At 44.1% G+C, this 57,671-nt stretch carries 61 protein-coding genes (2 of these 61 only partly in view); 44 read left to right on the top strand and 17 right to left on the bottom strand.

Translation table 11 applies throughout. The features are described from left to right. From NQ095_RS15840 to NQ095_RS15815, 6 genes are all read left to right on the top strand, one after another. Positions 1–261, top strand: the 3' end of a protein-coding gene (locus NQ095_RS15840; protein ID WP_258264424.1) for a 5'-methylthioadenosine/S-adenosylhomocysteine nucleosidase. It extends 603 nt beyond the left edge of the window; only the last 261 of its 864 coding nucleotides appear in the window; its start codon lies off the left edge, out of view; the stop codon is at positions 259–261. 110 nt (positions 262–371) lie between these two features. Further along, positions 372–1,157, top strand: coding sequence for an SDR family oxidoreductase (locus tag NQ095_RS15835; RefSeq protein ID WP_258264423.1), 786 nt, complete (start codon positions 372–374; stop codon positions 1,155–1,157). Between the two features lie 102 nt (positions 1,158–1,259). Further along, the gene (locus tag NQ095_RS15830; RefSeq protein WP_258264422.1) at positions 1,260–2,198 is read left to right on the top strand and encodes a TRM11 family SAM-dependent methyltransferase; all 939 of its coding nucleotides are present in this window, start codon (positions 1,260–1,262) and stop codon (positions 2,196–2,198) included. Positions 2,199–2,468: 270 nt separating this feature from the next. Then, positions 2,469–3,500: a Delta(5) desaturase DesA gene (gene desA, locus NQ095_RS15825; protein WP_258264421.1), complete on the top strand. Its 1,032-nt coding sequence runs from the start codon at positions 2,469–2,471 to the stop codon at positions 3,498–3,500. 78 nt (positions 3,501–3,578) lie between these two features. Continuing rightward, positions 3,579–4,052: a response regulator gene (locus tag NQ095_RS15820; RefSeq protein WP_258264420.1), complete on the top strand. Its 474-nt coding sequence runs from the start codon at positions 3,579–3,581 to the stop codon at positions 4,050–4,052. A 135-nt stretch (positions 4,053–4,187) separates the two neighbouring features. After that, a complete protein-coding gene (locus tag NQ095_RS15815; RefSeq protein WP_258264419.1) occupies positions 4,188–4,559 on the top strand; it encodes a DUF2500 domain-containing protein in 372 nt (123 codons plus the stop codon). 40 nt (positions 4,560–4,599) lie between these two features. On the opposite strand, the gene NQ095_RS15810 is transcribed toward NQ095_RS15815, so the two are convergent. From NQ095_RS15810 to rluF, 3 genes are all read right to left on the bottom strand, one after another. Then, a complete protein-coding gene (locus tag NQ095_RS15810; protein WP_258264418.1) occupies positions 4,600–5,598 on the bottom strand; it encodes an inorganic phosphate transporter in 999 nt (332 codons plus the stop codon). 14 nt (positions 5,599–5,612) lie between these two features. Next, positions 5,613–6,230 (bottom strand): DUF47 domain-containing protein, encoded by a 618-nt coding sequence (locus tag NQ095_RS15805; protein WP_258264417.1) that lies wholly within the window; start codon positions 6,228–6,230, stop codon positions 5,613–5,615. A 167-nt stretch (positions 6,231–6,397) separates the two neighbouring features. Continuing rightward, the gene (rluF, locus tag NQ095_RS15800) at positions 6,398–7,105 is read right to left on the bottom strand and encodes a 23S rRNA pseudouridine(2604) synthase RluF (RefSeq protein WP_258264416.1); all 708 of its coding nucleotides are present in this window, start codon (positions 7,103–7,105) and stop codon (positions 6,398–6,400) included. A 182-nt stretch (positions 7,106–7,287) separates the two neighbouring features. Between rluF and NQ095_RS15795 the strand changes: the two genes are divergently transcribed. The 3 genes from NQ095_RS15795 to NQ095_RS15785 all read left to right on the top strand — a co-directional run bounded on the left by NQ095_RS15795 (position 7,288) and on the right by NQ095_RS15785 (position 8,758). Further along, positions 7,288–8,061 carry a MerR family transcriptional regulator gene (locus NQ095_RS15795; RefSeq protein WP_258264415.1) on the top strand — a complete coding sequence of 258 codons (774 nt, stop codon included), beginning with the start codon at positions 7,288–7,290 and terminating at the stop codon, positions 8,059–8,061. Between the two features lie 85 nt (positions 8,062–8,146). Continuing rightward, complete coding sequence (locus tag NQ095_RS15790; protein ID WP_258264414.1) at positions 8,147–8,293, top strand: DUF3934 family protein; 147 nt, start codon at positions 8,147–8,149, stop codon at positions 8,291–8,293. 264 nt (positions 8,294–8,557) lie between these two features. Next, on the top strand, positions 8,558–8,758 hold the full coding sequence (locus NQ095_RS15785; protein WP_034762311.1) for a cold-shock protein: 201 nt from the start codon (positions 8,558–8,560) through the stop codon (positions 8,756–8,758). A gap of 81 nt (positions 8,759–8,839) precedes the next feature. Here the strand turns inward: NQ095_RS15785 and NQ095_RS15780 are convergent, their stop codons facing one another. Next, positions 8,840–9,052, bottom strand: a complete 213-nt coding sequence (locus NQ095_RS15780) for a hypothetical protein (RefSeq protein ID WP_258264413.1) — start codon at positions 9,050–9,052, stop codon at positions 8,840–8,842. Between the two features lie 246 nt (positions 9,053–9,298). Between NQ095_RS15780 and NQ095_RS15775 the strand changes: the two genes are divergently transcribed. The 8 genes from NQ095_RS15775 (at position 9,299) to NQ095_RS15740 (ending at position 19,131) form a co-directional block, all read left to right on the top strand. Further along, on the top strand, positions 9,299–9,499 hold the full coding sequence (locus NQ095_RS15775; RefSeq protein WP_060671790.1) for a cold-shock protein: 201 nt from the start codon (positions 9,299–9,301) through the stop codon (positions 9,497–9,499). Between the two features lie 551 nt (positions 9,500–10,050). After that, positions 10,051–11,496 (top strand): DEAD/DEAH box helicase, encoded by a 1,446-nt coding sequence (locus tag NQ095_RS15770; RefSeq protein WP_258264412.1) that lies wholly within the window; start codon positions 10,051–10,053, stop codon positions 11,494–11,496. Between the two features lie 116 nt (positions 11,497–11,612). Further along, on the top strand, positions 11,613–12,479 hold the full coding sequence (locus tag NQ095_RS15765) for an AraC family transcriptional regulator (RefSeq protein WP_258264411.1): 867 nt from the start codon (positions 11,613–11,615) through the stop codon (positions 12,477–12,479). 174 nt (positions 12,480–12,653) lie between these two features. Next, entirely contained in the window at positions 12,654–13,670 is a 1,017-nt protein-coding gene (locus tag NQ095_RS15760) for a LacI family DNA-binding transcriptional regulator (RefSeq protein ID WP_258264410.1), read from the top strand. Between the two features lie 142 nt (positions 13,671–13,812). Further along, the gene (locus NQ095_RS15755) at positions 13,813–15,921 is read left to right on the top strand and encodes an amylo-alpha-1,6-glucosidase (protein WP_258264408.1); all 2,109 of its coding nucleotides are present in this window, start codon (positions 13,813–13,815) and stop codon (positions 15,919–15,921) included. A 56-nt stretch (positions 15,922–15,977) separates the two neighbouring features. After that, positions 15,978–17,231: an ABC transporter substrate-binding protein gene (locus tag NQ095_RS15750; protein ID WP_258264407.1), complete on the top strand. Its 1,254-nt coding sequence runs from the start codon at positions 15,978–15,980 to the stop codon at positions 17,229–17,231. A 154-nt stretch (positions 17,232–17,385) separates the two neighbouring features. Beyond that, the gene (locus NQ095_RS15745) at positions 17,386–18,285 is read left to right on the top strand and encodes a carbohydrate ABC transporter permease (RefSeq protein ID WP_258264406.1); all 900 of its coding nucleotides are present in this window, start codon (positions 17,386–17,388) and stop codon (positions 18,283–18,285) included. A gap of 15 nt (positions 18,286–18,300) precedes the next feature. Next, entirely contained in the window at positions 18,301–19,131 is an 831-nt protein-coding gene (locus NQ095_RS15740; protein ID WP_258264405.1) for a carbohydrate ABC transporter permease, read from the top strand. 158 nt (positions 19,132–19,289) lie between these two features. On the opposite strand, the gene NQ095_RS15735 is transcribed toward NQ095_RS15740, so the two are convergent. Next, complete coding sequence (locus tag NQ095_RS15735) at positions 19,290–22,457, bottom strand: bifunctional cytochrome P450/NADPH--P450 reductase (protein WP_258264404.1); 3,168 nt, start codon at positions 22,455–22,457, stop codon at positions 19,290–19,292. Between the two features lie 84 nt (positions 22,458–22,541). Beyond that, positions 22,542–23,117, bottom strand: a complete 576-nt coding sequence (locus NQ095_RS15730; protein WP_258264403.1) for a TetR/AcrR family transcriptional regulator — start codon at positions 23,115–23,117, stop codon at positions 22,542–22,544. A gap of 244 nt (positions 23,118–23,361) precedes the next feature. Between NQ095_RS15730 and NQ095_RS15725 the strand changes: the two genes are divergently transcribed. The 11 genes from NQ095_RS15725 (at position 23,362) to NQ095_RS15670 (ending at position 33,456) form a co-directional block, all read left to right on the top strand. Continuing rightward, a complete protein-coding gene (locus NQ095_RS15725) occupies positions 23,362–23,496 on the top strand; it encodes a hypothetical protein (RefSeq protein ID WP_258264402.1) in 135 nt (44 codons plus the stop codon). Between the two features lie 132 nt (positions 23,497–23,628). Further along, complete coding sequence (locus NQ095_RS15720) at positions 23,629–24,159, top strand: sigma-70 family RNA polymerase sigma factor (RefSeq protein ID WP_309137654.1); 531 nt, start codon at positions 23,629–23,631, stop codon at positions 24,157–24,159. Continuing rightward, positions 24,156–24,602: a hypothetical protein gene (locus NQ095_RS15715; RefSeq protein WP_258264400.1), complete on the top strand. Its 447-nt coding sequence runs from the start codon at positions 24,156–24,158 to the stop codon at positions 24,600–24,602. The genes NQ095_RS15720 and NQ095_RS15715 overlap by 4 nt, the downstream gene beginning before the upstream one ends. A gap of 1 nt (position 24,603) precedes the next feature. Next, positions 24,604–25,683 carry a hypothetical protein gene (locus tag NQ095_RS15710; RefSeq protein ID WP_258264399.1) on the top strand — a complete coding sequence of 360 codons (1,080 nt, stop codon included), beginning with the start codon at positions 24,604–24,606 and terminating at the stop codon, positions 25,681–25,683. Next, a complete protein-coding gene (locus NQ095_RS15705) occupies positions 25,680–26,624 on the top strand; it encodes a hypothetical protein (protein ID WP_258264398.1) in 945 nt (314 codons plus the stop codon). Before NQ095_RS15710 ends, NQ095_RS15705 begins: the two co-directional genes overlap by 4 nt. Positions 26,625–26,870: 246 nt before the next feature. Beyond that, positions 26,871–27,695 (top strand): SDR family oxidoreductase, encoded by an 825-nt coding sequence (locus NQ095_RS15700; RefSeq protein WP_258264397.1) that lies wholly within the window; start codon positions 26,871–26,873, stop codon positions 27,693–27,695. A gap of 348 nt (positions 27,696–28,043) precedes the next feature. After that, on the top strand, positions 28,044–28,964 hold the full coding sequence (locus tag NQ095_RS22515) for a methyl-accepting chemotaxis protein (protein ID WP_309137653.1): 921 nt from the start codon (positions 28,044–28,046) through the stop codon (positions 28,962–28,964). Between the two features lie 494 nt (positions 28,965–29,458). Beyond that, complete coding sequence (hflX, locus tag NQ095_RS15685; RefSeq protein ID WP_258264396.1) at positions 29,459–30,724, top strand: GTPase HflX; 1,266 nt, start codon at positions 29,459–29,461, stop codon at positions 30,722–30,724. A gap of 207 nt (positions 30,725–30,931) precedes the next feature. After that, positions 30,932–31,408 carry a DUF2243 domain-containing protein gene (locus NQ095_RS15680; protein ID WP_258264395.1) on the top strand — a complete coding sequence of 159 codons (477 nt, stop codon included), beginning with the start codon at positions 30,932–30,934 and terminating at the stop codon, positions 31,406–31,408. Then, positions 31,398–32,237, top strand: coding sequence for a cytochrome c oxidase assembly protein (locus tag NQ095_RS15675; RefSeq protein ID WP_258264394.1), 840 nt, complete (start codon positions 31,398–31,400; stop codon positions 32,235–32,237). Before NQ095_RS15680 ends, NQ095_RS15675 begins: the two co-directional genes overlap by 11 nt. Before the next feature lie 151 nt (positions 32,238–32,388). After that, the gene (locus NQ095_RS15670; RefSeq protein WP_258264393.1) at positions 32,389–33,456 is read left to right on the top strand and encodes a PLL family lectin; all 1,068 of its coding nucleotides are present in this window, start codon (positions 32,389–32,391) and stop codon (positions 33,454–33,456) included. A gap of 231 nt (positions 33,457–33,687) precedes the next feature. On the opposite strand, the gene NQ095_RS15665 is transcribed toward NQ095_RS15670, so the two are convergent. From NQ095_RS15665 to NQ095_RS15655, 3 genes are all read right to left on the bottom strand, one after another. Then, positions 33,688–35,106: an alanine/glycine:cation symporter family protein gene (locus NQ095_RS15665; protein WP_258264392.1), complete on the bottom strand. Its 1,419-nt coding sequence runs from the start codon at positions 35,104–35,106 to the stop codon at positions 33,688–33,690. A 272-nt stretch (positions 35,107–35,378) separates the two neighbouring features. Next, entirely contained in the window at positions 35,379–36,482 is a 1,104-nt protein-coding gene (locus tag NQ095_RS15660) for a DUF1648 domain-containing protein (RefSeq protein WP_258264391.1), read from the bottom strand. Between the two features lie 3 nt (positions 36,483–36,485). Next, positions 36,486–36,869 carry a GntR family transcriptional regulator gene (locus NQ095_RS15655; RefSeq protein ID WP_258264390.1) on the bottom strand — a complete coding sequence of 128 codons (384 nt, stop codon included), beginning with the start codon at positions 36,867–36,869 and terminating at the stop codon, positions 36,486–36,488. Between the two features lie 150 nt (positions 36,870–37,019). Here NQ095_RS15655 and NQ095_RS15650 point away from each other — a divergent pair, with 150 nt between their 5' ends. From NQ095_RS15650 to NQ095_RS15625, 6 genes are all read left to right on the top strand, one after another. After that, positions 37,020–37,529, top strand: a complete 510-nt coding sequence (locus NQ095_RS15650) for a DUF3916 domain-containing protein (protein ID WP_258264389.1) — start codon at positions 37,020–37,022, stop codon at positions 37,527–37,529. 117 nt (positions 37,530–37,646) lie between these two features. After that, positions 37,647–38,153, top strand: coding sequence for a GNAT family N-acetyltransferase (locus NQ095_RS15645; protein WP_258264388.1), 507 nt, complete (start codon positions 37,647–37,649; stop codon positions 38,151–38,153). A gap of 153 nt (positions 38,154–38,306) precedes the next feature. Next, entirely contained in the window at positions 38,307–40,007 is a 1,701-nt protein-coding gene (locus NQ095_RS15640; RefSeq protein WP_258264387.1) for a transglutaminase domain-containing protein, read from the top strand. A 130-nt stretch (positions 40,008–40,137) separates the two neighbouring features. After that, complete coding sequence (locus NQ095_RS15635; protein WP_258264386.1) at positions 40,138–42,354, top strand: sensor domain-containing protein; 2,217 nt, start codon at positions 40,138–40,140, stop codon at positions 42,352–42,354. Positions 42,355–42,622: 268 nt separating this feature from the next. Beyond that, a complete protein-coding gene (locus NQ095_RS15630; protein WP_258264385.1) occupies positions 42,623–43,606 on the top strand; it encodes a TDT family transporter in 984 nt (327 codons plus the stop codon). Further along, complete coding sequence (locus NQ095_RS15625) at positions 43,603–44,322, top strand: sulfite exporter TauE/SafE family protein (protein ID WP_309137652.1); 720 nt, start codon at positions 43,603–43,605, stop codon at positions 44,320–44,322. Before NQ095_RS15630 ends, NQ095_RS15625 begins: the two co-directional genes overlap by 4 nt. Before the next feature lie 63 nt (positions 44,323–44,385). Here NQ095_RS15625 and NQ095_RS15620 read toward each other — a convergent pair whose 3' ends face one another. Beyond that, positions 44,386–44,742 carry a DUF488 domain-containing protein gene (locus tag NQ095_RS15620; protein ID WP_258264384.1) on the bottom strand — a complete coding sequence of 119 codons (357 nt, stop codon included), beginning with the start codon at positions 44,740–44,742 and terminating at the stop codon, positions 44,386–44,388. A 364-nt stretch (positions 44,743–45,106) separates the two neighbouring features. Here NQ095_RS15620 and NQ095_RS15615 point away from each other — a divergent pair, with 364 nt between their 5' ends. Genes NQ095_RS15615 through NQ095_RS15605 form a run of 3 tightly spaced genes read left to right on the top strand, consistent with a single transcriptional unit; the run spans position 45,107 to position 46,834 of the window. Further along, complete coding sequence (locus tag NQ095_RS15615) at positions 45,107–45,577, top strand: Lrp/AsnC family transcriptional regulator (protein ID WP_258264383.1); 471 nt, start codon at positions 45,107–45,109, stop codon at positions 45,575–45,577. A 12-nt stretch (positions 45,578–45,589) separates the two neighbouring features. Continuing rightward, a complete protein-coding gene (locus NQ095_RS15610; protein ID WP_258264382.1) occupies positions 45,590–46,207 on the top strand; it encodes a LysE family translocator in 618 nt (205 codons plus the stop codon). Positions 46,208–46,240: 33 nt separating this feature from the next. Beyond that, positions 46,241–46,834, top strand: a complete 594-nt coding sequence (locus NQ095_RS15605; RefSeq protein ID WP_258264381.1) for a LysE family translocator — start codon at positions 46,241–46,243, stop codon at positions 46,832–46,834. 82 nt (positions 46,835–46,916) lie between these two features. Here the strand turns inward: NQ095_RS15605 and NQ095_RS15600 are convergent, their stop codons facing one another. After that, positions 46,917–47,249, bottom strand: a complete 333-nt coding sequence (locus NQ095_RS15600; protein WP_258264380.1) for a winged helix-turn-helix transcriptional regulator — start codon at positions 47,247–47,249, stop codon at positions 46,917–46,919. A 132-nt stretch (positions 47,250–47,381) separates the two neighbouring features. Here NQ095_RS15600 and NQ095_RS15595 point away from each other — a divergent pair, with 132 nt between their 5' ends. Together NQ095_RS15595 and NQ095_RS15590 are read left to right on the top strand one after the other, a co-directional pair. Further along, complete coding sequence (locus NQ095_RS15595; protein WP_258264379.1) at positions 47,382–47,876, top strand: lactoylglutathione lyase family protein; 495 nt, start codon at positions 47,382–47,384, stop codon at positions 47,874–47,876. A 119-nt stretch (positions 47,877–47,995) separates the two neighbouring features. Beyond that, positions 47,996–48,454: a GNAT family N-acetyltransferase gene (locus NQ095_RS15590; protein WP_258264378.1), complete on the top strand. Its 459-nt coding sequence runs from the start codon at positions 47,996–47,998 to the stop codon at positions 48,452–48,454. Between the two features lie 65 nt (positions 48,455–48,519). Here the strand turns inward: NQ095_RS15590 and brnQ are convergent, their stop codons facing one another. Continuing rightward, positions 48,520–49,818, bottom strand: coding sequence for a branched-chain amino acid transport system II carrier protein (gene brnQ / locus NQ095_RS15585; RefSeq protein WP_258264377.1), 1,299 nt, complete (start codon positions 49,816–49,818; stop codon positions 48,520–48,522). Between the two features lie 327 nt (positions 49,819–50,145). On the opposite strand from brnQ, the gene NQ095_RS15580 reads away from it, so the two are divergent. Further along, positions 50,146–50,319 (top strand): hypothetical protein, encoded by a 174-nt coding sequence (locus NQ095_RS15580; protein ID WP_258264376.1) that lies wholly within the window; start codon positions 50,146–50,148, stop codon positions 50,317–50,319. Positions 50,320–50,356: 37 nt separating this feature from the next. Here NQ095_RS15580 and NQ095_RS15575 read toward each other — a convergent pair whose 3' ends face one another. Beyond that, entirely contained in the window at positions 50,357–51,775 is a 1,419-nt protein-coding gene (locus NQ095_RS15575; protein ID WP_258264375.1) for an NAD-dependent succinate-semialdehyde dehydrogenase, read from the bottom strand. A gap of 190 nt (positions 51,776–51,965) precedes the next feature. Between NQ095_RS15575 and NQ095_RS15570 the strand changes: the two genes are divergently transcribed. Then, a complete protein-coding gene (locus NQ095_RS15570; protein WP_258264374.1) occupies positions 51,966–52,901 on the top strand; it encodes an NADP-dependent oxidoreductase in 936 nt (311 codons plus the stop codon). A gap of 78 nt (positions 52,902–52,979) precedes the next feature. Here NQ095_RS15570 and NQ095_RS15565 read toward each other — a convergent pair whose 3' ends face one another. Further along, a complete protein-coding gene (locus NQ095_RS15565) occupies positions 52,980–53,417 on the bottom strand; it encodes a hypothetical protein (protein ID WP_258264373.1) in 438 nt (145 codons plus the stop codon). A 257-nt stretch (positions 53,418–53,674) separates the two neighbouring features. On the opposite strand from NQ095_RS15565, the gene NQ095_RS15560 reads away from it, so the two are divergent. Continuing rightward, on the top strand, positions 53,675–53,887 hold the full coding sequence (locus NQ095_RS15560) for a helix-turn-helix transcriptional regulator (RefSeq protein WP_258264372.1): 213 nt from the start codon (positions 53,675–53,677) through the stop codon (positions 53,885–53,887). Further along, positions 53,884–54,249: a permease gene (locus NQ095_RS15555; protein ID WP_258264371.1), complete on the top strand. Its 366-nt coding sequence runs from the start codon at positions 53,884–53,886 to the stop codon at positions 54,247–54,249. The genes NQ095_RS15560 and NQ095_RS15555 overlap by 4 nt, the downstream gene beginning before the upstream one ends. A gap of 42 nt (positions 54,250–54,291) precedes the next feature. Here NQ095_RS15555 and NQ095_RS15550 read toward each other — a convergent pair whose 3' ends face one another. The 3 genes from NQ095_RS15550 to NQ095_RS15540 form a co-directional block, all read right to left on the bottom strand. Continuing rightward, positions 54,292–55,770, bottom strand: coding sequence for a flavin monoamine oxidase family protein (locus tag NQ095_RS15550; protein WP_258264370.1), 1,479 nt, complete (start codon positions 55,768–55,770; stop codon positions 54,292–54,294). Positions 55,771–55,915: 145 nt separating this feature from the next. Then, the gene (locus tag NQ095_RS15545; protein WP_258264369.1) at positions 55,916–56,236 is read right to left on the bottom strand and encodes an ArsR/SmtB family transcription factor; all 321 of its coding nucleotides are present in this window, start codon (positions 56,234–56,236) and stop codon (positions 55,916–55,918) included. Then, entirely contained in the window at positions 56,237–56,746 is a 510-nt protein-coding gene (locus NQ095_RS15540; protein WP_375162850.1) for an SRPBCC family protein, read from the bottom strand. It lies immediately after the preceding gene. Between the two features lie 173 nt (positions 56,747–56,919). Here NQ095_RS15540 and NQ095_RS15535 point away from each other — a divergent pair, with 173 nt between their 5' ends. After that, a protein-coding gene (locus NQ095_RS15535) for an AraC family transcriptional regulator (RefSeq protein ID WP_258264368.1) crosses the window boundary here: on the top strand, positions 56,920–57,671 show its 5' portion. Its footprint extends 106 nt past the window's final position; 752 of the gene's 858 nt are visible here — the first part of the coding sequence; its start codon is at positions 56,920–56,922; its stop codon lies beyond the right edge, outside the window.

Here is a 57,671-nt window from a genome sequence, read left to right as displayed (position 1 = left end):
GGAACAATCGGTTCTGCTGACGTGTGGAATAACGAAGTCGACCGTATCCAATGGTTCCATGACAAATACGGTACATCCGTAGAGGAAATGGAAGGAGCAGCAGCGGCACAAATCGCCGGGGCATACGATGTGCCTTTCCTTGGAATCCGTGTATTGTCTAATAACAAGACGAACGGCGGAGCATACAACCCTGACACAGCTGCTGCCAACCAAGGGTATGTGTATGAAGTAGTGAAAGAGTATATTAGAGAGATGGAGTAATTCATCGTGTAGGGACCGGCCCGTAGTCGGTCCCTTTCAAATTGAAAAAGTTTTACTGATTCTGTTAAAGGGAAGAACATATTATACTAGAACGCCAAGGAGGAAACAGAATGGGTAAAACAATTTTCATTACGGGTGCGGGAAGCGGTCTCGCCAAGGGCGCGTCTCTTGGTCTTGCAAAGAAAGGCCACCATGTCATTGCGACTACAGAGCTTACCTCGCAAAAGACTGATCTAATGAGAGAAGCGGATGAACAAGGATTGAATATGGAGGTATTTAAGCTTGATATAACAAATGCAAGAGATCGCGAGCAAATCTCGAAGTATGATTTTGATATTTTCGTGGCGAATGCGGCAATCAATGAGGGGGGACCACTTGGTGAAGTTCCGATGGACCGGTTTCGTGCCCTGTTTGAAGTGAATGTCTTCGCTACCTTGGAAACGGTCCAGCAGGCCGCCCGAAAGTTGGTGGAGAGAGGAAGCGGGAAAATCGTGTTCATGAGTTCTATGGCCGGTATCTCAGCAACGCCTTATGTTGGGCCGTATACAGCAACCAAACATGCGATTGAAGGGATTGCCCAAACCTTGAAGTCCGAGCTTGAAGAGTTTGGAGTGAAAGTGGCCACCATCAATCCAGGGGCCTTCGAAACCGGATTCAATAAGCGGAGCGGGGAAGAAATCTGGAAATGGTTCGATGACGAGAAGAATTACACGAGAAAAGAGGACATTCTCGAACAGCAGAAGGGATTGGAAGATCAGTTCGATCCTGAAGATATGATTCAAAAGATGATTGAAATCATCCCTGCTGAAAATCACAAATTCCGTACGGTTTACCCGGAAGAAACGGAAAGACAATTGAAACAAACTCAGGCAGAGCGTTGGGAAATGGAGATTTAATGCCATTCCATTTTAATGAAGGGAAGGAACCGGGAAAAGGGTCCTTCCCTTTTTGTGTTACAATGATGAAATGCAGCATCTCATTTTGTACATCATACGGAGTTGGTCACAATAGAAGCGAAAAATTATTTATATACGTATTCATGGGAACCGAACGAAAAATCCCTATGTGCACTGGAAAGACGCACATTGTTCGGGGTGAGTTCAGAATCCAGTGTTCTTGAAAGTCCTGTGAAGATAGATCCCAGCAGGAGTCCGTTTATTCGGGAGAGGCTGGAGATCATCTGTGAAGGTCCTGAATTTCAAGAATTACTGAAAGAAATACACCGATTGGAGGCAGTGGATGGATTCAAAGTCGTGTTCGTACAGAATCCCGATGCCGAACGGGTCGGTTTCAAGAAGCTGAGAAGAATCGAAAAGGAAGTCGGGCTTCACCTGAGAGGCGAAGCAGAACTAGTCAATCCTGGCATCTGGTATGGAGTCATCAACACAGGTGACCGCTGGGTGTTTGGGCATTATATGAAAAATGAAGCCGTTTGGCTGCACCACGTGAAAAAGCCACATAGTTATTCCACAGCTTTGAGTACCCGTGTGGCAAGAGCGGTCGTGAATATAGCGGCACCCGAAACGGAAGGGGTCAAAATGATCGATCCCTGCTGTGGAATCGGGACGGTACTTGTAGAGGCACTGTCCATGGGCATCGATATTGTGGGGAGTGACCGCAACCCATTGATCCTCGATGGAGTGAGGGAGAATATCGATCATTTTGGACTTGAAGGGAATGTATCATTAAAAGACATCAATGATGTATCGGGGAGTTACGACGTGGCGGTCATTGACCTGCCATATAATCTCTGCTCTGTCATAACGGACGATGAACAACTGGAAATGCTGAAGAGTGCGAGACGGTTCGCAGAAAAGGTCGTGATCGTGACGTTGGAAGATGTGGATAGCAACGTTCGGAAAGCGGGCTTCGATATTATCGACCGTTGTGAAGTAAGTAAAGGAAGATTTGTCAGGCAGATACTAGTATGTGCGTAATGAGTGTGGGAGATGGTTCCCACGCTTTTTTTTATGACACTTTTTCACCAAAACAAGAATATATTTCTTTTTGTCAATAATAATAAAGTTAATTGAACGGTTGGCTGAATGAGAGAAAGTCAGGATTATCAACGGTTCCGGCAAATGAAAACGCATGACATTTTCTCCCTTATGACATTTGTCATGCCCAGCATATGACACCTACTACTAACACGATGATTCCTCTTATCCTATAATGAATTCAACGCCTTAAACGAAGGGAATAATGACATGACAAATATAAAAACGCTGAAAAAAGAAGTTGCTCCTTATGAAAAGTCTACAACGAAGGAAAGTGTATGGCAGATGATCAACACGCTTGGACCATTCTTTCTATTATGGTTCCTTGCGTATCAAAGTCTGTCGGTATCATACTGGCTCGCACTCGTTCCAATCGTGATTGCTGCAGGATTCTTGACGAGGATCTTCATTATCTTTCATGATTGCACCCATTTCTCTTTCTTTAAAAGCCGTAAAGCCAACCGGGCAGTCGGAACGGCCATGGGTGTAATGACACTGTTCCCGTTCGATCAGTGGGGACATGATCATGCCGTCCACCATGCGACAAGTGGAAATCTGGATAAACGAGGAACAGGTGATATCTGGACCCTTACCATCGACGAATATATAGCAGCACCTTTGAAAACACGTTTAGCCTACCGTTTTTATCGCAATCCGTTCGTCATGTTCGTTCTGGGACCGATTTATGTATTTCTTTTGAAAAATCGATTCAATCGTAAAAATGCACGTAAGAAAGAGCGCAATAACACTTATTTAGTGAATGTCATCATCGTGGCTCTCATTGCACTTCTTTCTGTCATGCTTGGATGGCAGGAATTCCTGCTCGTACAGGGTTCGATTTTCATGGTTTCAGGCTCGATCGGAATCTGGTTGTTTTATGTACAGCATACGTTTGAAGATTCCTATTTTGAAGAAGACAAAGAGTGGCAGTATGTATTGGCGGCCGTTGAGGGAAGTTCCTTTTATAAACTTCCTAAAATCATGCAGTTCCTGACAGGGAATATCGGCTATCACCATATCCACCATCTGAGTCCAAGGGTACCGAATTACAAGCTGGAACAGGCTCATGTAAACTCGGAGCCCCTACAGAATGTACCGACGATTTCACTCGTAACGAGCTTGAAATCTCTTCGCTTCAAATTATGGGATGAAGAAAATAAGACGTTTGTAAGCTTTAGAGGGATCAAATCCTCAAGGAAATCGAACGCGCGCATTTCTACAGAAGCCAAACCTGAATTATAAACCGCAGCCGACTCTCCTTATGAATCTTCATATAAGGGGAGTCTTTACTTGATACGGTGTTAAAAGGAGAGGACGCATATGATTCGCATTGTGATAGCAGAGGATGAAGAATGGGTGTTAGGGACAATCGGCACGCTCTTGAACCTTGAAGAAGACATGGAAATAGTGGGGAAGGCAAGAGACAGAGAGCATGCACTGGAACTCATCCACTCCATGCAACCAGATCTCCTTATCCTTAACATAGAACATCTACTGAGGGACGGACCTCTTGAAGTGCTGGAATGTCGACTTCTGGTACTCGCAACATTCCCAAGAGAGGGGAATCTGGAAAGGGTACAGGATGCGGGTGCAGACGGTTACTTATTGAAGGATAGTCCGAGTGAAGAATTGACCTCTTCCATTCGCCGAATGATGGAGGGAACACAAGTATATTCCTCAAAGCTCTTGGAGAAAAAAGAACCTGCATTATACGAAATACCCCATGCATCCGGACCGGTGAAGAAAAATTATTTTACGATGATCATGGATAAGATGAAGCATCCGACAGGGTGATTAGGTTGGTCAGTCAGCCCCTCACAGAATCTCAGTGGGGAGTTGGCTCATTTTTTTGTCATCATCAGAATCCATCACACATATAGGTATCGTAATGTTAAAATGTAGAAAAAGATTCAAAGGGGAGAAATGAATATGTATGGTGGTGGAGATTTTATATTTCAAGCGGTCCCGATTTTCATTGGGATCATCTTTGTAATCGTGATTTCGTTCATTTTGTTTTCTGCCGTAAAAGGAGTGACCCAGTGGAGTCAGAATAATCAATCGCCTACCTTGAATGTATGGGCGAAAGTGTTGGGTAAACGGACGGCTGTGAAGGGTGGAGGAGAAAGCAGGGCCTATAGCCATTATTACATCACCTTCGAAGTGGAAAGCGGAGACAGAGTTGAATTGAAAGTGAAAGATACGGATTATGGGATGCTAGTGGAAGGGGACGAAGGGGAGTTGACCTTCCAGGGGACACGGTATCTGGCGTTTGAGCGCAGTCATCTAAAAGCACAACGATAAAAGGAAGTCAGAGGGGAATTCCCTTCCGACTTCCTTTTTATTAGAAAAATACATTCAAGATATAAAAGAAGATGGCGGCAAGACTTGCTGAAATAGGTAATGTGATGACCCATGTGATCAACATTCTTTGAGCCGTACCCCACTTCACCCCTTTCAATCTGTGAGCGGAACCCACACCAAGGATGGAAGAGGAGATAACGTGAGTCGTACTGACAGGTAAGTGAATCGCCGTTGCACCAAAAATGACGGCTGCACCCGTCAAGTCTGCCGCCACTCCATTTACCGGTCGGATCTTCATGATCTTTCCGCCAACGGTTTTGATAATCTTCCATCCCCCGATCGAGGTCCCGAGTCCCATGGCCGTGGCACAGGAAACCTGAACCCACGTCTGGATATCATCGGAGGTTTGATAATTGTTCACGATCAGGGCCATGGTGATGATCCCCATCGCTTTTTGCGCATCATTGGTTCCATGGGTGAACGATTGAAGTGCCGCGGTCGCAATCTGGATCGAACGGAAATTCCGGTTCGTTTTTGCCAGGTTACGATTCTTAAAGACGACCTTGAATATGCTATAAATGATGAAACCAATTACAAAAGCCAAAATAGGTGAAAAAATCAACGCCTGGATGATTTTGATGAACCCTTTATAATTCAGTGCCGAGACACCTGCCGCCGCAATGGCTGCCCCAGCAATCGCCCCGATCAAAGCATGGGAGGAACTGCTAGGTATCCCGTAGTACCACGTCACTAAATTCCATGTGATCGCTGCAAGAAGAGCTGCCAGGATGACGATCGTCCCGTTCTCGAGGGAAAAGGGGTCGACGATGTCCTTGGTGATTGTTTTGGCGACTCCTGTGAAAGCGAGGGCACCGGCGAAATTCATGACGGCTGCCAGGATGATGGCATGTCTTGGCTTCAGTGCCTTTGTCGATACAGCGGTCGCAATGGCATTGGCCGTATCATGGAACCCGTTGATGAAATCAAATGCAAGGGCCCCCACAACGATAAGTATGGTTAAAAGTAAGATTGTATCCATTCCTGCAAGACTCCTTATGCATTCTTCATAATAATGGTTTCAAATGTGTTGGCCACATTCTGACAATAGTCCGCGATTTCCTCAAGCTCCTCATAGATCTCCTTATACTGAATGATGCGAATGGGATCCTTTTCCGTATGGAAGAGATGCTTGATGGATTGACGGAGAATCCCATCACATTTTGATTCTAAATCTTTGATCTTGATGGCATGCTCTCTGATCTGGAGCCATTTTTTTGTAGAAAGCAGTTCGACAGCCGATTCGATCTCATCGGAACATTGGCGGATTGCTTCAACAAACTTCAGCATATATTCGTCTGCCTGAGTGATGGAATACATTTCAAACATAGCGGATGTGTGCTCGAGCCCGTCCAGAACATCATCCATGCTCATAGCCAGTGCCAGGATATCTTCCCGTTCAATCGGTGTGATGAAGACTTTATTCAAGTCCAAGATGACCTCATGCACAAAAGAATCCCCTTTTGTTTCGTAGTCCTTCATCGTACCTGAAAATTCTTTTAAATCACTCACATTATTCAGTTTATAATCAGCAAAATAATGCGCACTCACTTTCAAATTACCAGCTATTTGACTAAGAAGAATAGCGAACTTATCCTTTTTCTTGAAAACCATGCGTTCTCAAACCTCCACATAAATCTAATTAGAATATCTAAACTATTTTATAATAGCTTATATTGTCGAAAATAAGAAGAGTAAATCCACTACTTCTTGAAGCGTCAAAAGATAAAAAAGTCCGGTGCCCGACTGTTAGCCAGTCAGGGCACCGGACCTGTCTGTTATTACCATTCCTTCGGTTCGTAATCCAAATCCTGAAATAATCGCGTTTTCTCTTTCTTGGAAAGATCCCGCCACTGTCCGACAGGAAGATTTCCCAGTTGAATGTTCATGATACGCGTACGCTGAAGTCTGTACACCTCATATCCAAGAGCTTCACACATGCGGCGGATCTGTCGGTTCAATCCTTGGGTGAGGGTGATTTGAAATACATATTTCGAAATCTGTTCGACTTTACATGGCAATGTTTTCGTTCCAAGAATCTTAACGCCCTCTGACATCTGCTTGAGAAAGTCTTCTGAAATCGGGCGGTCAACCGTGACGATGTATTCCTTCTCATGCTGATTTTCCGCACGGAGGATTTCATTGACGATATCTCCGTCGTTCGTCAGAAGAATCAAGCCATCGGAGTCCTTATCCAGTCTTCCGATATTAAATATCCGCAAGGGATGGTTAACGAGATCCACAATATTACCCTTGACCCCTTTTTCTGTCGTACTCGTGATTCCGACAGGCTTATTTAGAGCGATGTATACATTATTCCTGGCGACCCTTACAGGGGCACCGCTCACCAGCACATCATCTCCGGGGTTCACTTGGTCACCGATCTTCGCGGTCCGTCCGTTGATCGTGACCCTGCCTTCTGTGATCAACTTATCGGCCCCTCGTCTCGACGCTTTTCCAGCTTCACTGATATATTTATTAATTCGCATATTCAACACAACCTTATACTCAAAGTGACTATACTAAGAATATATCGGACTGGCACTTTATTTTCAAGGAAATCCGGGGCGGGGGGGAGGATGCCCCCATCACAATCGGGCTTTTTTCAAAAAAACCCTTTACATTCACGCTGCGTCAACCTGTAAAGTAAGAATTGTCAGGAGGTGACATCATGGAATATACCGTTAAAAAATTGGGGGGGATCGCTGGGGTGAGTCCGAGGACCCTGCGTTATTATGATGAAATTGAGCTTCTGAAGCCGGCCAGGACCAATTCGTCAGGATACCGGATTTACGGGCAGGAGGAAGTCGACCGCCTTCAGCAGATCCTCTTTTACAAAGAATTGGGTGTTGGACTGGATGACATCAAGGATATTCTCGATGATCCCGCCTTTGACGCAACACTTGCATTACGGGAACACCGGGAAAAGTTACTGAACAGACGGGCCCAGCTTGATCAACTGATTGCGAATGTCGATAAAACACTCCGTGTAAAGGAAGGGAGAATCACTATGGCGGATAAAGAAAAATTTGAAGGATTCAAAGAGAGTATGGTGGAAGAGAATGAGAATAAGTATGGGAAAGAAGTGCGGGAGAAATATGGTGACAAGAGAGTGGACGAATCCAACGCGAAAGTCATGAACATGTCACAGGAAGAGTATGAAAAGGTCAAGGAATTGGAGGAGGAAATCAAAAAAGCGCTGGGAGAAGCATTTCAAGATGGTGACCCTGGAAGTGAGATGGCACAGAAAGCGGCTGATCTTCACAGGCAGTGGATTTCCTTCTATTGGGGGCATTACAGCAAGGAAGCTCATGCAGGACTCTCTCAGATGTACGTGGACGATGAACGGTTCAAGGCATATTATGATGCAGAACAAGAGGGAGTGGCCGAATTCCTGCGGGATGCGATCCACATTTATACTGGGCAGAAAAAAGAAGTGGAATAAACAAGAAGTACCCCGCTGCACTAATCCGTGTTATGATATGGAGACGAACGTGTAAGAACGAACCTGATCATAACGGAGTGAAAAAATGAGTAAACCTAAGAAAAAGAGCGGAACAGGCCAGGGCACCGGCAAGAAAGGCTGGAACCGGTGGAAGGCAGGCGCCAATAAGAAAAAAAGCAACAAGCCTTATACAAGTAAAGGTGTAAAACACGGGAACAAGCAGGAAGAGTAAGAGTGCACGTCCATTCCTTTGGGGAGTGGGCTTTTTTTCTGTTTCTTCTTATATAATGGTATTGGTCATCACAATTCAGTAGTCCATTTTAAAAAAATATAAAAAAGGATTTGCTATTTTTACGATTTCCTGTTATTCTAAGGAAGAATTATTTTTGTTCGGTCTGTAAGGAATGAAAGTATTTAAACTTTTCGCCTTTGATATCTAATTGAGCAATAATAGTAATAAATCGTGGATATAAAGTCCACACAGGAGGATACACACATGCAAGAAGGTACAGTAAAATGGTTTAACGCAGAAAAAGGTTTCGGTTTCATCGAAATCGAAGGTGGAGAAGATGTATTCGTACATTTCTCAGCTATCCAAGGCGAAGGATTTAAATCTTTAGACGAAGGTCAAAAAGTTTCATTCGAAACTGAGCAAGGTCAACGCGGACTTCAAGCGACTAACGTTAACAAAATCTAATTGCTTTAAGAAAAAGGACTCTCTCTTGAGGGTCCTTTTTTTGTGTTAAAAAAAAGATGCCTGCAATGAGGCATCCACACGTTAAGTTAAAGCGTATTTTATGATTCCCTGAATGTAGATGGAAGTTTCCTTCAATGTACATTCCCTGATTTTGATCTTTCCCTCTCTTTCTAATTCAGCTGCCACATGTTCGATGGTTTCTGCTTCTTCTCCCGATTGCACAGGAAGTTCGATTGTGAAAAAGTTTCCGCGACTTGCTTGACTCAGCGTTTTGAGTAATGTGTTTTTATTCATTGGGTCATCCCCTTTACCTCTCTTACTTTCGACAAAGGAACAGGATTCTCCTTTATGAAAAGAGAGTTTGAAGAGAAAATTCAAATCGATTTGCTTTTTATGAGATTATCTGTTATTCTAAGAAAGAATTATTTTTGTTCGGTCTGTAAGGAAAGAATAAGTTTTAAACTTTTCGCCTTTGATATCTAACTTGAGCAACTATAGTAATAAAACGTGGATTCAACATCCACACAGGAGGATACACATATGCAAGAAGGTACAGTAAAATGGTTTAACGCAGAAAAAGGTTTCGGTTTCATCGAAATCGAAGGTGGAGAAGATGTATTCGTACATTTCTCAGCTATCCAAGGCGAAGGATTTAAATCTTTAGACGAAGGTCAAAAAGTTACATTTGACACTGAGCAAGGTCAACGTGGACTTCAAGCGACTAACGTAAACAAAGCGTAATAGCTTTTGATGAAGGGGCTCTCTCAGGAGGGTCCTTTTTTTATTGGGAGTGAAAAGTTTGGGTGAGGATTTTTTGTCTGGGCTGGTCGAGCCGCCTGCGCTTTAGGTGACTTCCAGCTCCGGCGGCTAGAGGCTCGAGGTCATAAGCTAAATGGTCCAAGAAGGCAAAGAGCGCCTTCCCGCCCATTCATCTTATGCTTGTCGCCTCTGAACGAGCCGCCTGCGCTTTAGGTGTCTGCTAGCTCCGGCGGCTAGAGGCTCGAGGTCATAAGTCAAACAGGCCAAAAAGGCAAAGGACGCCTTTCCGGCCTGTTCGTCTTATGCTTGTCGCCTCTGGGCAAGCCGCCTGCGCTTTAGATATAAAAAGGGACCGACAGCGTTCGTCGGTCCCGGAGACAACATGTTACAAGTTAAAAATGGTTAGGTAAAGCATACCACACTTTTGGGGGATTACCTAAATAAATTTGAAAAGAATTTTTAAAAGGGTATTGTTCATTGAATAGAATCGGAGCTTTCCTATGAAAATAAGAAAAAATAAATGAGGTTATGATATGACTGATAAACAATTTGTGGATTATCCGCTCAGTGGAGAGATTGTAAGGGCGCTGTCCGGTTTAGGATATGAAGCTCCTACAGAAGTGCAATCCAAGGTACTCCCACTTGCTTTAGAAAGAAAAGATCTTGTTGTCCGTTCCCAAACGGGGAGCGGAAAGACGGCTTCTTTTGGGATTCCCCTATGCGAGATGGTGGAGTGGGAAGAAAATAAACCCCAGGCACTGATTTTGACCCCGACACGTGAGCTTGCGGTACAAGTCAAAGAAGATATTACGAACATTGGGAGATATAAGCGGATCAAGGCGGCAGCAGTATACGGAAAATCTCCTTTTCATCGCCAGAAGCTTGAGTTGAAGCAGAAAAATCATGTCGTCGTCGGAACACCGGGACGTGTCCTCGACCATATTGAAAAAGGGACCTTTCCTCTGGATAAACTTAGGTACCTGGTCATTGATGAAGCCGATGAAATGCTCAACATGGGCTTTATCGAACAGGTTGAAGCGATCATTCAGGAACTGCCATCTGATCGTGTGACGCTGACATTCTCTGCAACACTTCCAGAAGATGTGGAGACACTCTGCCATAAATATATGAAGCAACCTGTTCATATTGAAATCAAGGCAACGGGAATCACGACGGATAAAATCGAGCATTCAGTTCTTGAAGTGAGAGAAGAGGATAAGCTGTCCCTTTTGAAAAACGTGACGACCGTAGAAAACCCGGATAGCTGCATCATCTTTTGCCGAACGAAAGAAAATGTGGATACATTATGTGAAGAGTTGGACCGGTCAGGTTACCCTGTGGATAAGATCCATGGAGGCATGATCCAGGAAGCCCGTTTCGAAGTAATGGACGATTTCAAGAGGGGAGATTTCCGATACCTGGTGGCAACGGATGTGGCAGCACGGGGGATAGATATCGAGAACATCACCCATGTGATTAATTATGATATTCCCATGGAGAAAGAAAGCTATGTACACCGTACCGGGAGAACGGGTCGAGCTGGTCAGGCAGGAAAAGCGATCACGTTCTGCACACCATATGAAGAGAAGTTCCTTGGTGAGATCGAGGAGTATATCGGATTTATGATTCCGAAACTTGCTGGACCTACACAGGATGCTGTGGCCGATGCGAAAAATGAGTTTGAACGGAAGCTGGATGAGGAACCCGATTTCAAAATGGACAAAAGTCAGCAGCTGAACAGAGACATCATGAAGCTCTATTTCAACGGTGGCAAGAAAAAGAAAATCAGGGCAGTCGATTTTGTCGGAACGATTGCGAAAATCGATGGAGTGACTGCTGAAGACATCGGAATCATCACAATACAGGAAAACCTCTCGTACGTGGAGATCCTCAATGGAAAAGGGCCGTTGGTTTTACAAGCCATGAAGAAAACGACGGTAAAAGGGAAGATGCTCAAGGTACATGAAGCAAGGAAATAAATGAAGTGGCCTTCTCGTGTGAGGAGGTCTTTTTTCTCACCCTGCAACATGTGGCACGATAAGTCGGGTTGATTCCTTTCATTCTTGCTATTCTTATGAAGAAGGAGGTCATGGAAATGGATACATTGAAGACGATGAATGACGCTTTACGATATATTGAAGAAAATCTGACGGAAGAAATCAATTATGAAAAAGTGGCAAAGCGTGCCTATTGCTCGGAATATCACTTTAAACGGATGTTTTCGTTCCTTGCCGGGATTTCACTGTCAGAATATATCCGGCGCCGACGTTTGACCATGGCGGCCCTTGAACTTCAGAACGGAGATGTAAAGGTGATTGATATAGCCTTAAAATATGGTTACTCATCACCCGATTCCTTCACGAGAGTCTTTCAAAAAATGCATGGGATCACTCCGTCACAAGCGAAAGGCCATTCACTCAAATCATTTCCACCGATGACCTTCCAGTTATCCATCAGAGGAGGCAATGAAATGAATTATCGAATCGAAGAGAAAGAACCGTTTGCCATTGTTGGAAACATGAGGCGGGTGCCGATCATATTTAATGGGGTGAACCCTGACATTGCAGAAATGTGGCAGAACCTGGATCAGACAATGATCAAGAAGTTAAAGAGTTTGTCTAATGTGGAACCACAAGGATTGATTAGTGCATCCGTCAATTTTTCCGAAGGCAGATTGGAAGAGAAGGGGGAACTTGATCATTATATTGGCGCAGCCACAACTGATGAATGTCCCCCCGGCTTATCGAAACTTGATGTCCCTCGTCTAACTTGGGCTGTATTTGAAGCGGTCGGACCGTTTCCGGACACATTGCAGCAGGTATGGGGGAGAATCTATTCTGAATGGTTTCCAACTTCAATCTATGAACAAGCAGAGGGGCCGGAGATCTTGTGGAATGAAAGTAAAGATATTGAGTCTGATGCATTTAGAAGTGAAATATGGATACCGGTCAGGAAAAAGTGAGGAAGAAGCAGCGAATTTGTTTGGATTCGCTGTTTTTTTATGTTGATCGGGATTTATTTTTAGGGAGAAACCCTGGAAAATCACTAACGTTATAGAAAAATAATATTGAAATTGTTTACAAGCTGTTGTACTATTCAGATAAAGGAAATCCGAAACGTTTTGGGAGATGTGCAAGTGACTACGATTAAAGATATTGCCAGAGTAGCTGGGGTATCCGTTACGACGGTTTCAAGGGCGTTGAATGGATACTCGGATGTCAATGAAGATACGAGAAAGAAGATTGCCCAAGTGGCAAAAGAGTTGAATTACAGCCCGAACTCCATTGCACGGAGTCTGGTGATGAAGAAATCGAAAACGATTGGATTACTTGTTTCCGGCTTCACGAAGGAAAGTGTGAAAGATAATTTTATTGTGGAAGTTCTTGCGGGCATTAATGAATTTGTGTCAGGTTCTGATTACGATCTTGTGTTATTTAATACGAATTCATCGAAGCAGCGAGAAAAGACTTACACACAGCTTTGTAAGGAACGGAGAGTGGATGGAGTGATCATCCAGGGAATCAGAACCGATGATCCTTATTTACACGAAGTGGTGGAAAGTGATATTCCCTGTGTATTGATCGATATTCCTCTTGAGTCCCCAAATGTAAGTCATGTGACAACAGATAATGTGTTGGGGGCTGAAAAAGCGGTCCGGCATTTAATCGAACAAGGCCACAGGAATATCGGAATGATCAACGGCCACGAGTTTGCGTTTGTCAGTCAGCAGCGACTGGAAGGTTATATTGCCGCCTTGCGTCAAGCACAAATAGAGAGTAAACCCGAATACATCATAAACGGTGCTTTTACTGAAGAAAGTGGAAGGGAAGCAGCGCATCAAATGCTTTCATCTAACCCGGAAATCACAGCCATCTTTTGCTCCAGCGATTTAATGGCTATCGGGGCAATGAGTGCTGCGAAAGAGTTGGATATTAAAATACCGGAAGATATTTCAATTGTGGGATATGATGATATCCTGCTGGCTTCGTATGTAAGCCCGAAGCTTACGACCATCCAACAAAATAAATTTCAATTGGGTTATGAAGCTGCGAAGTTATTGTTGGATTTATTAACAAATCAGTCTGAAACCCACCGGATGGTGTTGGAAACGAAGTTAATCGAGAGGGAAAGTACGAACCTCATATTCGAATAAGGGTTGGTGAGTAATTTTACGGACCAGCCATTATTCAGTAGAAAATCCGAAACGTTTTGGATAGAATGGATATATTTTTTTGCTCTATTACCAAAACGTTTCGGAAACAGTGAAAACATGTGTAGAAGTAGGAGGAACCAATATGAATTACCGGGTGATTAAAGAAAACAACTTATTTCTTCTTACAGATGAACAGGGAGATATCACTTCAGAGCATAGTTACGGGCTGGGTTTATACAAGAATGACACGAGGTACCTAAGCAAGTTGAATGTAAAAATCAATAATGAAAAACCAATCCTATTACATTCGGATGGATCTGAAAACTATATGTCTACGATTCTATTGACAAATCCCCACCAGGAAGAGGATGGAAATCTAATTCTGTGGAGAGAATCTGTTGAGATTGAACGTAAGCGCTTTATTTATGGTGATGTGTTATATGAAACGATAAAAACAAAAAACTATTACCCAAAGCCGGTCTCTTTTGAGTTGAATATCAGAGTCGATGTAGATTTTAACGATATGTTCATTGTACGCGGGTTCCAAACTGGAAAGGTAGGAAAACGAACCGGACAGAAGGTGGAGGATCAATCCGTCATCTTCCAATACGCAGGAGCAGACGGTATCAACCGTGCGACCAACATTCACTGGGATGCCAAGGCGAAAAACGTGAACGAAAGCGGAGAGATCACGTTCCAGGTGGAGCTTCATCATGAGGAAGAAAGATCCATTACATTTATGATCGTGCCACTTGAAAACGAAGAGATAAGAGAAGATATTTTACCTGTCGAAGAGGCACTACAAAAATTAAGAGTTTCTTATAAAGAATGGTCCGCTGGGTTAACAAGGGTAGAAACCGATTACGAACCGCTTCAGCGTCTGGTGGACAGAAGCTTATCCGATCTTAGAGTGTTATTGAACGACACTGGATACGGAAAGTTTCCGGTAGCTGGTCTGCCTTGGTTCGGGGTTCCATTTGGCAGGGATAGTCTGATTGCGGCACTGCAAATGATTGCCTTCGAGCCACAGGTTGCAAAAGGCACCCTGTTCACGATGGCGAGTGAGCAAGGAACGAAGGTGGATCCTTGGAGAGATGAACAACCAGGAAAGATCATGCATGAAATCCGCTACGGAGAGCTTGCAAATACGAACCAGATTCCGTTCACACCTTATTACGGGACGATTGATGCCACTCCGTTATTCCTTGTTCTTTTAACGGAGTATGTGAAATGGACAGGGGATTTCGGCACATTCAGAAAGCTTGAGGATAACGTAAAGAATGCTTTGAAGTGGATCGACCAATATGGAGATCGAGATGGAGATCTATTTCTTGAGTACCATCAGGAATCTTCCAAAGGAATTGCGAACCAGGGGTGGAAAGATTCTGCGGACTCCATCGTCCATCGAAATGGGGACTATGCTGATACGCCGATAGCCTTAGTGGAAGTTCAAGGCTATGTGTACCAGGCAAAGCGGGGACTGGCTGATGTGTATGAAGCCCTTGGGGATCACGAAACGGCTTCTTGGTTAGCTGCAGAAGCGAAAAACCTTCAAGAACGGTTTGAACAGGATTTTTGGATGGAGGACCTTGAATTCTACGCCATCGCCCTTGATCAAAAGAAAGAAAAGGTAGGTACGATTACATCGAATCCTGGTCATGTGTTGTTTTCAGGAATGATGACAGGAAACCGTGCTGAAAAAGTCAGTCAAACTTTAACGGGTGACAACATGTTCTCCGGTTACGGAATCCGTACGATGGGGAAAGGGGAAGCAGGCTATAACCCAATGAGCTACCATGATGGAAGTGTCTGGCCACATGATAACAGTATAACTTTGCTCGGATTAAGCAAGCTTGGATTGACGGCTGAAGCGAAGAAAGTCATGAGTGGGCTGATTGATGCGTCCCGGCATTTCGAATACGACCGTCTTCCCGAATTATTTTGCGGGTACGAGTCAACGATCGGAAAGGCAGTAAAGTATCCCGTCGCATGTTCACCGCAAGCTTGGGCAGCGGGAACACCCCTTGTGTTTGTTCAATCTTTATTGGGGCTTTTCCCGAATAGCCTTCAAAAAGAGATTCATTTACATCCGATTTTACTCGATGAGATGAACACCTTAACGGTTCAAAATATAGCAATAGGTGATGGAATGCTTTCTCTCTCCTTGGTGCGAAATGGTGACAAAGTAGATATCACCATTATTGAAAACTCAACCGGCTATGACATTGTAAAAGAAAAACAAATAGTTTAGGTACACCTGGGAATAAGCTTCCTATTTTTCATAAATCAATAAAGGGGTTGGAAGAAATGGTGAAAAAGAAGTGGATAGCGAGTGTAGGAATGACAACGATGTTAGTAGGATCAGTACTTGCGGGCTGCAGCGGTTCGGATGAGAAAGCAAGTTCAAACGGTGGGGGAAATGGTGAAAAAGTGGAAATCACCCTTGCCGGCTGGGGAGGGAATCCTTCAGAGCAAAAGCTCCTGAAGCAAACCCTAGCTGACTTTGAAGAAAAGCATCCGAATATCGATGTAAAACATGAAGTCATTTCTGAGCAGTACATGGATGTCTTGAAAACACGTCTAATCGGTGGGGAAGGACCGGATGTCTTCTATCTTGATGCCCTTGAAGCACCAGCCCTGATTGATACCGGGGTCGTTGAACCATTGGATGATTATGTGACGGAAGACTTTGATTTGAAAGATTTTGAGAAGCCGATGCTTGAAGCATTTCAAGTCGATGGAAAAACGTACGGCTTTCCGAAAGATTACTCGACATTAGCCCTCTTCTACAATAAGAAGATGTTTAAAGAGGCGGGTGTCGAAGTTCCGAAAACATGGGAAGAACTCCGTGAAGTTTCAAAAGCCCTGACGAAAGATGGGGTATATGGATTTGGTGTGGCGCCTGAGCTCGCCCGACTTTACCACATCGCCCAGGCAACGGGTGGGGAAGTCGTGAAGGATGATCAAGCGAACTTTGCTTCAGACAAAGTCGTGAATGCCCTTCAGCCGATCATCGACCAGCATAATGAAGACAAAACCTCAGCACAGGCTTCTGAAGTCGGAGCGAACTGGGGAGGAGAAATGTTCGGACAAGAAAAAGCGGCCATGGTCATCGAAGGAAACTGGGCGATTCCATTCTTAGCGGATACGTTCCCGGATGTTGACTATGGAACGGCAGAATTACCGACCATCAATGGAGAAAAAGGAACAATGGCTTATACGGTCGGATATGTGATGAATGCCGCATCTGAAAAGAAGGAGGCTTCATGGGAGCTGATCTCGTATCTGACAGGTAAAGAAGGAATGGAAACATGGACCTCGAAAGGATTTGCCCTTCCGACACGTAAGTCAGTAGCTGAAAAATTAGGGTATGACAAGGATGAATTACGAGGTGCACTTGTAGCGGGAGCACCGTATGCAACAGTGTGGGCAGAAGGGAAGAACCTGCCGATCATCATGAATAACTTTAACAACCAATTCATCGCTGCCTTCCTGGGTGACAGACCATTGGATGAAGCTCTGAAAGAAGCACAGGAACAAGCGAATAGCGAAATTCAATAGTCTTTCTAAAGGTACCTGGCACTCAGTATCGTGTCAGGTACAACTTTACCATTGACTGTATTCTTTCTTTTTAGGTCTTGGCGCTTTGACCTTGGCGGAAAGAATACAGGTAATCGGTGTAGGTTAACGAGATAGATAGAAAGTAGGGATAAGAATGAACAAACCATCCTCCAAAAAGAGAATAAAAGATGCAGGACAAGGATACTTATTTATGTCACCGACACTGTTGGTATTAGCAGTGTTTATCATTGGACCGATTCTATATGCCATTTTTTTATCCTTTCATAAAGTTCAACTCCTTGGTGATATGAGTTTCGATTTTGTGGCTTTCGACAATTTCACACGGATCTTGGAAGACAACCGGGCCATCATTGCCTTGAAAAACACAGCGAAATATGTGTTGATCGTGGTACCGACCCAAACCTTCCTCGCACTGGTATTAGCTGCCACTTTAAATGCAGGATTAAAGGGTGAGAAGCTGTTCAGGATCGTCTACTTCTTACCAACCCTAACTTCTTCAGCCGTATTAACCCTGATCTTTATGTGGATGTATAACAAAGAAGGGTTGATCAATAACATTTTAGATAAAGTCGGTTTGCCCACCTATAATTTTCTGGGAGATCCAGATATAGCCTTGAATGCCATCATGCTGATGAATATTTGGGCGACGGCTCCGTTTTTCATGGTCATTTATCTCGCTGCCCTTCAGGATATTCCCGACTCGTTATACGAAGCCGCAGAACTGGACGGAGCGAGTGCCATTCAGAAGTTCTTCTATGTGACTGTTCCGTTCCTCAGACCGGTTACATCCTTCGTCGTGATCATGGGAGTCATCGGCACGTTCCAGTTGTTTGATCAATCGTATATCTTCTCAGGGGGATCCGGTGGACCCAATAACTCTACGTTAACGGTCGTGCTCTTAATCTATCAATATGCCTTTAAATCATTGGGATCTATGGGATATGCAGCGGCCCTCGCCTTTGCACTTGCTCTCATCATCCTGGTGGCCACCTTGATACAACGTAAATTCTCTAAAGAAGAATCACTCTATTAATGGGGGGACTAAAACATGAATTCAAAGAAAAAGACGTTCAGTAAACGTCTCCTGTATATTGTTTTGATTGGCTATGCCATCACTACCCTGATCCCATTTCTATGGGCACTGTCTTCTTCTTTTAAAACGCTGGAAGAAATCATTAGCGGGACAATGAATTTCATACCAAGGAATTTCACTTTGGATAACTACAAGCAAATTTTTATCGAGCAGGAGCTATTCCCGAGATGGCTGTTCAATAGTTTGTTCATCGCCGTTGTCGGTACCGCATTGAATATCATTTTTAATTCCATGTCCGGATATGCCTTGGCAAGGTTGAGCTTTCCAGGGAAAAAAGCATTGTTCATCATGATCCTGGCTGTCCTGATGATCCCTGCCCAAGTCACCATGATCCCGAATTATTTAATTCTAAAGGAAATCGGATGGCTAAACTCGTATCAAGGGATGATCGTACCGGCGATGATCAATGCTACTTTCATCTTTATGATGAGGCAATTCTTCATCAACTTCCCGAAGGAACTGGAAGAGGCAGCTCAAATCGATGGTCTCGGCCGTTTCGGTATCTTCTTTAAAGTCGTATTGCCATTGGCCAAACCGGCCCTGGCTGCCCAGGCGATCTTTGTATTTATGGGCTTTTGGAACAACTTCATGACTCCATTGATTGTCATGACAGATACGGAAATGTACACACTTCCATTGGGTTTGAACACTTTCAAAGGGCAATACGTCAGCTACTGGAACTATATCATGGCCGCTTCGATGGTCTTTACGCTGCCCGTACTGTTATTGTATGCATTCTTTAATCGCTACTTTATTAAGGGGATTTCGTTTACAGGGGGGAAATGAAGTAGGAGGAGTAGTAGAGCGATTTATCGGCGAATTTCCAATTTTAACGCCGAAATCGAAAATATATCGGTGAAACTACTACAGAGTACATTGGATATGTCCGAATCTATTATGATTACTAAAAAAGGCGAACCCTATAAGGATTCGCCTCTCTTACATTACGCCCCAGCCCAAACATCCTTCGCGTATCGACCATCCTCTTCCAATGATCTCATCCAGCGATCGGCTTCTTCTTTTGATGTTTGATAGAAACGCATGTAGCTTTCTACCAGAGTCTGTTCGACATCTGGAGCCATTTTACTTCCGTCACCACAAATGTATAGGCGTCCGCCATTTTTTAATAACGTCAGGATTTCTTCTGCATTTTCTGCCAGTCGATGCTGGACGTATGCTTTTTCTTGACCCGGGCATCTTGAGAATGCCGTGTGAAGTGCGACGATTCCTTCTTGTGCTGCTTTCTCCAATTCATCCTGGTACAGGTAATCGTGCTCAGGATTTCGGCAACCAAAGTAGAGATGTGCTTCGCCGAGTGAATTTCCTTGCTCCTTCAGAATGCTCCGTGCCTGGATGAATCCTCTGAATGGTGCAATTCCCGTTCCCGGTCCGATCATGACAATCGGAGTTTCCGAATTCTCAGGCAGCTGGAAGTTCGATTGTGGTGTGTTGATGAAGCAGGCGATTTTGTCTCCTTGGGATCGCTCTGCCAGGTAGTTGGATGTGATTCCTTTGTATTCACCATGTCCGCTCCAGGCATCTCCACGGACGACGCTGACAGTGATGGTTGCTTCTCCGTTTTTGTATAAAGGTGAGCTTGAAATTGAATAATAGCGAGCCTTTAATGATGGGAGAAGTGCAAGGAAGCTTTCAAAGGGTATTTCACATGCCATGTACTTTTCCACAAGATCGAGCATCGTTATTCGTTTACTTAATACCGCCTCTTTATACGTCTCATCCTTCAGTAGTTCCTCGAGCTCAACGACGTGAGGAGGGCAGACGGTATTAGCGGCAAGCGTCCTGATTTGAGAACGGGTAGCGGGTTCTTGGAACTCTACATAATTGGCCAGTAGTTCATAAAGTTTTACAGGCTTTTCTGTAGGGAGATGCGCCGCTTTACCGGAATCGCCCGTTAACGTAACGAAGTCCTGTCCGTTCAGGTTGAATCGACTGAGCACTCGCTCGACAAGAGATGACGGATTTTGCGGAAGGACCCCGATATGATCGCCTTCCCTATAGGTAACACCTTCTGGAAGAGAGAGGGCGATATGTCTCGTGTGCCTGCCACTTTCTGCGTGCTGTAACTCGGTATTCTCATTCACCATAGCTGTAAAGGCATGGTGAGTGCGAGCAAGCGGTGTGTCACTCACATCACTGACATAATTCATTGTAATCGAGCTGTTTGATTGATCATTCTGATGGAGTTCGATGTTTAAGTCATCAGCCAGCTTCGGCCAAAGAGACTCTGCCCATTTTTCATAATCTCCTTCAAAGTCATCGCTTGCATCACCATGCCCGATTTCCGTTATGCGGTGCCCGCCTTTTTCAAATAGCTGTTCATCTATGAAGTTAGGGATCCTCTGATACGTAGTCGCCCAGTTATGGTCACCACACCCGAACACTGCGTAATGGACACCTTCAAAGTCATCAGACTCACTTTCTTTCAGCATGGAGATGAATTTACCAGCATTGTCAGGTGGATTTCCATTGTAGGAAGCAGAGACCATGATGACCGCTCCTTCTGTTGGAAGTCCATCACTGTACTCATCTAATGAAGCTACCTCTGTCCGGAATCCTTGTTGACGGCCTGTCTCTCCCAGATCCCGGGCGATTCCTTCCGCCGTTCCCATGTTTGAACCATATAGGACGAGTAAGGGGGTTCCGTGGGATGATTCTACCTCGATAGGCGCAGCCGTTTTTTCCGGTTTTGCTGCTTCAGACGAAGCAATGGCAAATGATATGGCCTGTTTACGGGGTGTGACCCGCATTGTTAATCCATCGGGCTTGAGAGTCAAGGTTTCTTTGACATCGAGTTGATAGTTTCGATGGTCGATCAGGTCAAAGTGCTGCAGGACCATGCCGAGCACCAGTGTCGCTTCATGAAGGGCGAACTGCTGCCCGATGCAGGCCCGCTGTCCATTTCCAAACGGTTTGTACGCGTGATAGGGAATGGAAGATGGGTCCTCGAAACGTTCAGGAATGAAAGCTTCCACGTCATCCCCCCAGACGGATGAATCCCGGTGTAATTCAGGAATGACCAATGTGAACACATCATCTTTTTTGACATCATATTTGCCATCAAGAGTGGTGTCGTTTTTCGCATACACAGAAAATGCAGGGGCGGTAGGCCATAGTCGCAGGGTTTCATTCAGGACCATGCGGACATACTTCAACTGTTTCACTTGTTTATAGTCCGGAATGGTATCACCAACAACACGGTCGACTTCCTCCTGAGCCTTTTTCAGTTTTTCCGGATGGTTCATCAAGTAGTAAAGGGCGAAGGAGAGGAGTCCGCTTGTCGTTTCGTGACCTGCAATCAAGAAGGTAATGATTTGAAAGCGGATGTTTTCGTCACTGAGCGCCTCTCCTGTTTCAGGATCTGTTCCTTTTAACATATAGGAGAGGAGGTCATCTTCCCCCTGATCACCGTTTGCCTTGCGATCGGCAATCAATTCGTCGACAAGGGAGAACATGTACTCAATGTCTTCTTTGAATTGTTTTTTCGATTTGATCATCAGTTTATCTTGAAGACCGAGGCGCTGTGATTGGTTCATCGCTTCATCCAGAGCCCGGACCATACTGTCGACAAAGGGGTGGGAGGTTTCCCTGTAGAAGCTGTTAAAACGATAATTGAAACCACAGAGGCCGATGGTATCCAGGGTCAGACGGGTCATATCCTCAGGGACATCGATTTCATCTGCAGGATTTAAGCGTGCCCATTTTTGAATGAGCTGGGTGGCGAGATCCACCATCTTTGAGTGGTATCCTTTCATGGCCTGCTGGCTGAAACTTGGCAGTAAGATATTATGCGCCTTCTTCCAGTTCATCTCATTCGTTTCACTGGTAAAAAGGCCGTCTCCACCGAAGGCTCTCACTTTTTGCAGGGCAGGTCCGACTTTTTTATCAAAACGGGTTTCATCGCATATTTCTTTTGCAAGGGACGCACTGGAAACAAAGGTGCTCATTCTGCCGGGAAACTGGAACTGATAGATGGGTCCGAGTTCCCTGGAAAGCTTCATAAATGATTGAAGGGGCTTTTCTTTATCGATTACGGGCAAATTCCCGAGTGGTCCATATGTTTTCGGTTGTGGATATTGAGATTGTTGTGTCATGGTTCCTTCACCTCGTATAGTAGTTTGGTTGAAAGCCCGGAATGAACGTTCATTCCGTTTGGGGCATGAGAAACGAATCGTTTCTCACTCATGTAATCGAACGGCATCCCACATACTATCCTCTACATCTGAAAGCATGGAAGTATCAGGCTCTAATTCTCCGATCCGGACAAGTCGCTGAAGTTCGAGAAAGGCACCATAAAGAATGGCGATCAAAGCAGTCGAAGGCAGATTCTTGATGACCTTCTTCTCTTTCCCGGAATCGAAGAAGCATTTAAATAGATTCAACAGTTCCTCGAAGCATGTGTGACTTTCTTCATTCAGGAAATGGGCGCTGCTATGTGTTCGGATGAAGTAGAGCGCCTGGCTTTGTTCTTTTGTAAACTGAATCATTGATTGGAAAATATGGTGAAATTGATCACGTATCGACTGTTCATAAGGGAAGGCATTTTCCACTGTTTCAGTAAAGATCTTCACATATTCTTGAAATATCGTATTTCCAAGGACTTCTTTATTTTCAAAATAGCGATAGATGGTTCCTGCCCCCACGCCTGCAGACGAGGCAATCATGGGAATCGTCGTGGCATCATAACCCCGCTCTGCAAATAGAGCCAGAGAACTCGCTACAATGCTGTCCCGCTTATTTAATGCCATTGACATACCAACTCAGCCTTTCATAACGGTAATGCGGAATGAATGTTCATTCCTGTATAGTGTATACCCATGTCTAGCTTATCTCAATCAAACGAAGTACCCATTGTTTGTGAAGGTTTTGTTAAGTCGTAGTACTGCCCTTTTTTTCTTTTCTATTATATTAGCCGGTCCGACTCTAACATTTTCTCATAGAATAAGTTTGTAAGAGAGCTCACTTACTAGAGTTATAAATAGAAAGGGGGGATTTTATATGTCGTTAGGACTTATTACCTTTCTAGTTGCCGTATTATTGTTGGTCGCTTGGTTGTTGGTATCGATTTTGGCTCCAAACACCAACCTGGTATCTGTGTTGAAAAACGCTGTTTGCAGTACTTTAGGATGCTAGTTTATACAAGACCCTATTTACGTAGGGTCTATTTTTTGTGGGAACCTATAAATTTTTTTAAAAAAACTGTAGGGTTTTCTCTGTTTCCTTCGTCTATTATTATGAGACCGCAAGAAAGGGGGAGAGAGGTTGGTGGATCCGCTAGTTGAAAAAGCGAAGAATGGCAGTGAAAAAGCATTCCGGATGCTGATCGAAATACATAAGCAGTATGTGTTTAAATGCATCTACGGAGTCTTGAGAAACCAGAAGGACGCAGAAGATGCCTCCCAGGAAGTGTGGATGAAGATTTACACCTCTCTCCCTCGGTATGAGCATCAAGGTTTCAAGACGTGGATGACAAGGATCGCGGTGAATCATGCGATTGATTGTAAACGGAAGCTTGCTAGAAAGGGAGAGGACCTTGTCGACGAGCTCCCGGTGAAGGAAGCCCGTGATTCAGCAGAAACCCGGTTGTTGAAAAATGAGCAGAAGCAGCTTGTGATGAGATATTTAGAGGAAGTTCCTGATTCATACAGGGAAGTGATCGAAGGATTCTACATAAAGGAGAAATCCTATCAGCAACTGGCGATGGAACAGCATGTGCAGGTGAAAACAATTGAAACGAAGCTGTATCGTGCCAGACTTTGGATGCGGAAGAATTGGAAGGAGGAGGATTTTAGATGATTCATATTGCGCTTGATGAATGGAAAATGTATGTCAGAGATGAAATGGAAGAAGACAAACGAATCGAATACGAAGAGCATCTGTACAGTTGTGAGCATTGTATGGGACATTATCTAGAAGCGGTGGATGCGGTTCAGAGAGATCTTCCTTCCATTGAAGGTCCGTCCCTCTATACTGATGAGGTGATGGAGCGGATTCCGTTTGAAGGTGGGGATGCGAGGAAACCATCCCGGAAGGATTGGTATGAGAAAAAGGTATTCCATTATGTATTGGCAACGGCGATGACACTGATTTTGATGGCTACAGGAATATTTGGGGAGCTTCTAAAGGTCACCTCGGAATTCGAAAAAAATAGTCAGCCATCCTTTACAGAGAACATTTTAAATAAAACAACGGCATTACTCGATGATGTCGAAAAAGTAGAAGAACAGGAGGCAGAATAAGATGGAAAATAGGAAGAATCCCATAATTGCATTTTTGTTGGCGTTTATCCCTGGAGTTGGGTTGATGTATTTGGGGAAGGTTTTGAGAGGATTCGGGTTCCTTCTGATCATTATTGGATCCCTTCCAGTATCTTTTTTTGTAGCAGATTATATCATGAGCGCCCCCCTGGCGATATTAGTGGCAGGATGTGGTTTTCTCGTTTATGTGATCAGTATTGTGAATACAGCCTTATTGGCATCAAGGGGATTGAAGGGACGGGAAAAAACCATCACGGATGATGAGACCTTAAGCAGCGAACGGTTCTACACCATCATTCTTTCCATGATTCCGGGACTGGGGCACTTCCAGCTGGGGTTGATGAATCGGGGCGTTACGTTTTTGGCAACGTTTCTCGGTGTTGCTGCAATGATCCTGTTTGTGACGGCGATGACTGGAAGAGGAGAGTTTATGGTATTTCTGATCGTCCTCCCCGTCGTTTGGGTATACAACTTCTTTGATACGATGCAACTGTTGAATAAAAAGCAGGCAGGGGAAGTGCTGACGGACCGTTCTGTATTGGAAGATCTGGAGGCACAGCATGAAGGGGGAAGGAAGAGTAAGGCATTCGCCACTTTCTTATCCATGTTCCCTGGAGCAGGGCATTTATACCTTGGATATCAAAAGAGGGGCATTCAGCTCATGGCTGCATTCTTGTTTTCAATTTACATTCTGGACGTACTTCGCTTGGGTATCTTTCTCTTCTTAGTACCGATCATCTGGTTCTACAGTTTCTTTGATGGTCTACAGAGGGCGTCGAAACATGGAAAAGAGCCGTTAGAGGATACACCGATCGTATCCTATTTGATCAATCAGCAAAAATGGGTGGGGATCGGATTGATGCTGCTTGGGGTCTATTACCTGGCAACGAACATTCTCATGCCATTGACCATGCCGTTTTTAGATTCGTATGGCATTGATCTTTATCATGTGATGAATAGCTATATCCAACCGGGAATCGTTTGTCTTCTCCTGATTGGGGGAGGCATCAAGCTGGTGGCGGGAAGTAAAAAAGAACACTCAAAAGAGGAGGTATCAGAATGAGAACCTGGAGAGTCGGATCCATATCGATGGGGGCATCCCTTTTGTTCCTGGGAATTTTCCTACTGTTTTCTCAGCTGTTAAAATGGGATTCAGCCTATGTGCTGGCAGGCTGGTGGCCGGTGCTGCTGATCGTATTGGGAGCAGAAATCTTAGTTTATTTGTATCTATCGAAGCAGGAAAAACCGATGTTGAAATATGATTTTTTAAGCATCCTATTTGTGGCTGTCATCGGGACGGTGGGAATCGGATTTACCGTTCTGCAGGCAACTGGATTGATGGGACAGATGGAAACGTTCTTTGATTCTGAAGTGAAAACAGCGGACCTTCCTTCTTATAACCATCAGGTTGGAGATAATGTGAAGCGGATCGTCGTTGATTCCAGTCATTATCCAATAACGGTGGAAACGGTTAAGGATAATGAAGTGAGTGTGTTTGGTACGTATCGGGGAACTTTCACGGGAGATCGGCCATTCCTTTCTGAGCCTGAGGATTATTTATTGACAACACAAAAAGGAGACACATTATATGTCACCCTAAAAGGTCTTCCGGAGTCAAATGGGTGGAGACAAGCTGGTCAGGAAATACAGGCGACACTCGTCGTTCCGGCATCCAAGTCTCTGGAAATTTCCAATAACTACAATGAAGTTACGTTAAAGCCGAGAACCCTTTCAAGCTCATGGGAAGTCACAAGCTCATCAATGGTCAATCTGGTCCTTCCTACAACGGAAAACTTAACCATCAATGCCGAAAATGTAGGGAACATACAAGGAGAGGACGCCAAGTGGCAATTCACAGAGCAAACGAATGCATCTAAATCAGAAGAAGAAACCAGAGAAAACGAAGGCATCCCAACCAAATCCGCCACCCTCAAACTTGGTAACGGACAACACCCCATTACCATCTCCCACGCTGATCAAATAAACGTATCCATCAGGGATTAAGAGAGTGAAGGAGAAATTAAGGGACGGACCTCCTATTTTTCTTCACTCTATTTGTGTTTCAAATGGAAAGTCTGAAGAATTGGAGGTTTTTTTCTTTAGTTGGGTAATGTGGTGAGGGACGGACCCAAATATGTCTATTGCTGAATCTTAAATGAGAGGATTTTAAGGTCCGTCCCTCTACTATGTTTACTACTTCACATAAGGGGAAAATACTCTCCATGAGATATTTCAAGGAGGTTTTACTTTATGGGAAGGCTAGAAGATAAGGTTGCGGTGATTACAGGAGCTGCAACAGGTATCGGGGCAGCGACTGCCAAAGTGTTTGCGCATGAAGGAGCGACTGTGGTATGTGCAGATGTGAATGAAGAGGAAATGAATAAAACAGTGGATGCGATCAAAGACGAGGGCGGAAATGCAGTGGCATTTCAACTTGATGTATCCAGTGAGGAAAGTGTGACATCGTTTGCTGAAGAGATAAAGAAGAAATTTGGTATGATCGATGTCCTCTTTAACAATGCGGGGGTAGATGAACAGGGTGGAAAAGTGCATGAATATCCTGTTGAACTATTCGATCGGATCATCGCAGTGGATCTAAGAGGGACCTTTTTATGCAGCAAGTATCTAATCCCGCTTATGCTTGAAAACGGTGGATCCATTATCAATACGGCTTCCATGTCCGGGCAAGCGGCAGATTTGGACCGGTCTGGCTACAATGCTGCAAAGGGAGGCATTATCAACTTTACGAAAGCCATGGCGATTGATTATGCGAGACATGGCATCCGTGTGAATTCTCTTTCACCAGGAACAATCGAGACTCCTTTGATTGACGACCTTGTCGGGAGCAAACAGGATAAGATGGGAGAGAAATTCAGGGAAGCCAATAAGTGGATCACACCGATGGGCCGTTTGGGAAGACCTGAAGAAATGGCGACAGTGGCCCTGTTCCTGGCATCGGATGACAGCTCCTACGTGACAGGTGAAGACATCACAGCAGACGGAGGCATCATGGCTTACACATGGCCGGGGAAAATGCTGATCGAGGAAGAAGAGTGGAAAAAGGGAACTGAATAATAGTTTTGAGGGACGGACCTCCAATCTTACGGCATCCTTTACATTATAGGGTTGCGTGTGGGATGGAGGTCCTTTTTCGTTTAAATCTTAAAATGGGGAAAGATTTATAAAATTCAGAGGATAATAGTTGTTAATTAGAGATTTACCTAGTAGGATAGTCTTACAAATATATGAGTTGGAAGCAAAGATCATTCACTGGTAAATGGGCGCTGTTTGTGAATAGGAGAGAGTGGCGCAACCGGCCAGCACACGCCAAACGGAGAGCCTTTATAACAACGACTACTTTCTCTTTGGTACATATTTGTATTGTCTCTACTAATTTTGTTGAAAAAGAGGAAGTGTTGCGAAGTGCTGAAAACAAGATCAAGAAATAGTACTCAAGTGTTTGGGGAGTCTGCTTTACTTGCCGCTATTGAAGAATCGCTTGCCATGATTGAATTCGATGTTAACGGAAATGTGCTGTGGGTGAACGGGAATTTCGCAAATACGATGGAATATGATACACAAGAAATGATTGGGTTGCACCATCAGGTATTCTGTACAACGGAGTTTGCCGAAAGTCTGGACTATAAGAAATTGTGGCGGGACTTAAGGAGTGGGAAAAACTTTCAGGAGAAAATTCAGCGGGTCACGAAGACTGGGAAACTTCTTTGGCTGGAGGCTACATACACACCAGTTTATAACGAAGAAGGAAAGCTAGAAGGTGTTGTCAAGATCGCGACGGATATTACGAATCGGGAAACAACGATTGGAAATGTCGCTTCTGAATTACAGAAGATGTCTGAAGAGCTAAGTGAAAAAGCGGATCAGGGTATTTCAAGAAGTGAAGAAGCGGCCATGGCCACGGAAAAACTGGTGCATGATTCGAATGAAAATATGGAAACGCTTAAGTCTCTTACTCTGCAGGCAAATTCAATCGGTAATATTGTCAAAACAATTAGGGACATTGCGACTCAAACCAATCTCCTTGCGCTGAATGCCGCCATTGAAGCGGCGCGGGCCGGTGAACATGGGAGAGGATTCAATGTCGTAGCCGGAGAAGTCAGAAAGCTTGCCACGAGGGTCCAGGATTCAATTCAGGAAGTGAACTCCCATGTGGAGGGAATCACAGGCGAAATCAAAAAAATCAATGAAGGAACGGTCCGGTCACAATCAGGCATTTCAAATAACCAGGACCGCAACCAACAGGCCGTCCTCGCTTTCAAAGAAATCGGGAGCGCTGCCCGGCGACTCGACCTCCAAGCACGGGATTTCAAAAATCTCCTGTAAGCTTGAGGGACGGACCTCGAAATATCCTTTGCAGGACCTCTTGATCAATGGCTTTGGAGGTCCGTTCCTCAAACCATATCTTCCCATCCATCACGGGGTGTGGTAGAATGGTTGTAACTTATGAGAAATGGAGGTTTTCCTTTTGATTTTGATCAGACTACGCATCCGCAATTTGAACGCTTAATTGAATATGTTCAAAGGCTCTGCCTGTGTGCAGGGTAAATGGGATTGGTCTGACTATTTTTAAAGGAATTCTTCATTTAACGTGAATTGAAGGAAGGGAGTGCCCATGACACTCTCTTAAAAATAGAATTGAATACTTACCAAGAGGCGCTAATGTGTGTTTTTTCAATAAAAAACACACCAGGGGAAAATGCGGTCTTCTTCTTGTGCGATTGGTATATTCAAATCCATTTACAAAAAACACAGGCGGAGGCCTGTGTTTTTTTTCTGCATCATCATGACCAAAATAAACAAACAGGAGTGACTATGTAATGGAAGAAAGATTAAAAGCCATCGCCATAGGCGTTAATACGAAGGATAAGAACAATGACTTTGAGTATTCTATGCTTGAGCTGAAAGGGTTGGCCGATGCCAGGCAAATCGATGTCGTGGGCGAACTCACTCAAAATCTCCCCCGGCCGAATCACGTGCATTATATTGGAAAAGGGAAGATTGACGAGTTGTTGCCACTCCTTGAAGAATGGGAAGGGGATGTCTTGATTACAAATGATGAACTTGCGCCTTCTCAGATCCGGGTCCTCGAGGAAAAGCTTGATGTCCGGGTGATGGACAGAACGATGCTGATCCTTGATATTTTTGCAGAGCGGGCGAAAACCCGTGAAGCCCAGCTGCAAGTCGAGGTGGCACAGCTGCAATACATGCTTCCCCGACTGATTGGACGCCGGGAATCACTGGGTCGTCAAGGAGGCGGTTCGGGACTTGCCAACCGTGGAGCCGGTGAAACGAAGCTTGAGCTTGACCGCCGACGGATTGAAGAAAAAATTACAGCCTTGAATAAAGAACTGGATTCCCTCGTCGATCTGCGAACCACACAGCGAAAGCAGCGGAAAAAGAGAGAAATCCCCGTCGTGTCCCTTGTCGGATACACGAATGCGGGTAAATCGACGACCATGAATGCATTTGTGGAAACCTTCCATCCGAACGAGAACAAGCAGGTATTCGAGAAGGATATGTTATTTGCGACCCTGGAGACATCGGTAAGGAACATCACCCTGCCGGATAAAAAGGAATTTCTTCTGACAGATACGGTCGGGTTCGTGAACAAACTGCCCCATCAACTGGTCAAGGCGTTCCGCTCCACTCTTGAAGAAGTGCTTGAAGCGGATCTCATCATACACGTGGTAGACTATTCTGATCCACATCATGAGAAATTGATGAACGTGACTGACAAAACACTTGAAGGCATTGGGGTAGGAGATATTCCGGTCATCTATGCCTTTAATAAAGCAGAGTTAGTGGAAGGGGAAGTGCCGAGAGTCGAAAAGGATCGGATTTATTTATCGGCTAAGAAGAGAATCGGGATGGACGAATTGCTCAATGTTGTGAAAAGCTATATTTTTAAAGACTACAAAAAGTGTCAGATGCTTATTCCATTTGATAAGGGTCATTTGATTTCTTATTTTAATGAACAGGCAAATGTAGTGGAAACAGAATATGAAGAATCAGGGACGAAATTGACCCTTGAGTGCAAGGTAAGTGACTTTGAGAAGTATCGACAGTATATCATTCATGAATAATATGGAAAGACAGGGCCTTTTTCTAATCGAAAGGTCCTGTTTTTTTCTTTAATATTGCCGGGTACTTCACAGTAAACCTATCAAGAATAGGTTCACACCGGCATTTCAGTACATCAACTGGACACTTTGGACCCGATTAAGAAAAGTTTACCAACATACAGGAAAGGGTAGAGTGGCTAATAATTTACAAAGGGGGATGCTGTAACGATGATAGCAAACTATACAAAGACGTCTTCAACTCGGAATCTATGGGCTGGTATCTTATTTGGGATGGGGATTGTGGCATTTATCGATGAAGCTGTATTTCATCAGTTGCTTCATTGGCATCATTTTTATGACAAGTCCACCACCTCGATCGGGCTCATATCTGATGGTTTTTTCCATGCATTTAGCTGGTTTGCTACTATCGGGGGGTTGTTTATGTTTGCTGACTTACGCCGTAAAAAGGGGCTGTGGAAGAAAAGATGGTGGGGAGGCATTTTGCTTGGAGCAGGAGGTTTTCAATTGTATGACGGGACAGTGCAACATAAGCTGATGGGGCTTCATCAGATCCGTTATGTGGAGAATCTCCTTATGTATGATGTGGTCTGGAATGCGAGTGCGGCTGCTATGATTCTTGTCGGGATCGTAATGGTTGTAAATACGAGATATAAAAAATATGAGAATACCGCAAATGCAAACTGATCATTCTATCTTAAACATATCCCAAGTCGTGGGATCGAATTCTCAAATCCTTCTAGCCGTTCCTTTTATAGTTTTATTAGTACTGTACCTCCTTGCTGTGGTAGTTTCCAATCGGAAGCATAAAAAATGGCCGGTTTCCCGTACAATCCTATGGGTCATCGGTGTCGGCTGTGCATTGGTAGCTGTATCAGGACCAGTGGCTCAGCGGGCACATATGGAGTTTTCTTTTCATATGCTTGGTCATCTGCTTTTAGGAATGCTGGCCCCTCTTCTCATGGTACTCGCTGCGCCGGTAACACTTACCCTGCGGACGTTGCCAGTCACCCTTGCCAGGAGACTGTCCTACATACTTAAAAGCCGCATTATGGGAATGGTGAGTGACCCCATTGTCGCTGCCATCCTCAATATTGGAGGTCTGTGGGTTCTTTATACCACCAGTTTGTACGAGGCAATGCATCACAATATACTCCTATATCTATTCATACACATCCACGTCTTCCTGGCCGGATATCTCTTTACAATATCCATGATTTATATTGATCCGGCCCCGCATAGAACAGGATATATTTACAGAGGCATTGTATTGATCCTTGCCTTGAGCGGTCATGGCATTTTGTCTAAATACATATATGCCCACCCTCCGATCGGAATACCCCTTGAGCAGGCACAGAGTGGAGGGATGCTTATGTATTATGGAGGTGATATGATTGATTTGATTCTGATCGTAATCTTTTGTTATCAGTGGTATAAGGCTGTACGGCCGGGAATGAAGATACGTAAGAGCAAAGACAATAAAAATTTCGAGGAGCCACAGCCGTTTAAAGGCTAATTCCAATCATAAGGGTATAAGCACCTAGGTTTAGGGTGCTCTTTTCTTTATTGAAAAGTATACTTTCAACCTATACAAAAAAATCGTCAATCATTGTACATGCTCACCCATCTGGGCTTCTGCATACAGTAGGCTTGAGGAGGGATGCAATATGTATTTTCAACGACGCTATCCGGTTTATCCAACAGCATATGAATGCTACCCATTTGGAACAGAAGTAAGAAACGATTATGAAGATATGTTTTTACCTCATACTTATCAGCAATACGTTCCATACCAAGATTACTATCCGCAGAACTATTCTTTTCAGGGGTATGCTTCAGAGCCTGTTTACACGGATCCATTTGACTCTCGTGCCAACTGGAGGGAATGGGAGGATCTTGGGGCACCGCCACGGGGGATGAAGGGTTCACCTGCCGTTGCATCCTGGCAGGCAAACCGGCTGGATACGTTTGTCAGAAGTGAAAACGATAGAATGTATCATAAGTGGTGGGACGGTTCCCGCTGGAGTAATTGGGAGGACCTCGGAGCTCCAAGACGGGGATTAAAGAGTTCGCCCGCTGCCGTATCGTGGGGCAGAAACAGGATTGACACCTTAGTAAGGGGGAACCGGGATACTCTCTTTCATAAATGGTGGGACGGCAGAAGTTGGAGTGAATGGGAAGACCTTGGAGGGCCGCCACGGGGCTTCAAGGGAGATCCGGCGGTATCATCATGGTCAGCCAATCGACTGGATGTGTTCGTTCAAGGATACGACAATAATCTTTGGCATAAATGGTGGGACGGACGGAACTGGAGTCAATGGGAGAATCTCGGCGCTCCAAGAGGTGGCTTGAGGGATTCACCAGGTGCCGTATCATGGGGGCCAAACCGGATCGATTGCTTTGTACGTGGAAACAATGACCGGATGTGGCATAAGTGGTGGAACGGTTCACGATGGAGTAATTGGGAAGATCTCGGATCGCCGCCGCGTGGCTTTGAAGGGGCTCCGGCAGCATCTTCATGGGCAACCAATCGAATCGACACCTTCGTACGTGGAGACAATAACAATATGTGGCACAAATGGTGGAACGGTTCCCGTTGGAGCAAGTGGGAGGATCTTGGGGCACCACGGGGAGGCGTGCGTTCCTCACCGGGAGTCGTTTCCTGGGGACCAAACCGGGTGGACGCCTTTGTCAGGGGAAGAAATGACCATATGTGGCATAAGTGGTATGCCTGATCAACGGAACCATCCCTGCGTGTAAAAAGGGATGGTTTTTTAATGTCAGGAAGTTAAGATTATGTTATTATTTGGTAAAATGAGGGAGGATGCGGTTGACCATGGTAGAAGAGATTGATGATATCAGACTGGCGAAAAAGGAAGTCATCGATCTCCATGGCCGTCACTGTAAATATGAAGTCCTGTTAAAGAAAAAACCGGTGTGATTTGTCATCACACCGGGATTTTCGTTTAACTGGATTTTCTTTTAGGATGAGCTTCCATCATCGGCATGTATTCGTTGAAATAATGATTTGTCTCCGAAACGATGACTTTATAGAGTAATAGTAATGCAATCAGATTCGGTATCATCATCAAGGCATTGGACATGTCGGCAAAGGCCCATACCAGGTTTAGATTCGCCACTGCCCCAAGCCCAGTCGCAAAAATATAAATAAGCCTGTAGGAGTTGGCAAATCGATAGTTTGTCAAATACTCGAAGCATTTCTCTCCGTACATGTACCATCCGACGATCGTCGAGAATCCGAAGAAGATGACAGAGAAGGATACGATATATTCACCGACTATACCAAGGGCATGTCCAAATGCGGCGCTCGTCAATGCCCCGCCATCAAGGCTTGGAGCGTGCTCGACACCAGATATCGCTCCGCCTGTCGGATCCCAGAAGCCTGTGATCAACAGGACCAGGCCGGTCATCGTACACACGACGATCGTGACGATGAATGTTCCTGTCATGGCGACAAGGGCCTGCTTGACCGGGTGGTCGGTTTTCGCATTACCGGCAATAAGTGCTGCCGTACCAAGACCTGCTTCGTTTGAGAAGATTCCTCTTGATACTCCACTGCGGATTGCTTCTGAAATAATGATCCCTGTAAATCCACCTGCAGCTGCCACAGGATTGAATGCGTAGAAGAAAATCATTTTAAACGCTGGGATGATCATATCGTAATTTAAGACGATAATCAGAAGTGAACCACCGATGTACAGGAACGCCATGACCGGGACAAAGAAAGAAGCGACGGTACTGATCCGCTGAATCCCTCCGAAGATAATCAATCCTGTCAGGACAGCGAGAACGATTCCTGTTACCAGATTGTTAATGTGAAAGCTGGTACTCATGACGTCTGCAATCGTATTAGACTGCACGCTGTTCCCGATGCCGAGAGCGGCGAATGCACCGAACAATGCGAATGCCACTGCCAGCCACTTCCACTTGCTTCCGAGGCCCTTTTCTACATAATACATAGGACCACCGGAGTATTCCCCGTTTTTATTTTTCACACGGTATTTCATGGCAAGCAGGGCTTCTGCGTATTTCGTTGCCATTCCGAGCAGGCCGACGATCCACATCCAGAAGATCGCCCCGGGCCCCCCGATGGTCAGTGCCGTTGCCACTCCTGCAATGTTCCCATTTCCAATCGTTGCAGATAAAGCCGTCATCAGCGTTTTGAAGTTACTGATATCCCCTTCTGATTGATCAGAGGATGCGGAAGGCTTCTCTTTCGTGAAAGCAAGTTTAAAAGCATACATCAGTTTACGGAACTGAAGTCCTTTCAGCATAAATGTTAAGAATAGACCTGTACCGAATAATAGTACTAAACTTGGTGTCCCCCATAAGAATGAATTAATCTTGTCTAGCACATCTAACATAGAATCCTCCTTGTCATCTCGTGTTGTAAACGTTTTCTTTGTGAGTTTCCATCTACTATTTATATAGTATTCCGAACAATCTGTCCATAACAATTGTCGAATTTCCAGAGATTGAGCCTTTTTCAGTAGGGACGGACCTCGGTTTCAGGTGAATAATGGAAGAGTACAGTAAAAAAAAAACGTGGAAACCGCATAGTGAAAGGGACGGAGCTCATATCAGCAGGACGTTTGAGTCACGTCTTTGCTTGATTTTTGAGGTCCGTCCCTCTGCATCATATGAGTGTCACGATTAGTATGACCAGGAGTGGTCCGATGAGGACGATGTATCCCAGTGGTCTTGCGAAGTTCAGGGTCCAGCCTACTCCAAAGCGTTTTTCGACGAAGATGGAAGGGTCTTCGGGATTGAAGTAGAAGAGGCCGCCTTTCCAGTATTGATCATCATCAGCGTTGATCACATCACCGGAGCTTTCATCGATGATTTCAACATCGAGGTCTGAATCCTTTTTCCCCACTTTAATGGCGAGTATGACTGTCCCAATCAGGACGAGTGCAGAGAAGGCAAGTGGCATCGTGATGATCAGCAGTTCACCGACACTATTTTCGTACAAAGTGGTGAACTGCAGGAATGTAAACAGCATGGAAACCAGGATGGAGATGAAGAACAACAGCCAGCTCGTGTACTTGCGAAGGCGCAGCTGACGGACGCGGGATGACTCGACATTCCCTGCGCTCAGCTTGATGCCGGAATTTCTTGTAAGCTCATTGATCCCAAGGAACATGGCATTCATCACCAATAGCACAATAGGAAGGGTTAAAGCGGAAAGATACGTTTTACCGGTGAAAGCATCGGGCTTGCCATCCGGTCCCCAGTGGGTAGGGATCTGGTCCGGGAGGCTGGTGTAATGTAATAAAGTGAATACCACTAACCCTACTGTGATGACCATGGGGACGGTATACACGATCCATGGGAGCATTTCATCTTTCGTTCTGATGTTCAACTCAGAAACGCGAACTTGTTTGCGGTCCTTGAACCACTGCTCTTGCTTTTTCATCTGCGTCACTTTCATATGAAAATAAAAATAAAGGGCCATCGACAAGAATAAGATGACAAAGGGCATAAATAATCCCGCAAATATGAGGTGATTTTCGGTGATGGTGTTCATCGATGCCCAAATGAAATAGGTGACCAACACGATTATTGAGATGAACAATGTCAGGGTGGCATAAAGTTTTTTATAATGACGAAGTTGAACATTTTTCACCTCATCAACAGGAATGGTTACACCGAACACCACCGTTCGTTTTACAATGAAAGGAACTGCCATTTGAAGTGCTGCCAGAAAGCCTACTGTGACGAAAATAATTGTCATTTCCATTTTTTAATCCCCCTTAACGTTTGAAATGATGGATGCGACCAATTCGGCAATCTCTTTTTCGCTCATGCCGGCGACCAGTGATTCGACGACTATCGGCCTTAATCCTTCTGAAATCTGATTCAACCTTTGCGGTGGAATCGTTCCCTCGGAAGGTGAACAAATGACCGCACCCGACTTCGGAACAATCCGGATCACTCCTTTGCTTTCCAATTCATGATAGCTTTTATTCACGGTATGCATGTTCACACCAAGGTCACCCGCGAGACTTCGTACAGAAGGAAGGATATCTCCCGGAAGCAATTCACTCCTGACAATCCCTTCCATGATTCCGTTTGTTACCTGAGCATAAATCGGAGTATCCGATTGAGGTTCAATTTGGATAAACAAAGTGTCACCCCCTAGTTTTGTTATATGTTAAGTATAACAGAATTGTTCTAGTATGGGTATAACAAAAATGCGGAAATCCCAAAAAAAGTTAGTGGGGTGGGTGATTTCCCGTTATACTTTGATTATAGAAATGATGGAGGAGAAGAACAGGTGAGAAATAAAAAAATTCGCGGGTTGAAAAGAAGGACGGATTCCATGGTTAAGAGAATTGAAGAGGAAACGAAATGTTTTCCTGATCAATTTATACATGGATATTGGCATTTACCATTACCTGCTGGCAGGGGTTTTATTTCCTCGAGCAAAACCCCTTTTAAAATGAAACGATTGTGGGTACAAACATTGCTTGATAGAAGTGAACGTTTGATCATATTAAAAACCGAGAAAGAAATGCAAACAAGGGTCATTGTAGTGATTGATCCTTCAGATTTATGGAACTCCCACCTCATTGTTTTTAATCAAGAAGATGCCTTCAAGGCTTTTTTTGATCGGAACTTCGTGGATCAGAAATGGATACCGCAGGTAATGAACGGAAAGTTATTGAAAGCATGGAAAATTAAGATTCCGAGGAGTTTAGAGTCCGTAAGCTATTTGGAAAAGATCATGGACGAAGATATAGGCTCTAGAGAGAGGGAACTTTGGTTTTTGGGGGAATTTACATAAAAAGTATAGTAGTTTAAAGGTTCCAGCGTGTTATGAAGTTTAACAGGTATATTGCTGAAATGAAATTTGTAATCTTTAATAAAGAGAATAATAGATACGCGGGGGAAGGTGGCCATAATGAATGAAGATTTGGAAATTATTGAACTGACAACCATAGATGAGCATATAGTTGAGCTTTCTCATCTATTAAGGACAGTCGTGGACGACGGGGCGTCGATAGGTTTTTTATCCCCAATGGAACATTCTACTGCGGTGGAGTTCTGGGGGCATGCACTTCGTCCTCATATGATCCTTTATATAGCATGGGTAGAGGAAGCCATTGCAGGAACTGTGCAGCTTCATCTTTGCACCAAACAAAACGGTACCCACAGAGCCGAAATCGCCAAGATGATGGTCGACCCCCAATTCCGCCAAAAAGGCATCGCCAAAAAACTCATGCAAACCGCAGAGAAAAGAGCGAAAGAAGAGGGAAGGACCTTGCTCATTCTCGATACGGTAAAAGGTGCGCCTTCTAATCATTTGTACACCTCCCTAGGGTTCGTAAAGGGAGGACATATACCAGATTACGCCACCTCGCCTTACGGGGAACTAGAGGCGACTATCATTTATTATAAGCACATTTAGAATGTATAGGGACGGACGTCAAAATAGACTCGTATTTAACTGAAGTTATCACCAGTAGAGGTCCGTCCCTCCATTTATAGTAAAATAGAATCAGAAACTAATATCTGTCTGGTTCGTATGTGTAGATAGCAAAGAAGTTTTGAGGAGGAAGACATGAGGGAGAAGCGTTCGTTTTTGATTTTAGTATTGTGTTTGTGGAGCAGTTTACTGTTTGTGACGGCATGCAGTGACTCGAATGCCGGCAGTGGGGAAACGAAAGCCGATAAAAGAGAAGAAGATCCGTATGAAAAAGAAGTAAAGAAAATGAACGAAGAGATAGGGGAAGAGGAGCCTCTGAAACTCACATCTTATAGCGAGGAAATCGGTGTCACAATTGATGAGCCAGCATATAAAGAATTCGCTGCAAATGGAAAGGTGAGCGTGAAGGGGGAAGTTGAAAAGTATCAAGATCTGAAATCGGACTTTGCCTGGATTAAAGTCAGGGCTAGTGAAGAAGGACCTGCAGGAAGGCAACTCGAATATTACACACCGATCGAAGACGGCAAGTTCCAGCAGGATATCCATTTTTTTAACGGGGAAGGGGAGTATAGTGTCTCTGTGCAGCTCCCGAGTAAGGACCGTGAGAATTACTACTATGATACAGCATCTTTTACCGTCCATAATGTAAATCCGGATGCCAATAGGGATGTGACCTTGACGCCGTTTGGCCAGGATGCTGAACTTTCATTAAAAACCAAATCCAGCTATGTCAAAGGGAGAGAAGTCTTCTCTTTAAAAGGAACGGCAGCTAACCTCTCGGATGAAGACACGATCATGCTCAGACTAAAGAAGGACTCAGATAACTGGAAGCATGTCATCCCCGTGGAGGATGGCGAATTTAACTATGATGTCCCCTTGTTTTACGGAAAAGGGGTTCATGAGCTTGAAGTGCTGGTTCCGGATGGAGACCGTGAGAATTACTACCAGACGGCGACCACTCTTCTCATAAATAACGAGTCAGACCGGCTGATGAGTCCCATTGAGTATGCGGATACTTATCGTGAGCGGGGAGTGACCCTCGAATCTCCTCAGTTTGGAGGTGAAGAGTCGGATGGCCAATACAAGATCAAAGGAAGCATCGACCCGAAAGCAGAATTCGGCCAGGAAACGACGCATATTTATATCACTACGAAAAAGGGGGAAGACGAAGCACTGGACGTCATACCTGTCGAAGATTTCACCTTTGATGATTCGTTTTACCTTCGCTTTGGACCGGGTACATATGAAGTGACCCTCAGCGTACCTGAAATAAAGGAAGAGAACAGTGATTTCTTCAGGTTTTTCGGTTTTGCAAAGTTTGAAGTGGAATCCACAGGTGAAGACATGCGGGACCTACTGCCTTCACGGGGTGTTCAGTCAGATTCACCTGAAATCAAGAAGCAGGCAGAAACCGTCACTTCAGGAAAATCAAGTGACAGGGACAAGGCAAAAGCCATCTATGATTATGTCGCAAAGAATGTTTCGTATGATGTGGAAAAATATGAAAATGATGATTTCAATTGGGATGACAGTGCATTGAAAACACTGAAATCCAAAACCGGTGTGTGCCAGGATTATGCGTACCTGGCGATTGCCATGCTTCGTGCCAGCGATATTGAGGCAAGATTCGTGGAAGGCAGGGCAGGGGGCATTTTCCCGGGAAGGCATGCGTGGTTGGAAGCGAATCTTGACGGAGAATGGGTGACCCTGGATCCGACATGGGGATCCGGTTATTTGAAGGACGGTAAGTTTGTTCCGGCCTTTAATGAAGATTATTTCGATCCGGATATGAATGAATTTAAGAAGACGCATACACGGACGGGTGTGTCGTATTGAATGAAGAACCAACTCTTAATAGCAGGAGTTGGTTCTTTTTTAAGTGCGACAGGAAATTTTTAGCTGTATTGAGAATGATAGCCATAAATAGTACACTTGGATAAGTAGAAATTCTAAATTCAGGAGCGTAATGATGTTTTTTACACAAAATAAGAAAACAGTCCTCATACTTTTTATTACCATGATCTTCTTAGAAATCCTCGATTTTTCATGGAAGGTAATCGATCAATCTAATGGTGAAGGGTCACTATTTCTTCACACAAGTTTAGTATCCTGTATGCTTGCTCTATTGTTCATCTTATTCAGGGGGAATTGGAGTGCTTCAAGGGAACTATCCAACAGCAATAAGAATTTAAACAATATTTTCGAGACGCTGGATGTTGCCATCTGGTCCCATGATTTGAAATCAGATGTTCTATTGATCACTCCGGGCATTGAAAAGTTGTATGGATATCCATTGAAGGATTTCTATCAGGATACACTTCTGTGGAAAAAAGTGATTTATCCTGAGGACATGCCGGTATTGGAAGAGAGAGCGAAGAAGCTTGGTTCAGGTCAGGCATGTGTGAGCATTTACCGGATCATTTGGCCTGATGGCCAGGTTCGCTGGATCCAGGACAGGGGAATTCCGACATTGGATGAAGATGGGGAAATGACTTCTTTTACGAGTGTGTTGTTTGATATCACCAACCGAAAGGAAAGTGAAGATCAATATCGCAGTTTAGTAGACTTGTCCCCGGATATCATTGCAGTGATCAGTGACCAAACGTTTTATTATATCAATGAGGCGGGAAGCAGACTGATAGGTGCAGATGGCCCGGCAGACATCCTAAACCAAAATGTCTCCAAATTTACCAGTGCTGAAAATATCAGGAGGGTTAGGGAAGAGACCTATGGTTCTACCTCAGGTGAACGTTTTGAACTGACTGTTTACCGCCTTAACGGTGAAGAGATAGAATTGGAGATTTCTGCTATGCCCATTTTATATGGCGGAAGGATGGCCATTCAGTTGGTTGGCCGGGATATTACAAATCGAAAGAAAGCTGAGAAAACGATTCATACCATGGCCTATTATGATTCACTGACCGGTCTTCCGAATCGCAATAAATTCAAACAACATTTAAGCGGATCTTTACGTGATAATCCGGATCAATTGATGGCGATATTATTTTTGGATCTGGATCGCTTTAAAGTCATCAACGATACAAAAGGGCATTCGACCGGAGATTCCATATTGAGGAAGGTCGCCTTTCGATTGGAAAAGGTGTTAAGTGACAAAGGGATTGTGTTCAGACAAGGAGGGGATGAATTTATTATTATTCTCTCCAATATGAATGAACGGGAAGTTGCAGAAACCACGAAAGAAATTTTACAAAGTTTCATAAGTCCGATCTTCATTCAGGAACAGGAATTCTTTGTCACCCCGAGTATCGGTATCAGTATGTATCCAAAGGATGGGAGAGACGAGGAGAGTTTAATCAAACAAGCTGACACAGCCATGTATTTAGCCAAGGAGCGGGGGAAGAACAACTATCAGTTCTATTATCCCGAACTCGAAAAGGCTTCTTCAAGAAATATGGAGATTGAAAATGGACTCCGAAAGGTATTGGAATTCGATCAATTATGCCTCCATTATCAGCCGAAGGTAGATCTCGATACCCTTAATATAATTGGTGTAGAAGCGTTGATACGTTGGGAGCATCCTACATTGGGAATGATCTCTCCGGCTGAGTTTATTCCGCTGGCAGAAGAGACCGGGTTGATCATTCCGATCGGGGAGTGGGTTTTGAGAGAGGCTTGTAGACAAAGCAAAGAGTGGGAAGAGACCGGAATGGGCATTATTCCTGTTGCTGTCAATATATCCGTCAGACAGATTAAGGATGGCGGGTTTGTTGAAATGGTAAAAGAAATTTTATCGGAATATAAATTTAAGCCGGACCGACTTGAGCTGGAAATAACAGAGAGCATTATGCAGGACTTTGAAATATCAACGAAAGTTCTCAATAAGTTGAAAAAGGTGGGTGTCATGATTTCAATGGATGACTTTGGAACGGGTTACTCGTCATTAAGTAATTTAAGACACTTACCGATCGACAGCATCAAAATCGATAAATCCTTCGTGGATGATATTATGGAAGACTCCAATCAGGTTTCCATTGTCAAAGCCATCATCGATATGAGTCAAAATATGAACTTTATAACCATAGCAGAAGGCATAGAAATGGAAAATCAAATGTTGTTCCTGAAGCGGAATGGCTGTCAAATCGGGCAGGGATATCATTTTAGCAGGCCATTGCCCCCATCTGAGTTACGATTATCTTTGACCGGGGAGAGAGCGACGCAATGATTTAAGTGAGGGACGGACCTCCAATTTCGTGATAAACCCCAGGGGTTTATTGCTTATTGGAGGTCCGTCCCTCTTTTCGATAGAGAAATGTTAGACTTATATAGTTAATGTCTAGAATTTAGTGGGGATGATAGTGGATAAGACTACGAGGGGCAGGGAGTTTCATTTGGCTCCTGGTTACCACAGCCAGAAAGGAGGTCTCTAAAGTAGAAAGATGAAGACTGTAGAAAACAAAAACAACATCGATCCAGCTTCAGGTGCCATCATTATGGCTATTGGAATCTTTCTTTATGCTGCCATTGATGCTTTTACCTGGGTGAACCACATCACTGCAAAAATACTGAGTGTTTCCTTAATTGTGCTGACTGCCATTATATATAAATCTCTTATTAAGCAGTTGTTAACTAAATCAGATAGAATTCTTTTACTAACGAAGCCTGTACCTTCATTCGTCATGGGATCATGGATTGCGGGTATTTCGGTATTGAGTAATGTGATCGTCAAATATTTTCCCGATATGAGCGTGGCGGTTCAGGCAGTCATGTTACTCAATACATTGATGTGGCTCGGTTTTATGGCAAGCTGCGTCTGTCGGTTTAAAGAGTTGTTGAAACGGCCGGCCGCACATCCCATTCATGGTGTTGTGTTACTGTCTACCGTTGCTACCCAGTCAGTTGTGATTTTTTGGGTGAAGCTTTATCCTTCTCTTCCAGAGGGGTTGCTGATTGGGGCGATATCCCTGGGAGCCTTTTATTATTTGATAGGGATTAAGCTGATGATCGTTCGTTATGGCAGAGGAAGCCGTTGGACACTCATTGATGATTGGCCAAGTACAAATTGTATCATCCACGGAGCTTTATCCATTACAGGCCTTGCCATCGTGTCTTCTGAGATGTTGTCCGGAAGGATTATCATGATTTTTTGGCTGTTTGTATTTTTCCTTCTGATTGGAGTGGAATGGTTGGAGATGGTGAGAGCAGTCAAGCGGATTCAGAAACTGGGGTGGAAAAAGGGGATCTTTACCTATCATATTAGTCAGTGGTCGCGGAATTTCACCTTCGGAATGTTCTATGCTTTTACGATTACCATGCATGATAATCCTTATTATTTGAATCGTTTTTATCCGTTTCATGAAGGATTTTTACATGTTTGGGCGTGGATTGTGTGTCTGTTTCTCATAGCCGAGGTTGGTTTATGGGTGGGGTCAAATCGATATTTGCTTGAAAGAAAGAGTAAGGAGCATGTGTCTTGAGTACATTTATCTTGTTTATGGCTATCATTTTATGTGCATCCATATTGCAAACGAGTACAGGGTTCGGATTTTCCATCATGGCTACACCTTTTCTATTGCTGTTATATCCACCTAAAGAAGCGATCCAGATTAATTTGATCTTATCCCTTGTGATTTCTTTGGCACTGATTGTGAAAATCAGGCGGGATATTGACTTTTCATTTGTAAAAAGGTTTGTAATCGGGAGCATTCCCGGCTTATTCCTGGGGATAGTGGTTTTTACTCTTATTGATATGAGTCTTCTAAAGATAGTGATCAGCCTGGTCATCATACTTCTCACGATTTTCCTTATCATGAATTTCCGCATCAGGCAGTCGACCGGACGGGACTTTCTGGCAGGGGGATTGTCGGGCGTGCTGACCACAAGTATCGGGATGCCCGGTCCGCCTCTGCTTCTCTATTTTTCAGGCACCGGGACAAGGAAAGAGAAACTTCGGGGAACGACCCTTGCCTTTTATCTGTTCATCTATCTCGTCAGTCTAGGAATCCAGGTGGTAGTTGCAGGAACCTCTCTGACCGTTTGGGAATCAAGCCTGCAAGCATTACCCGCAGTAGCTGTTGGGCTCGTGTCAGGACAAGCCTTATTCAGCAAAATAAATCAAAAGCTCTTTCAAATCGTTACCTACATACTCCTCCTATTTACAGGCATCTATCTTTTGATAGAAACCCTTATTTGAGGGACGGACCTTCAATCAGCGAATGACCGAATGGTATTCTGCCGATTTAGAGGTCCGTCCCTCTTACATATCCTCCAGAACTTCTTTTAGGACTATGGCATGGTTGTGCTTTTCATCTTTTGCTCCGTAGAGAAGAACGACCCGTTCATTTTCTGCCATTTCCTTCAGTTCCCGCAGTTTTTTTTGTTTGTCTTCATCTTGATGGAGTTCTTCTTTATAGGATTGTTTGAACTTCTCGAACTTTTCGGGGTCATGGTTAAACCACTTCCGTAGAGAGGGGCTGGGTGTAATCTCTTTCATCCACTCTTGAAGGTTTGCATCTTCTTTCGATATTCCACGGGGCCAGACACGGTCGATCAAGATACGGTGACCTCCCAATCGGGGAGGTTCATCATAGATTCGTTTCAACATGATAGACATCGTAAACCCTCCTTCTATTTACAGGATAAATGGGAATGGGGAAAGAAGCAACGGTACTCATTCCACATCATCCAAACAACAAGGTCCGTCCCTCATGTGTTTGTAGTATTTCTGTTATAATTGTTAAAAAATTCAAAAAATAAGGAGGGTTTTGGATGGGTAATGGGGTCAAAGTTGATGGGGTATCTAAGATATATAAAGGTGAAGGTGTAAAGACTCATGCTTTATTGAATGTAACGGCTGAGTTTCAGGAGGGGGAATGCGTCTCAGTCGGAGGTCCGTCCCTAATTTTGAAATTCATTCTTCACAACTTATGAAAATTAAGTTATTATATAAAAAACTTAATTAAATGAGGTTTAATGTTATGGATGCTTATGATAAGAAAATTTTAGATGCAATTATGCAAGACTCCAGGGTTAAATGGTCCGATTTGGCAGCAACGATCGGACTAAGTGCCCCGGCAACGGCGGATAGGGTCAATCGTCTTATAGAAAAGGGTGTAATCAAGCAATTTGGAGCCATCCTGGATGCTGCCAGCTTGGGATATGAACTGACTGCCTTTGTAGCTGTATCACTGGAACGTCCGGAGCATCGAGAACCTTTTCTTCAATTGATCAATGAGTTGGTTGAAGTCCAGGAATGCCACCATATTGCAGGAGAAGATGACTATCTCCTGAAAATCCGGAGCAGGAACACGAAAGATCTTGATCGTATCATCAGTCATGAAATAAAAAGTCTTCACGGGATAATCCGGACGAAGACCACGATTGTGATGGATTCTCTTAAAGAGAGTACTATTTTGCCACTGCCATCAGGTACGCTTTCTTCAGAATAAGGAGAGAAAACAATGACTTCTGTATTATTATTTTTTAAAAGTCTTATGATTGGAGTGGCCATCGCGGCACCAGTTGGGCCAATCGGAATTCTTTGTATTCAAAGGACATTGACTTACGGAAAAAGGATAGGTTTCCTTTCAGGTTTGGGGGCCGCCACAGCAGATGCCCTTTTCGGCTTGATTGCCGTTATGGGCCTGACAATGGTTTCCGGGTTCCTTCTGGATCATCAGTTCTGGATTCAACTATGGGGAGGGGTATTCCTTTTGCTTTTAGGGTTGAAGACATTCATCTCCCAACCTGCTGTAATGATGCTGGGTGAACCTGGTACCAATTCTTCGGTGAAAGGATTTGTGTCGGTTTTCTTATTAACGCTTACGAATCCAATGACAATCCTTGCTTTTATAGCGATCTTTGGAGTTTTCCGGGTGGCAGGTTCAGAGGATTTTGTCACCGTCTTGACGGTAGTATCAGGCGTATTTTCAGGATCTGCGCTCTGGTGGTGGGGGCTTGCTTTAGTTGCCGGATGGATCGGAAGCAGGGTCGGACCTGCTTCATTAAAGCTGATAAACCGAGCGGCGGGTATCGTCCTAACGATTTTCAGTGTGCTCTTTTTAATCGATCTGTTATAACCGGGATATTTATGAAGAAGGGATCAACACATCATGTTATTACTTAAAAGCTTTATTCTGGGATTTTCTGTTTCGGCACCGGTTGGCCCGATTGGGTTGCTTTGCATACAAAGGGTATTATCTCGAGGCGTCACTGCGGGGTTTTTGACGGGGCTCGGTGCTGCGACAGCCAATATCATTTATTCAAGCATCGCCGCTTTCGGATTTACCGTTGCTTCTGCATTCATGTTGGAACAGCAATTTTATTTAAAAATAATCGGAATGATATTTTTAGTCTATCTGGGAATCAAGACGTTTCATAAGAAACCCCCACAGGATTCGGCAAGAGTCAAAGGGGAGAGCTCATTTCAATTGTTTGCATCGACATTGCTCCTGATGATTACTAACCCTGTCACCATCGTCAACTTTGCTGCCATGTTTGCAGGTTTAGGGTTTTCAGGAGAAAGCAGTTCCCTTCAAATGGCGGTTTCCCTCATACTCGGCGTTTTTATGGGTGCGGTCACTTGGTGGCTTCTATTGAGTATAGGAGTAAACCTATTCAAAAAGAGCATTACTCCGCATCTTCCAATAGTCAATAAAACAGCAGGTATCCTCCTCATCCTGCTAGCATTTCTATCACTAGCATAAAAAGAGGGACGGACCTCTAAAACGGATCTTTACTTTACATAAGATACCCGAGTGGAGGTCCGTCCCTCTCTATATCCCCATTCTAAAACTCCCCATGCTCATTTCCCCACTCGTGCATGTGCTGAAGGATGGGCATGAGGGTCATGCCGAGGGCGGTCATGGAGTATTCGACTTTTGGGGGGATGGTGTCGTATTGGGTGCGGTTGATGAATCCTTCTTCTTCGAGTTCTTTCAGCTGCTGGCTCAGTACCTTGTGGGCAACACCCGGGAGAAGACGGCGCAATTCATTGTACCTGTGCGTCCCTTCCGTCCCGAGGTGCCAGAGGATGACCGTCTTCCATTTTCCGCCGATTTTCCGCAATGTGTACTCGATGGAACACTTCAATTTTCCGTGTTGATCGATGGGTGTATCCATATCTTTAACCCGTCCTTTCTTACCTAAAGGTTAGTTTCTCACAAAAAAGTGCATTCTTACATAAATCCGCTTCTCTTCGTATAATGAAGTCGAGTTAGATGAAGCTAATCAAAACGAAGGAGGAGTCAATCAATGTTACCATATCCAAGATCATTTTCTCATATAGGATTATCCGTCCAGATCCTTGAAGAAGCAATCAAATTTTACCAAGAGGTGTTCGGCTGGTATGTCATCATGGAACCCTCAGATGTCGAGAATGACGACACAGCCATCGGTCAGATGTGCCGCGATGTCTTCGGCAACGACTGGGATAAGTTCAGAATCGCCCATATGGCAACCGGTGATAAAATCGGAATCGAGCTATTTGAATTTCCGCATAATGAAAAGCCGGAGAATAACTTCGAATATTGGAAGACAGGATTATTCCATTTCTGTATCCAGGATCCCGATGTAGAAGGCATGGTCGAAAAGATCAAGCAGCACGGTGGAAAACAGCGTATGCCGGTACGTGAGTATTATCCAGGGGAAAAACCTTACCGCATGGTGTATGTGGAAGATCCATTCGGGAATATATTCGAAATCTATTCCCACAGCTATGAATTAACCTATTCCGATGGGGCTTACTGATGAATGCAAAAGGCACGTTCAATATTTGAGCGTGCCTTATTCTCTTTTGAAAGAGGTTTTCTGTTTCGAATGAAGAATGTAGTAGTGTAATATTCCATAAGTGAGAGAGGAAAACACAAATGAAAATCATTAAATTACAAAAGGGTTCAAGCAAGTTTGAACAAGCAGTGAACGTGTTCTGGGGACAATGGGGAAATGAGGATAACTACAGGTTCTACCACGATTGCATGTTTCATTCCTGTCATACCGAAGCAGACCTTCCCCGTTTTTATATCGCTGTCCATGAGGATGACATTATCGGCACGTACGCATTGTTAAGAAATGATCTCAACAGCCGTCAGGACCTGTATCCGTGGTTGGCGTGCCTGTATGTTCACCCTGACCAGAGAGGGGACGGACTTGGTTCTGCCCTGCTTGACCATGCTCTCCGGGAGGCACATAAAAAAGGGTACAACTGTCTTTACCTGACGACTGACCTGGAAGGGTATTATGAAAAATACGGCTGGACTCATTCGACAGAAGCCGTTGGGCCGGGTGGAGGCTCCATGAAAGTCTATCAAAAACAGACGAATATCTAAAAAAAGCAGCAAGGAGAATGCGATAAATCACATTCTCCTTGCTGCTTTTGTGTGAGGTCCGTCCCTCAAATGATTTTCTTCTGAACCAGGTCCATTGCATATCCGATGATGATGGCCACCATGGTGGGGGTGGTCCAGGCGAGTCCATTTGTACTCAGGGGGAGAACGCTCAGGACGGACTGGATTCCCTCGATTTGAATATTGAGGCTTGCGAGCATTTCGTATAAGGAAAAGACACCACCAATGCTGACACCATACACATACATCCTCCTGCTCTCCCCGAAGAAGTGCTGAAAGAGGGAAAGGGCTACGAGTACAATCGCCACCGGATAAATGAGAACAAGCAGCGGGGTGGCGACTTTTAGTATCATATTCAGTCCCAGGTTGGTCACGGCCATCCCGATCAGGATAAAAATCATGACATATGCTTTATATGAAAATCTTGGGTAAATCTCATGGAAAAAGCGCCCGCACGCATTTATCAGTCCGATGCATGTCGTTAAACAGGCAATCATCACAATCAAACCAAAAAGGAGATTGCCACTGTACCCAAATAGTTGCTGAGATGCTAACACGAGTATTTCAGCACCATTACTGATCGGGGCTTCATGGGGAATCACCCGCCCGATCCATCCAAGGGAAAGGTACACCATCACCAACCCGAAGGCGGCAATCATTCCTGCACTGATGGTTCCACGGATGAGCTCTTTTTTACCGGAGGCGCCTTTATCCTTTAGTCCATTGATGATGACAATGCCAAAAGCCAGGGCTGCCACGGCATCCATCGTGAAATACCCTTCAAGGAATCCTTTCAGGAACGGGGCTGATTGGAACTTTTCTGTCGCTTCCGCATCCATATAATCAAAGGTGAAAAAAGCCCGGATGCATAGTACAGCTAATACTATGAGTAATATGGGTGTTAAAAATTGTCCGACAAGATCAATCACTTTTTTAGGGTTGATGCTGAGTAAGTAGGTCAACCCAAAGAAAGCGATCGAGAATAATAATAAGGGCAGCCGACCTTCCACATTGACCATTTGCAAAAATCCCAATTCATACGCCACATTGGAAGCCCTTGGGATTCCGTAGAGAGCACCGATTGAGAGATAAATCACGATGGCAAAAACGATCCCGAAAACAGGGTGGACCCGTTCACCAATCGATAATAATCCATTTTTTGAAAGGGATACGGAAATGATCGTCAAAAAAGGCAGGAATACCGCCGTTAAAATAAATCCTGAAATCGCTGCAATGAAATGGATTCCGGATTCCATCCCGAGATATGGCGGGAATATTAAATTCCCTGCCCCAAAAAATAACGAAAAAAGCATAAATCCCGAAATCAGGACATCTCTTTTTCTCATACACACGCCTCCAAATTAATGACCGACTGATAGGCCTTCAGTCACATTTTACATAACACATGAAAAAACCCGCCCCTGATCAGGGACGAGTCCGAACTCGCATAACTAACCATATCCGTATGTTCCAAACTTTCGTAAGGAATGTGAAAGTGGATATATTCATACTTTTCTTCTTTTTTAAAATTTCATTAATACTCACAATCTAGCACAGGCCATTTGTATCGTCAATAAATTTTCCTACTATAATGTTAATTTCTTCTCTATCTACAGGTTATGCAAGCAGCGTGTCTGGAATATGTATATAGAAAAGGTAGGGGAGGTGGTTCCATGAAGCATGTTGCTGCGGCAATCTATCTTTCTTTCGGAATGCTATTCTTATTTTTACAAGGATTTGACGGGTTTACTGGACCGGAAAATATGAATTTTATTATTTTCTTATTCTTAATGGCAGGGGCATTGTATCTATACCGGGAAATCAGGGAACGTTTTCAAAAAAAATAGACAAAGGCACGCATGGGATGCGTGCCTTTGTCTGTGCTTACAATCCGAGGGAAATATACTTCACTTCCAGAAATTCTTCTATGCCCTGGTGACCGCCTTCACGGCCGAGGCCGCTTTGTTTGAATCCTCCGAATGGAGCCTGTGGAGTCGATGGCATCCCATCGTTCAATCCGACGATTCCGTATTCAAGTTGCTCACTGATCCGGATCCCCTTGGTGATATTCTCGGTGAATACATAGGCAGCGAGGCCGTAAATGGAGTCATTGGCCCGTTCGATCGCTTCCTCTTCGGTTTTGAAGGTGGTGATCGGAGCGACCGGACCGAATGTTTCGTCATTCATGCACAGCATGTCATCACTCACGTTCGTCAAGACAGTCGGTTCATAATATAGCCCTTCTATTCCTTTTCCTCCGTAGGCAACGGAAGCTCCTTTGTCTACGGCATCTTTCACATGCTTACGGACTTTTTCGATGGCATTTTCATCGATCAATGGACCGATATCGACGCCTTCTTCGAGCCCATTTCCTACTTTCAGCCCTTTCACTTTTTCAACCAGTTTTTCAGAAAAAGTATCTGCGATGGATTCATGGACATAAATCCGATTGGAACAGACGCAGGTTTGTCCGGCATTCCTGAATTTGGATGCGATGACTCCGTCAACGGCTTTTTCCAGGTCAGAGTCATCCATCACAATTACAGGGGCGTGGCCGCCAAGTTCAAGGGATATTTTCTTAACGGTGTCCGCAGATCCTTTCATCAGGACCTTTCCGACTTCCGTTGAACCGGTGAAGGTCAGTTTCCGGACGCGTGTATCTTCCATCCACGCTTCCCCGATGGATTTCGAATCACCTGTCACGACGTTGACGACGCCTTTCGGGATGCCGGCTTCTTCAGCAAGTGCAGCCATCTTTAACGCAGTCAAAGGGGTTTGATTTGCCGGTTTGATCACGACCGTACAGCCAGTGGCAAGTGCCGGTGCCACCTTGCGTGTGATCATTGCCGCAGGAAAGTTCCACGGTGTGATGACCGCTACCACCCCGACCGGCTGCTTATGGACGAATAATCGCTTGTTACGCTGAGTGGCAGGGATCTGTTCCCCGTAAACCCGCTTTCCTTCTTCAGCGTACCAGGAGATGAATCCATTGGCATATTGAATTTCGCCGAGTGCTTCTTTTAGCGGTTTTCCTTGCTCGATGGTCATCGTACGTGCAAGGTCCTCTTTGTTTTCATTAATAAGATCATACCATTTTCGGATGAGTTCACTTCGTTCGTATGCCGAAAATTGGGACCATTCCTTGAATGCCTCATGAGCGGCATCCACCGCCTTCGAAGCCTCTTTTTTACCTCCATTCGGAATGGTGGCGATCACTTCTGATGTGGCAGGATTGGTTACCTCTTTCTTTTCAAGATCCGATCCGGTTTGTTCTCCATTGATGATGAGATTGTAGTGTTGCATAGTGTTCCTCCTTTAGTAAGATAGATTCCCATATGCTTATGACTATGTAGTTTGTCTTAAATTTACAATAGTGTGAGGGAAGAATCCAGTAATAAACGTTAATGAATGACGATGGGCTATTCATAGTTTAAATACCCTAAATATGAGGGAAGATAAACAGTATGTTCTAAAACAAGGAGGACGTAATTATATGAAAGCCATCATCATCAACCAATATGGAGATAAAGAGGTATTACAGGAGAAAGAAATTGATAAGCCCGTAATCGGGGACAGTCAAATACTGTTGGAAAATCATGCAACATCCATCAACCCCATTGATTGGAAGGTACGGGCAGGATATTTAAAAGATATGCTGGACTTTGAATTTCCGATCATCCTGGGATGGGATGCAGCAGGAGTCATCGCCGAAAAAGGGAAGAATGTAAAAGGATTCGAAGTGGGTGACCGTGTATTTGCAAGACCGGCTACGACAAGGGAAGGTACCTATGCTGAGTATGTGGCAATAGATGAAGAACTGCTCGCTAAAATGCCTGAAAACATGAGCTTTGAAGAAGCGGCTGCGATTCCGCTGGCCGGATTGACCGCCTGGCAGTGCTTAGTCGACTTTGGTGAAATCAAAGAAGGAGATAAGGTGCTGATCCACGCAGGATCCGGCGGGGTAGGGAATTTTGCGATTCAGATTGCCAAAAGCTTCGGAGCACATGTCGCCACAACCGCAAGCGGTAAAAATGAAGAGTTCGTCAAGTCATTGGGAGCCAATCAATTCATCAATTATAAAGAAGAAGACTTTAGTGAAGTGTTACAAAGCTTCGACCTGGTGCTGGATACCATGGGCGGGGAAATACAGTCCAACAGCTATAAAGTCCTCAAGGAAAACGGAAAGCTCGTATCGATTGCACAGCCTCCGAATGAGGAGGAAGCAGCAAAGTATGGCGTGAAAGCTGAATTCCTATGGCTCGATCCCAAAGGAGAACAGCTTTCAAAGCTTGCCGACCTGTATGAATCGGGGCAATTAAAGCCAGTGCTAGGAGAAACATTCGAACTGAGTGAACAAGGGTTAAAAGACGCCCACGCCCTAAGTGAAACGCACCACGCAAAAGGGAAAATTGTGATCAAAGTGAAATAATTAAAGGAGGGACGGACCTGTAAATCATAGGTCCGTCCCTCTCCTACATAGTTTTAAGGAATTAATATAAGTTATAAGCTACCTGCCTGAAATGCTGATAGCGTTTAAAATCGATTGCTTAAGCTGAGGTGTGAGCTTTCTTAAGTCACCCACACTATAAATCCCTGCAAAGTATTGAATGATCATTCCATCTACAAATGAAACTAGAATTGAAGCTCCGGTCTTTGAATGAACAATAGGGAAGTTTCGATCGTGATCCACTTTAGAAAGCTTTTTTTGTAAATGAGTTATCATCCGATCAAATGACTGGCTAAATATCGTCTGATGAATGTCACCTCTGTTAACACGGCCCATTACAGATATAATCAATTCCATATTTTCTTCATTATACTCCCACGAATCATAGAGAAATGTTTCAATGAACTGTTCTATTGTGTTGCTTTCATTTAGGTTTAGTGCTTGTATGTAATTGTCTTCAAGCTTTTTTAATCCTGAATCTATTCCATATGTCCCCATTATACTACCCTCTTCCTTATCATTGTCATTTCACCTGGTTCCCCTGTTTGTTCAAGACTAAACATGTCTATTAAAATCTCATCATATCCCAGGAATGGATGGGAGAAGCGAGGAGGGACGGACCTTTGAAATCAAGGTCCGTCCCTCTTTTTTTACATCGATTATGTGGTGAAACAAATTCTTAAAATAATGTAAAGGACACTTGACGTCAAGTGTCCTTTACATTATGATATGGAAATATAAGGAGGTAGCTCTCTTTGAAAAATAAACTGGTAGAATACCGGAAGACGTTTGGATACTCACAGGAAAGATTGGCTGCGAGACTCAGAGTATCAAGACAAACCATCATTTCAATTGAAAAGGGAAAGTATGACCCTTCTTTGAATCTCGCTTTTCAGTTGGCAAAGGTATTTGATGTGTCTATTGAAGAGATTTTCGTTTATGAAGAGAAGGGAGGAAAGGAGTTGTGACGAAGAGTTATCTGATTATAGGCTGTATTATGGCACTACAGACTGCTTTCTTGTTTTTTGTAGGTATCATGGCAGGAAATTTTCCCTATTATGCTCTTAATCCACTGGCTTTGACTGTCATGAGTTTTTGTATGTACTATCTTTATCCACAATTCAAGGATAAGGATGAGCGAATGAAAGTGATAAGGGAGAAGGGGATCTTCTATTCGTACTTTGCCCTCTTATTTTTTTTCATCATCATCATGTCATCTCTGGGGATTGGCCTGATCGAACTCACAGCCTTGAACCTAATGTACATCATAACCAGCCTCACCATCATGACCGTATTCATATCCATGGTAATCATGGCGAAGATTTATTAATAATGAGGGACGGACCTTTGTGTCAAAGGTCCGTCCCTCCATTCAATCCGTTCGATTATTGACTTCATAGGCGGCACGGATGGCGGATTCGATTGCCCCTTCGACCCAGCCGTGAAAAGGGGATGTGTGTTCCCCTGCAAAATGGATGCGGTGTTCAGGTAAGTATAGATGGTCAGAAAAATCAGATGCCTGATTTGGAGCGAATAGCGTAAAACAACCGGCAGAAAATTGATTTTCTCCCCAGCTGTAGGAGGCGCCAGTAGTAAATTCTTTGTACACTTGCTCTCCATAAATTTTATAAAGCCCCTGGAGTGCTTCGCGAATCCGTTCTTCCTCAGGCAGGCTATTCCACAGGTTTGCATTTTGTCCCCAGCTGTAACTGCCCAGCATGACACCTGGACCTGCCACGCCTATTTTATGACTTGGTCGGTACGTATACCGGATGGGAAGATCCGTTATGATATTTCCAATTTTATAGGTTTCCCAAAACTTCGACTTGAATTCCAAGCCTATTTTTACTGACGAAACATAATTCAGTTCCCGTATCGCTTTCCATTTTTGAAAAGAAATCGAATGATAGGGATGCACATCAATGAATTGAAAAACTGAGTAAGGCACCGTAACGATGGTATAATCTCCTTCAAAGCGATGATAACGGTTGGTGGTTCGGTCTCTCGCTATAACTTCTACACCGTCATCCTTCTGAATAATTCCATGGACCTTTTGAGAATAGAAGATATTCTGTTGCAACTCTGGCAAGAAGGAGTAGGGAAGCTTATCATTCCCACCATCTATTTCATAAAACTTTAATTTATCATTGAATACGGTTCGAACAATATCAAGAAGAATATCAACGAATGATAGCTCGGGAAACCCTTCTATACCAAGGATGACTTTTACGATACGGATAGCTTCGGGTGAAAGGGAGGTTCCGATTGGATTGAACCTCAAGAAAACATCGAAAGAATAATGATCAAACTTCAATCGTAACCGTTCCTGTTCCTCTGGGCTAGCTTTTTCGTACAAGTCTAAAAAAGGTTTCACGGCGGAGGTTAATAACTCGATGGCTGTTTTGCCTTGTTCCTCAGGGGGGAAGGGATAGTTGAAAATACCCGGATTTGAATTGTAATTGGAATCTGTCGTTTGAACGCCATTTACGAGATACAGATCGCTCTTGTTGATGAACTCATTGGTAGGTAAGTTGAATTTACGAATATATTCAAATACTAAATCATGGGTTTCTGGAAATCGCATGGCACCGACATCCAGGTATTGGCCTTCTGAAAAAGGCTGTCGCAACGTATATACCCTTCCGCCAATCCGGTCATTTCCTTCAAGGATCGTAACGGAATGCCCTGCTTTTTTCAAAAGGGATCCTGCCACCAAGCCCGCCATACCTGCACCAATGATAATCACTTTACTTGGTTTTTGTGTGGGAGCCAATCCATTTTTAACGATGGATACCATATCATCAGGATAAGAAAGATCACCGTAATGATGATCATCAGCTCTGTTTCCCATCTCGTTCTCCCCCTTAAGCCGAAGCTGCATTATTTAAATATATGATAGGAGTGAAGGGAAATAGACGGGGCAGATGTGGTTTCAACTCTAATTTGTAAAAAATAAACAGGGACGAACCTTGAATTTAAAGGTCCGTCCCTCTTTGCTATTCTTCCTTACTTTCTACGATGTACTTCAGCTTAGACAACTTATTATTCCAGAACTGCTCGTAATAGGCGAGCCAGTCCTTTAATTGTGTCAAAGGTTCGGGATGAAGGCGATAAATTTTCTCTCTTCCGACCTTTTCCCCGCGGACCAATTCGGCTTCAGTAAGAATGGTAAGGTGCTTTGCAACGGCGGTCCTGCTCATCGGAAAATGGGAAGTCAAAGCCGAAATGGGCATCTCTTTTTCCGAAAGAAGACGAAGCACTTCACGACGGGTCGGATCTGCAATCGCATGGAATACATCATGTTTAACGGCAGACACTTATTCCTCCACCACCTTCCGAAGTCGCTGGTCCACAATGCCGACCCAGCCGTTCGCCATTCGTTCCCGTATAACGGAGCTTTTTTCGTTCGGTTTTGAAACAACTGCATCATCATGCTTCCAGCCACCATGAATCAGCGTGAATTCGGTTTGTGTCCCAATCTCTTTTAAAAGGAATGTAACGAACCAGCCATCCGTATCCCAGGAGAAGGACAGCTTATGAGGCTCATCAACTTCCAATACCTTACATGGGGACGGGCCGAAGGGGGACTGAATATGAAATTCATACCCGACTTCAGGTTGGAAATCATTAGGCATGAACCATGAGGAAATGCCTTCTGAAGTGGAAACGGTGTCCCATACCTTTTGGATGGGGGCATTGAAGAGGACGGTCTGGTTAATATCTTGAAGTTGGTTGCTTTGATTTGGTTTCAAATTTGTCGCCTGCTTTCTGTTATTAAATAACACCAATTGGTTTCGTTTTAATGTTATAACACCATATGGTTTCATGTCAATAAAAAGAGGAGATAGGTAAAAGAGTGTAGAAGTAATGTCTTGGTGAAGGTTAGTATCTGTATACTATGCCCAATTTATAAAGAAACCACCGGTCACGACATCGCACAGAATGACCGGAGTATATACAATCTGCATGGTACATTAGTTGAGACAGGAGAAGATAAACAATGGAAATGCTTCATAGGATGAATGACTGCATTCAGTATATAGAAGAGAATCTTGAAGGAGAGATCGAGATGGAGGAGCTTGCAAGGCTCTCATTGAACTCGAAGTTTCACTTTCAAAGGTTATTTTCTTTAGTTACAGGCTGCACTGTAGCTGATTACATCAGGAGGAGAAGGCTGACTCTTGCGGCTCAGGAACTGAATAATGCGAATGTAAAGGTCATTGATGTCGCTTTCAGGTATGGATATGAAACACCAGAATCTTTCTCGAAGGCATTTCGAAAAGCTCACGGTGTTTCCCCATCCCAGGTAAAAGAATCAGGAATTCCCTTGAAAGCATTCCCGCGTATATCCTTCCAAATCCAATTAAAAGGGGAAGTCGAAGTGAATTATAGAATCGTTGAAAAAGAAGCATTTCAGGTGATTGGAAAAGGGAAAAGAGTCTCAACCAGTAACGGTCAAAACTTGAAGGAGATTCCGTCATTTTGGGATGAGGTGAATACTTCGGGCTTGGACAGTGAAATTTGTGAGGCAGCAAATAATGATGAAATGCTCGGAATCTGCATGGAGTTTGATTATCCGAATGAAGAGTTTACCTATTTTATCGGGTCAGAAAAGAAAACTAATCATCATTCCTCACTGGAGGTTAAAGAGGTACCTGCTTCCACATGGGCAGTATTTGAATCGGTTGGTCCGATGCCGGAAGCGATCCAGGATGTGTGGAAGCGGATTTTCTCTGAATGGTTCCCTTCCAC

Origin of the sequence: Rossellomorea sp. SC111, assembly GCF_024733565.1 — a bacterium.
In the GTDB taxonomy this organism is placed as follows: domain Bacteria; phylum Bacillota; class Bacilli; order Bacillales; family Bacillaceae_B; genus Rossellomorea.
This window is presented reverse-complemented; position numbering and strand designations above follow the sequence as displayed.

Excerpts from the sequence above, each read along its gene's own strand:
- NQ095_RS15600 (WP_258264380.1), bottom strand. The coding sequence starts at position 47,249 with ATGGATACACCCATCGATCAACACGGAAAATTGAAGTGTTCCATCGAG.
- NQ095_RS15785 (WP_034762311.1), top strand. The coding sequence starts at position 8,558 with ATGCAAGAAGGTACAGTAAAATGGTTTAACGCAGAAAAAGGTTTCGGT.
- NQ095_RS15590 (WP_258264378.1), top strand. The coding sequence starts at position 47,996 with ATGAAAATCATTAAATTACAAAAGGGTTCAAGCAAGTTTGAACAAGCA.
- NQ095_RS15765 (WP_258264411.1), top strand. The coding sequence starts at position 11,613 with ATGGATACATTGAAGACGATGAATGACGCTTTACGATATATTGAAGAA.
- NQ095_RS15805 (WP_258264417.1), bottom strand. The coding sequence starts at position 6,230 with ATGGTTTTCAAGAAAAAGGATAAGTTCGCTATTCTTCTTAGTCAAATA.
- NQ095_RS15680 (WP_258264395.1), top strand. The coding sequence starts at position 30,932 with ATGATAGCAAACTATACAAAGACGTCTTCAACTCGGAATCTATGGGCT.
- rluF (WP_258264416.1), bottom strand. The coding sequence starts at position 7,105 with ATGCGAATTAATAAATATATCAGTGAAGCTGGAAAAGCGTCGAGACGA.
- NQ095_RS15755 (WP_258264408.1), top strand. The coding sequence starts at position 13,813 with ATGAATTACCGGGTGATTAAAGAAAACAACTTATTTCTTCTTACAGAT.
- NQ095_RS15795 (WP_258264415.1), top strand. The coding sequence starts at position 7,288 with ATGGAATATACCGTTAAAAAATTGGGGGGGATCGCTGGGGTGAGTCCG.
- NQ095_RS15580 (WP_258264376.1), top strand. The coding sequence starts at position 50,146 with ATGAAGCATGTTGCTGCGGCAATCTATCTTTCTTTCGGAATGCTATTC.
- brnQ (WP_258264377.1), bottom strand. The coding sequence starts at position 49,818 with ATGAGAAAAAGAGATGTCCTGATTTCGGGATTTATGCTTTTTTCGTTA.
- NQ095_RS15570 (WP_258264374.1), top strand. The coding sequence starts at position 51,966 with ATGAAAGCCATCATCATCAACCAATATGGAGATAAAGAGGTATTACAG.
- NQ095_RS15705 (WP_258264398.1), top strand. The coding sequence starts at position 25,680 with ATGAGAACCTGGAGAGTCGGATCCATATCGATGGGGGCATCCCTTTTG.
- NQ095_RS15770 (WP_258264412.1), top strand. The coding sequence starts at position 10,051 with ATGACTGATAAACAATTTGTGGATTATCCGCTCAGTGGAGAGATTGTA.
- NQ095_RS15700 (WP_258264397.1), top strand. The coding sequence starts at position 26,871 with ATGGGAAGGCTAGAAGATAAGGTTGCGGTGATTACAGGAGCTGCAACA.
- NQ095_RS15620 (WP_258264384.1), bottom strand. The coding sequence starts at position 44,742 with ATGTCTATCATGTTGAAACGAATCTATGATGAACCTCCCCGATTGGGA.
- NQ095_RS15750 (WP_258264407.1), top strand. The coding sequence starts at position 15,978 with ATGGTGAAAAAGAAGTGGATAGCGAGTGTAGGAATGACAACGATGTTA.
- NQ095_RS15775 (WP_060671790.1), top strand. The coding sequence starts at position 9,299 with ATGCAAGAAGGTACAGTAAAATGGTTTAACGCAGAAAAAGGTTTCGGT.
- NQ095_RS15740 (WP_258264405.1), top strand. The coding sequence starts at position 18,301 with ATGAATTCAAAGAAAAAGACGTTCAGTAAACGTCTCCTGTATATTGTT.
- desA (WP_258264421.1), top strand. The coding sequence starts at position 2,469 with ATGACAAATATAAAAACGCTGAAAAAAGAAGTTGCTCCTTATGAAAAG.
- NQ095_RS15660 (WP_258264391.1), bottom strand. The coding sequence starts at position 36,482 with ATGGAAATGACAATTATTTTCGTCACAGTAGGCTTTCTGGCAGCACTT.
- NQ095_RS15540 (WP_375162850.1), bottom strand. The coding sequence starts at position 56,746 with ATGAAACCATATGGTGTTATAACATTAAAACGAAACCAATTGGTGTTA.
- NQ095_RS15820 (WP_258264420.1), top strand. The coding sequence starts at position 3,579 with ATGATTCGCATTGTGATAGCAGAGGATGAAGAATGGGTGTTAGGGACA.
- NQ095_RS15710 (WP_258264399.1), top strand. The coding sequence starts at position 24,604 with ATGGAAAATAGGAAGAATCCCATAATTGCATTTTTGTTGGCGTTTATC.
- NQ095_RS15645 (WP_258264388.1), top strand. The coding sequence starts at position 37,647 with ATGAATGAAGATTTGGAAATTATTGAACTGACAACCATAGATGAGCAT.
- NQ095_RS15815 (WP_258264419.1), top strand. The coding sequence starts at position 4,188 with ATGTATGGTGGTGGAGATTTTATATTTCAAGCGGTCCCGATTTTCATT.
- NQ095_RS15790 (WP_258264414.1), top strand. The coding sequence starts at position 8,147 with ATGAGTAAACCTAAGAAAAAGAGCGGAACAGGCCAGGGCACCGGCAAG.
- NQ095_RS15615 (WP_258264383.1), top strand. The coding sequence starts at position 45,107 with ATGGATGCTTATGATAAGAAAATTTTAGATGCAATTATGCAAGACTCC.
- NQ095_RS15730 (WP_258264403.1), bottom strand. The coding sequence starts at position 23,117 with ATGTCAATGGCATTAAATAAGCGGGACAGCATTGTAGCGAGTTCTCTG.
- NQ095_RS15665 (WP_258264392.1), bottom strand. The coding sequence starts at position 35,106 with ATGTTAGATGTGCTAGACAAGATTAATTCATTCTTATGGGGGACACCA.
- NQ095_RS15630 (WP_258264385.1), top strand. The coding sequence starts at position 42,623 with ATGGCTATTGGAATCTTTCTTTATGCTGCCATTGATGCTTTTACCTGG.
- NQ095_RS15675 (WP_258264394.1), top strand. The coding sequence starts at position 31,398 with ATGCAAACTGATCATTCTATCTTAAACATATCCCAAGTCGTGGGATCG.
- NQ095_RS15635 (WP_258264386.1), top strand. The coding sequence starts at position 40,138 with ATGATGTTTTTTACACAAAATAAGAAAACAGTCCTCATACTTTTTATT.
- NQ095_RS15715 (WP_258264400.1), top strand. The coding sequence starts at position 24,156 with ATGATTCATATTGCGCTTGATGAATGGAAAATGTATGTCAGAGATGAA.
- NQ095_RS15745 (WP_258264406.1), top strand. The coding sequence starts at position 17,386 with ATGAACAAACCATCCTCCAAAAAGAGAATAAAAGATGCAGGACAAGGA.
- NQ095_RS15810 (WP_258264418.1), bottom strand. The coding sequence starts at position 5,598 with ATGGATACAATCTTACTTTTAACCATACTTATCGTTGTGGGGGCCCTT.
- NQ095_RS15735 (WP_258264404.1), bottom strand. The coding sequence starts at position 22,457 with ATGACACAACAATCTCAATATCCACAACCGAAAACATATGGACCACTC.
- NQ095_RS15640 (WP_258264387.1), top strand. The coding sequence starts at position 38,307 with ATGAGGGAGAAGCGTTCGTTTTTGATTTTAGTATTGTGTTTGTGGAGC.
- NQ095_RS15670 (WP_258264393.1), top strand. The coding sequence starts at position 32,389 with ATGTATTTTCAACGACGCTATCCGGTTTATCCAACAGCATATGAATGC.
- hflX (WP_258264396.1), top strand. The coding sequence starts at position 29,459 with ATGGAAGAAAGATTAAAAGCCATCGCCATAGGCGTTAATACGAAGGAT.
- NQ095_RS15780 (WP_258264413.1), bottom strand. The coding sequence starts at position 9,052 with ATGAATAAAAACACATTACTCAAAACGCTGAGTCAAGCAAGTCGCGGA.
- NQ095_RS15725 (WP_258264402.1), top strand. The coding sequence starts at position 23,362 with ATGTCGTTAGGACTTATTACCTTTCTAGTTGCCGTATTATTGTTGGTC.
- NQ095_RS15610 (WP_258264382.1), top strand. The coding sequence starts at position 45,590 with ATGACTTCTGTATTATTATTTTTTAAAAGTCTTATGATTGGAGTGGCC.
- NQ095_RS15835 (WP_258264423.1), top strand. The coding sequence starts at position 372 with ATGGGTAAAACAATTTTCATTACGGGTGCGGGAAGCGGTCTCGCCAAG.
- NQ095_RS15565 (WP_258264373.1), bottom strand. The coding sequence starts at position 53,417 with ATGGGGACATATGGAATAGATTCAGGATTAAAAAAGCTTGAAGACAAT.
- NQ095_RS15605 (WP_258264381.1), top strand. The coding sequence starts at position 46,241 with ATGTTATTACTTAAAAGCTTTATTCTGGGATTTTCTGTTTCGGCACCG.
- NQ095_RS15575 (WP_258264375.1), bottom strand. The coding sequence starts at position 51,775 with ATGCAACACTACAATCTCATCATCAATGGAGAACAAACCGGATCGGAT.
- NQ095_RS15595 (WP_258264379.1), top strand. The coding sequence starts at position 47,382 with ATGTTACCATATCCAAGATCATTTTCTCATATAGGATTATCCGTCCAG.
- NQ095_RS15550 (WP_258264370.1), bottom strand. The coding sequence starts at position 55,770 with ATGGGAAACAGAGCTGATGATCATCATTACGGTGATCTTTCTTATCCT.